This is a genomic window from Streptomyces sp. NPDC043867, from assembly GCF_056435845.1.
In genome coordinates, this window is sequence record NZ_JBWKDS010000005.1 from 56,430 (window position 1) to 114,100 (window position 57,671).

Sequence of the window (57,671 nt, forward strand, 5' to 3'; positions counted from 1 at the left end):
TCGTTCACCAGCGCCACGGGGATGCGGTCCAGGCGCCCGTACGGGTCCCAGAACGAGTACAGGTAGAGGGCGCCGTAGAGCAGGGGCAGCAGCAACAGGGCGGCCAGTGCCGCGCGCGGCAGCCTTCCCCTGCCGAAGCGCCGAAGCTCAAGCGCGGCCAGTTTCGGCGAGCGCATCAGCCGTCTCCTTGTCGTCGTCCATGTCGGCCTTGTCGCGCTTGTCGTCCATGCGACCGTTGCGGTCCTCGTGGTCCATGCGGTCCTTGCGGTCCTCGCGGACTTCGTCGTGCCGGTCCGCGTGCCCGGGTTCGTCCCGCCGGCCGGGGTCCTGTCCCGCGTCCGGGCCGGGCTCTCCGGGTGGTGCGGGGCCGGTCGAGACGACGACGGCTCCCTCGGGGGCCTCGCTGCACACCGCCACGACCGTGGTTCCCGACGCGGTCAGCGCCCTCAACAGGGCCCAGGCCTCCGTCCGTTCGGCGTCCGACAGCTTGAGGTCGGTGTCGTCGACGGCCAGCAGCCGCGGTTCGCCGACGAGGGCCAGCGCGACGGAGAGCCGCAGCGCCTCCAGCCGCTCCAGGTCGCGCACGGCCGTCCGCGTTCCCTTGGGCAGGGCGGCGGGGTCGAGTCCGGCGGCCGCAAGGGCCCGTTCGGCACGCTGTCCGGCCTCGGCCAGCCGCTCCGCACGCGGGCGCACAAGTCCGCGCACGGTGTCGCGCAGCGGGCCGGTGAACCGGCGCTGCAGCAGCGCGCGTTCGAGGAGGTGCTCCCCGACGGTCAGAGCCGGTTCCAGGTCCGTGACGCCGGGGACATGGGCGAGCGCGCTGATCCCGCGCACCGCCGCCATCTGCTGGGGCAGCGCGAGGGAACCGACCGACGCCCGCCCCTCGGTGGGCTTCATCCGCCCGGTGAGCGCGAGCAGCAGACAGGTCCGGCCGGAGCCCGACGGTCCCTCCACCGCGATCAGCGAGCCGGGTTCCGCGTCGATGCCGACGCCCCGGAACGCCCACCCGCGCGGCCCCTTGAGACCGAACCCCTCCGCACCGACGGCGACCGCGGCGACTGCTTCTGGCTCGCCCATGTCCCCCCTCGCTCCCCTGAGGCGGGGCCGCGCACGGCCCCTTTTGAACTGACTGGTCAGTGCAAAAACTATCTCGAACTCCTGACCGAGGCAAAAGACCAGGTCGGAACGGATTGTCAGTGCCATAGCTCACGATGGGTACATACGGCCACAGTGCCGTCACACAGACGACAGGAGGTTCGTCATGGCCACCTCTTCCGCAGCCGCCGCCCACCGGTTCGGCGCCGCCGGCCCTGCCCCCTCACTGACCGGTCCGGCGAGCGACGTGCACCCCGTGCTGCGCCGGACGTCTGCTCCGCCCGCAGCCCTCGACCTGCTCGCCCAGGCCCGCGCCGGGCTCGAGGAGGCGACCACCCTCGAGACGCCCAACGAGCGCTATGCCACGGCGCACCTGGCGGCCCTGCGCACCGCCGCCGCCGTGCTCGCCGCGCGGGGACGCCCGGAGACCACGCCCCGACGCCGGGCGCGCATCCGGAGCGCCTGGGAAGTGCTCCCCGAGATCGCGCCCGAACTGGCCGAGTGGGGCGCGCTCTTCGCCTCCGGAGCCGGGCGCCGGGCCCGCGCGGAAGCGGGCATACAGGGCGCGGCCGGCCCGCGTGACGCCGACGACCTGATACGCGACGTGGCCATGTTCCTGCGCCTCGTCGAGCGGATGCTGGTCCTCCAGCCGGTCCTGCCGCAGCCCCGGCAGGACGAGGACCACGAGGTCCCGGACGCGGGGTGAGCGCCCGCCGTCGCGTGCTCTGCCGCGGGACTGGCGTGTGATCCTCGTGGATCCGCGTGACCCACCGTGCGATTGCCACCGTGATCCACCGCGTGGTCGACCGCGTGGTCGACCGCGTGATCCACCGCGTGATCCACCGCGTGATCCACCGCGTGAGACGGGGAGCCGGGCACGGCGGCGGAGGCAATAGGGTGGGAGGCGCATGCAGCCTCCCAGCGGGAGGCGTCCCGATCGCTCCGCCGGACAGCAGGCGGTGCCGCGCCGAGGAGTCAACTGCCGTGTCGGACCCGATGCGCCCCCGCGCTGCCCTCCGTACCGCCGTGGTCTGGGAGGTCCTCCAGGACGCTCTCGACCGCCGCGTGAAGGCCACGGGGCGGGAATCGCTCGACGTCCTCGACACCGGGGGCGGCAGCGGCAACTTCGCGGTGCCCGTGGCCCGCCTCGGCCACCGCGTCACGGTCGTCGACCCCAGCCCGAACGCGCTGTTCGCGCTGGAGCGCCGCGCCGGTGAGGCGGGCGTCGCCGACCGTGTGAAGGGCGTCCAGGGCGACGCCCACGGCCTCTTCGACGTCGTCGAGCGCGGCGGCTACGACGCGGTGCTCTGCCACGGCGTCCTGGAGTACGTGGACGACCCCGCCGAGGGTGTGCGCAACGTGGTGGACGCCCTGCGCCCCGAGGGCGTCCTCAGTCTGCTCGCCGCCGGCCTGGGCGGAGCGGTGCTCGCACGCGCCCTCGCCGGGCACTTCAAGGAGGCCAGGCAGGCGCTCGACGACCCGGACGGACGCTGGGGTGAGGGTGACCCCGTACCGCACCGCTTCACCGCAGGACAGCTCACCGCGCTCGTCGAGGGCGCGGGCCTGCGGGTGGGTGCCGTGCACGGGGTGCGGGTCTTCGCCGACCTGGTCCCCGGCGTCCTCGTGGACACCGAACCGGGCGCCCTCGACGCGCTGCTCAAGCTGGAGGCCGCGGCGGCCGAGCTCGCCGCCTTCCACTCGGTGGCGACACAGCTCCATGTGCTGGGTGAGTCCCGGGGTGCCGGCGGGGCGTGAGTCGCCGTCCGTGACGCGCCGCTGATCAGCGCCGGGGCGGCGGATGGAGTACGCCACAGGCCCCCCGATCGGACGCCCCGCGCCGTATGATCGAGGGAGACCACCCGGCATGACGGGTCGGCCGCCGGGGAATGCACGCTCCAGCGGGCCGGACCGCCGTGGCGGGTTCCGGTTGGCCGATTGGCGTAGAGGGGCGGGTTTCACGGGGGCGATTCCCTGCCTATCCTGAAGGGGACCCCCAGTCGCCCCGGCGACTGCACGATGAGGAGGACTCCGTGCCGCTCTCGGAGCACGAGCAGCGAATGCTCGAGCAGATGGAGCGAGCGCTGTACGCCGAAGATCCCAAGTTCGCGACAGCGCTTGAGGGAAGCGGGCTGCGTACGTACACCCGGCGACGGGTCTACCAGGCGGTCGCGGGCTTTCTGGTGGGTATCGCGCTCCTCATGGCCGGAATGGTCGCCCAGCAGATCTGGATCAGCGTGGTGGGCTTCCTCGTCATGCTGGGCTGTGCGGTGCTCGCCGTCACCGGTTGGCGCAAGGCCCCCAAGCCGGGTGAACAGCCGGCCGCCGGTGCGCCGGGCGTCCGTCGTCAGCCGCGGCAGCGCCGCTCCATGATGGACCGCATCGAACAACGCTGGCAGCGCCGTCGAGACGAGCAGGGCCACTAGGGCCTGTCTGCCCTAACCCTGCGGGTCGCCACAGCCACAGACATCGCGTGAGGGGGTGTCCTGCCCCGGCCGGGCAGGACACCCCCTCACGCACGTCGCCACCCGGCCCCGGCCTCGGCCGGCTAGCCGGTCAGTCCCGCCCGGAGCGGCGGGGCGAGGCCGGTCCGCCCGCCCGGAGAGGTGGACCGGGCCGGTCCGCCGGCCCCGGAGAGGTGCAGCGGGCCGGTGCGCCCGGTGGGGCCAGGCGCGGAGAGGCGCGCCGCGGTCGGCCCCTGAGCCGTCCCTCCGTCCTCGGGAACCGGCAGGGCCCACTCCTCGACCGGCGGGGACCGACGGGGCCCTCTCCCACTTCGCGGGAACCAAGTGGGCCCCCTCCCGCCCGTGACCGGAACCGGCAGGGCCCCTCAAGCCCGTGACCGGGAACCGACGGGGCCCTCGCCCGGCGTCGGGCGAGGGGCCCCTGTTCGCGTCAGCCGTTCTGGCCCGAAGGGCGTCGCAGCAAGGCCGCCCGGCGCGCGGAGAGTCCGGACAGCAGGGCCGTCCAGCGGAACGAGGCGGCCCAGGCCACCCGGACGGCCGAGCGCGGCGCCAGCAGCGCCCGCAGCCGGGTGGAACGGCTCACCGACGCCCGGAGCGCGTCCGTGACCCGCCGGGCGTCTTCCGCGATCCCCGCCGCCGGCTGGGGACGGGGAGCGTAGAGGACCTGCTCCACCGTGGACGCCAGCCGGTGCACCGCCGCCTCCGCGGGCGGATCCAGCCGTCCGAGCCGGACGATCCGCGCGGCCGCCCCGCGCGGCGTCCGGGACTCGTCCGGCCCGATGCCGTGGTCCCACGCCGTGTCCGTCACCTCCTGCCAGGCGGCGAGGGCGTGAGCCGCGAGGGCCGCCTCCGAACGCCCGTGCGCGCCGAGCCGCACGGCCCGGACCCGGGCCCGCCACAGCATCGGCAGGAACGGGACCGCCAGTACCGCGAGCCCGGCCAGGACGAGCAGCGGCAGCAGCCACCAGGGCCGGCCGCCGTCGTCGGAGCCGGCCGTGGCCAGGGCGGACTCGCTCGGGCAGGCCTCCAGCTTCTTCTGCTGGACCGAGCAGCTCTCGCTCGCCGACGGCGCGGCGGACGGGGCGGTGGACGCGGACCCGGACGGCCTCGGCACCGACGGGACGCTGCTGTCCGGTGTGTCCGCCTGCGTGTACTCGGGCACCGTGCCCCGGTTGGGGGTGGGCTCGAAGCGGGTCCAGCCGACCCCCTCGAAGTACAGCTCGGGCCAGGCGTGCGCGTCCCGCAGGCCCACCGACATCGAACCGTCCGCCTGCGGCGAGCCGGGCGTGAAGCCCACCGCGACCCGGGCGGGTATGCCCAGGGTGCGGGCCATCGAGGCCATCGCGAAGGAGAAGTGGACGCAGAAGCCCTCCTTCTCCCGCAGGAAGCGCGCGATCGCGGCGGAACCGCTGCCGACCTGCACCTGGGTGTCGTACGTGAATCCGCCGTCGACGGCGAAGTAGTCCTGGAGGTCGACCGCCCGCTCGTAGTCGTTCGTCGCGTCCTCGGTGACCTTGAGCGCGGTCTGCGCCACCTCGGGCGGCAGCGACTCCGGGACCTTGGTGAACTCGCGCTGCAGGGCGGCCGGCGGCTGCGGGGCGGAGGCCAGCTGCTCCGCGGTCGGCTGCACGATCAGGCTCGCCACCTCGTACCGCGCGCCGCGGGTGTTCTGGCCGTGGTCGCCGACGAGCGTGCGGCCCAGCGGTTCGTAGCGCCAGTTGCCGTCGATGTCCACCTTGCTGGCGGGGTAGGGCATCGGCAGCCAGTCCTGCGCGTACCAGTCGGACGCCGAGATGCGCGTCCGGATCTCCGACCGGCGGATGTCGGGACCGAGGCCGATGGGGGTCGGCAATGTGTCCGGCACCGCCTGGATGCGGCGCTGGGCCGGCTTCCAGGCCGTGCCGTCGAACTCGTCGAGGGAGACGATCCGCAGATACAGGTCCTGCGTGTCCTCGGTGTCGGTGCGGTACGACATGACCTGGCGGTCCTCGTTCACGTTCAGGCTGTCGCGCAGCGAGACCAGGGGGTTCACCGCGGAGATCGTGCCGCCGCCCCCGGAGCCCGCCCCGGCGCCGGTCCCGGCGCCGTCCAGCAGGCCGCCGTCCAGGGCGGGCAGACCGAGCGGCACCACCAGGGCGATGCCCAGGGCCACCGCGCCGATGCGCCGCCCGGTGCGGACGGGGGCGACCGCGCCGCTCCCCGCGTCCGGACCGGGGCCGCGGGGGCCGCCGCCGAAGACACGGCCCCACTGGGAGAGCCGTTCCCGGCCCTCCGCCAGCAGCAGCATGAGATATCCGCAGGCCGCGAGCAGGAACCACAGCCACGCAGTGCCGCCGTCCGAGAGGCCCGCGGCGACCGAGTACAGCGCGAGCAGCGGCAGCCCGGCCGGGGCGGCGCTGCGGAACGTCACCGCGAGCACGTCCACGGCGAGGCCGATCACCAGGACCCCGCCGACCAGCATCAGCCTGATGCCGTCCGACAGCGGAGCCGGGATCGCATACCGCCCGACGTCGTCCGAGCCCGCCTGGAGCAGGGCCCCCAGCCGGGCGAACACCTCCGGTCCCGGGATCACGCCCGCGACGGCCTGCCCGCGCGCGAAGGCCAGCGTCAGCAGCACCAGCGTCACCAGCGCCTGCAGAGCCACCGTCAGCGCCCGGGCCAGCGGCACCCGCCGGGCCAGCGCGCCCACCGTGGTCTGGACCGTCAGCAGCAGGGCCGCCTGCAGAATCCACGTCGCCGGGTCGACCAGCGGCAGCAAAGCGCAGGATGTCAGCAGCGTCGCCGCCGCGGCACACAGCGCCAGTCGTGCCCGCCCGCTCATGAGCCGCCTCCCATCGGGCTGCCCGTGGCCGCGGCGCTCGTGCGCTGCCGGTCGGCCTGCCGCCACAGGTCGGCGAAATCCGCTCCCCGCGGCACCTTCACCGCGGTCCAGCCCGCCTCGCGCAGCATGCGCAGCCTTCTCTCCCCGCTTCCGTCCGGCGGGCCGGGGGCACCGGACGGCTGCCGCACCCACGCGTCGCTCTCCAGCAGGAAGGCGAGGGCGCCGCCGCTGCGCCGGCGCATCCTGGCGAGCACCGTCGCCTGCTCCTCGTCCAGGTCGCCGAGGAAGGCGATCAGCAGCCCCTCGCTCCCGCCGCGCAGCGCGTCGTAGGCGCGCGACAGGCCCGCCCCGTCCGAGTGGTCGACCACGGCGAGCGTGTCCATCATCAGCCCCGCCGCGTCGGCGGACTCCTGGCTGGCGCCCGCGAAACCGTCGGCGCTCTCGCCGGGCACCGAACTGCCCGTGTCCGTCAGCAGCCGCACCGAGAAGCCCCGTTCGAGCATGTGGACCAGGGTGGACGCCGCGCCCGACACGGCCCACTCGAAGGCCGCGTCCGGGCCGGCGCCGGCGTAGGCGATGCCGCGGGTGTCCAGCAGGACCGTGCAGCGGGCGCGCTGCGGCTGCTCCTCGCGGCGCACCATCAGCTCGCCGTAGCGCGCGGTCAGCCGCCAGTGCACCCGGCGCAGATCGTCGCCGTGCCGGTAGCCGCGGGGTATCACGTCGTCCTCGCCGGCCAGCGCGAGCGAACGCTGCCGCCCGTCGCCGTACCCCTTCGCCTCCCCGCTCAGCCGCACCGGCGGCAGCGGCTCCACGCGCGGGATGACCGTCAGGGTGTCGTACGTCGAGAAGGAACGGGTCAGCTCGCACAGTCCGAACGGGTCGGTGAGGCGCAGCTGGAGCGGGCCCAGGGGATAGCGGCCGCGCAGGTCGGAGCGCACGCGGTAGGACACCTCGCGGTGGCCGCCCGCCTCCATCCGGTCCAGGACGAACCGGGGACGGGGGCCGAGCACGTACGGCACCCGGTCCTGGAGCATGAGCAGCCCCGTGGGCAGCCGCGAGACGTTGTCCATCCGCAGGTGGACACGGGCCTCGGAACCGGCGGGCACGCGCGCGGGGGAGAGCCTGCGGCTGCCCGTGACCCGGTAGCGGGTGCGGTACAGCACGGTCGCGCACAGCAGCGGCAGCACCGCGAGCAGCAGGCCGACCCGCAGCAGATCGCTCTGTCCCAGGACGTACGCGCAGACGGCGGCCGCCACTCCGGCGGCCAGGAAGGAACGTCCGCGTGTGGTGAGCCCGGCGAGCGCCGTGCGCAGCCCGCCCCTGGACTCCTCCGCGTGGCCCGTCCCCCCGGCCGTCATCACAGCCTCCGGGGCGGCTGCTGGTCGAACGCGGGCGTGCCGCGGCCCATGGCGAACCCGCTCTGCGGCTGGGGAGCCGAGGGCACGGGCGTGCGCTGGAGGATCTCCTGGACGACCTGCTCGGCCGTACGGCGGTTCAGCTGTGCCTGTGCCGTGGGCAGCAGCCGGTGGGCCAGGACCGCCACGGCGAGCGCCTGGATGTCGTCCGGCAGCGCGTACTCCCGGCCGCTGAGGGCGGCCGACGCCTTCGCCGCGCGCAGCAGATGCAGCGTGGCGCGCGGCGAGGCGCCGAGTCTGAGGTCCGGGTGCGTACGGGTGGCCGACACGAGCTCCACCGCGTAGCGCCGGACCGGCTCGGCGACGTGGACCGTGCGGACCGCGTCGATCAGCTTCACGATGTCGTGCGCGTGCGCCACCGGCTGGAGGTCGTCCAAGGGGGAGACGCCGCCGTGGACGTCCAGCATCTGGAGCTCGGCCTCCGCGCTCGGATAGCCGATGGAGACGCGGGCCATGAAGCGGTCGCGCTGGGCCTCGGGCAGCGGATAGGTGCCCTCCATCTCGACCGGGTTCTGCGTGGCCACCACCATGAAGGGGCCCGGCAGCTCGTAGGTCTGCCCGTCGATGGTGACCTGGCGCTCCTCCATGGACTCCAGGAGGGCCGACTGCGTCTTCGGGGAGGCGCGGTTGATCTCGTCGCCGATCACGATCTGCGCGAAGATCGCCCCCGGCTTGAACTCGAAGTCCCGGCGCTGCTGGTCCCAGATGGACACCCCGGTGATGTCCGAGGGCAGCAGGTCGGGCGTGAACTGAATGCGCCGCACCGAGCAGTCGATGGACCGCGCCAGTGCCTTGGCCAGCATCGTCTTGCCGACGCCGGGGACATCCTCGATCAGAAGATGTCCCTCGGCGAGCAGCACGGTCAGCGAAAGCCGTACGACCTCTGGCTTGCCCTCGATCACTCCTTCCACCGAACTGCGGACTCGCTCCGCAGTGGCGGTCAGATCCGTAAGGCTCGCTCGATCGTCATAGGTCGTCACCCGGCCCTCCTCGGCCCGTTCTCGGGCCGACGCTGCGATGCGGACCGGCCCACCCCGAAACACGGACACCACGCGCGGAAAGTTCCGCGTGACGCCACACCCGCATTCTTGTTGCCGTTACCGGTTCGTGTCACTCGACTGTGGACAACCGGCCGTGCTATGTCACGGCTTACAACCTTTTGGGTACGGACAGTGCCCGTCGTTTCCGTGCGACGGGCACTCCGTGGTCCGGCTAGGCGGGGTCGATCTCGCGCAGCAGACCCGTCTTCACGTCGAAGACGAAGCCGCGTACGTCGTCGGTGTGCAGCAGGAACGGTGAGGTGCGCACCCGCTGCATCGACTGCCGTACGTCCTGCTCGACGTCCCGGAAGGCCTCCACCGCCCAGGCGGGACGCTGGCCGACCTCCATCTCCAGGTCGTGCCGGAACTCCTCGGTGAGGGACTCCAGGCCGCAGCCCGTGTGGTGGATGAGGACGACGCTGCGCGTGCCGAGCGCGCGCTGGCTGATCGTCAGGGAGCGGATCACGTCGTCGGTGACCACCCCGCCGGCGTTGCGGATGGTGTGGCAGTCACCGAGCTTCAGGCCGAGCGCGGCGTGCAGGTCGAGCCGCGCGTCCATACAGGCGACCACGGCGACCTGGAGCACCGGACGGGCGTCCATACCGGGGTCGCTGAAGGCGGCGGCGTACCGCTCGTTCGCGTCGACGAGCCGGCTGGTGACGGAGTCCCCGGCGGCGATGGCGTCTTCGGGCTCTGTGGGCACGGATGCAGAAGTCGTCATACCGAAGACGTTACTGGTCACCCGGGGCGCGGTCCTGCTGTGAGAGAGGACAAAGAACGCCATCGCGGCTTGTTGTGAGCTAATCCACACGGGCGGTGCCGGGGCGCCCGAACGGGTGATTCCGGCGGGTCCGCCGCTTCGGAGGGGGTGCAGCCCGCGACGCGCAAGCCGGTTGATTGACCGCGAGACACCGTGGACTAAAGTGACGCGAAGCGGGAGGCGAGGTTCTCCCCGCAGGACTTTTCACCCGGAGGGCCCGGTGATTTCCCGGGGTCTCCCCGCGTGCGCGGCGCGCACGTACGGCTCGGCCTCCTCCCGCTCCCGGTCGGCTGACGCCACTCATCAGGCGCAGGCGGACCTCCCCTTCCGGAGCGGGCGGGGACCCGGCGGTGCGTACGGCCGCGCCGGATCTGAGAGGGCCCAGGTTCAAATGGGGCGCGAAGCGCATGCGAATGAGGGCGACGCCGGGCGACGGGAGGGCCAGAGCCGGCATGTCCCGGTGATGCTCCAGCGGTGCCTGGACATGCTGGCGCCCGCGCTGGAGCGGCCGGGAGCGGTCGTCGTCGACTGCACCCTCGGTCTCGGCGGCCACAGCGAGGCACTGCTGACCCGGTTCCCCGAGGCGCGGCTCGTCGCCCTCGACCGGGACAAGGAGGCGCTGCGGCTGTCCGGGGAGCGGCTCGCCCCCTTCGGCGACCGCGCGACCCTCGTGCACGCGGTGTACGACGAACTGCCCGACGTGCTCGACCGCCTGGGCCTGACGCACGTCCAGGGCGTGCTCTTCGACCTCGGCGTCTCCTCCATGCAGCTCGACGAGGCCGACCGCGGGTTCGCCTACGCGCAGGACGCCCCGCTCGACATGCGCATGGACCAGACGACCGGCATCAGCGCCGCCGAGGTCCTCAACACCTACCCGCCCGGCGAACTCGTGCGGATCCTGCGGGCGTACGGCGAGGAGAAGCAGGCCAAGCGGATCGTGTCCGCCGTCGTGCGCGAACGCGCGAAGGAGCCCTTCAGCAACAGCGCCCGGCTCGTCGAGCTGATCCGTGACGCGCTGCCGCAGGCCGCCAAGCGGACCGGCGGCAACCCCGCCAAGCGCACCTTCCAGGCCCTGCGCATCGAGGTCAACGGCGAACTGACCGTCCTGGAGCGGGCGATCCCGGCCGCGGTGAAGGCGCTCGCCGTCGAGGGCCGGATCGCGGTGCTGTCGTACCACTCCCTGGAGGACCGGCTGGTCAAGCAGGTGTTCGCGGCCGGCGCCGCCTCCACCGCGCCGCCCGGACTGCCGGTCGTCCCCGAGCGTTACCAGCCCCGGCTCAAGCTCCTCACCCGCGGTGCCGAACTTCCCACCGAGGAAGAGATCGCCGAGAACCGGCGGGCGGCTCCCGCGCGGCTGCGCGGGGCGCAGCGCATCCGCGAGGAAGCCGAGTGAGGCGTACGAAGGGGGCCGCGTGAGGCACACCGAGGGGGAGCGCGAGTGAGTCGCAAACCCACACGCACCGGGAGGGTCCGTGCGTAGGAAACCCCAGCTCCGGGGACGCGCCGCCCGGCTCGCGCGGCTGCTCCCGACCGGTGCGGGCCAGGCCGCCCGCACCCCCTTCGTCCTGCTGGTCGTCCTGCTGCTCGGCGGGGGGCTGATCGGGCTGCTCGTGCTGAACTCCGCGCTGAGCGAGGGGTCGTTCCGGCTCGACGACCTCCAGCGGGAGACGAAGAGCCTCACCGACGAGGAGCAGGAACTCCAGCGGGACGTGGACTCCTACTCGGCGCCCGACGCGCTCCAGCGGCGCGCCCGCGAGCTGGGCATGGTCCCCGGCGGCGACCCGGCCTTCCTCGAACCCGACGGCTCCGTCAAGGGCGTACCCGGAGCGGCCGTCGAGCGGTCCTCGCTCCGCGACCCCGTGGTGCTGCCGCCCGAGGCCATCGCCCCGGCGCCCGGGCCGGCACCGGCTCCCGCACCGGCCGCGAGCGACTCCTCCGGGCAGTTCCTCACGGCCGCACCCACCGCGCCGTCCCCCACCACCCCCGCCCCGTCCGCAGAGCCCTTCACAACCCCCGGCAGGTGACGGAAGTGTCCGACAGGGAACCGCCGCGCCGCCGCGTGCCAGGACCGGCCCGGCCCGCCCGCCCCGCGGGCCGGTCGCGTCCGGGCCCCGGCGCCCGCCCCGGCCGCCGCCCCGGCGCGCCCCGGCCGGGCGCCCCGCGCATCATCCGCCTCGGCAGCCCGCGCCCCCGGCTGCGCATGGTCAGCCTGGCGCTGACCCTGGTGATGCTCGCCTTCGTCGTACGGCTGCTCCAGGTGCAGGCCGTGGACGCGAGCGCGTACGCCGCGAAGGCCGAGCAGAACCGCTACGTCGGACGCACGCTGGCCGCCGAGCGGGGCGGCATCACGGACCGCAACGGCGTGGAGCTCGCGACCAGCGTGGACGCGTACGACATCACGGCCGACCCCATGATGTTCACGCCCGGTACGACCAAGACGACGGACGCGCCCGAGCAGGCCGCCGCGCTCCTCGCCCCGATCCTGGGCCAGGACATGGAGACCGTCGCCGGGAAGCTGAGCACGAGGAACTCCCGCTACACACTGCTGGCGCACCGCCAGACGCCCCAGGTCTGGAAGCAGATCAAGGACCTGAAGACCACGCTCGCGGCGAAGGCCGAGACCGACGAGGGCACCGTCAACGTCCTCGCGGGCGTCCTCGCGGTCCCCGCCAGCAAGCGCGTGTACCCCAACGGCGAACTCGCCGCCGGGATACTGGGCTGGGTCAACGCCGACGGCAAGGGCGGCGGCGGGGTCGAGCAGCAGCTGGACGAGGAACTCGCCGGCAAGGACGGCAAGATCCGCTACGCCCAGTCCGGCGGGCGCCAGGTGCCGACCGCGGGCTCCACCGAGACGCCCGCGGTGGCCGGTTCCGACGTCGAGCTGACCATCGACCGCGACATCCAGTGGGCGGCGCAGAACGCCATCTCCGAGCAGGTGAAGAAGTCCGGGGCGGACCGCGGGTACGTGATGGTGCAGGACACCCGGACCGGCGAGATCCTCGCCATGGCCAACTCGCCCGGCTTCGACCCGAACGACCTCTCCCAGGCCAGTTCGGCGGCGCTGGGCAACGCGGCCCTCCAGGACGCCTACGAGCCCGGCTCCACCGCCAAGGTCATGTCGATGGCCGCCGTGCTGGAGGAGAACGTCGCCACGCCCGCGACGCACGTCGTCGTGCCGAACCGGCTGCACCGCGGCGACCGGCTCTTCCAGGACGACATCGACCACCCGACCTGGAACCTGACGCTCAACGGCGTCCTCGCCAAGTCCAGCAACATCGGCACCATCCTGGCCACCGGTCAGCTCGGCAAAACGCAGAAGCAGGCCAACCGCATCCTCTACTCGTACCTGCGCAGGTTCGGCATCGGCAGCCCCACCGGACTCGGCTTCCCGGGCGAGACGAAGGGCATCCTCGCGCCCGCCGACAAGTGGTCCACCTCGCAGCAGTACACGATCCCTTTCGGCCAGGGCGTGTCGATCAACGCGATGCAGGCCACCTCCGTCTACTCGACGATCGCCAACGGCGGCGTGCGCGTCGAGCCGACTCTCGTGCGCGGCGCGAAGGGACCCGACGGGCGCTTCGCCCCGGCCCCGAAGCCCAAGAAGACGCGGGTCGTGAGCAAGAAGACGGCGAACACCCTCGCCCAGATGCTGGAGTCCGTCGTGGACGACGAGGAGGGCACCGGGGCCCGGGCCCGCATTCCCGGCTACCGGGTCGCGGGCAAGACCGGTACGGCCAACCGTGTGGATCCGGCCACCGGGAAGTACCACGGATACACCTCGTCGTTCGCCGGATTCGCGCCCGCGGACAAACCGCGGGTCACCGTCTACTGCGCGATCCAGAACGCCACCAGAGGCAGTTACTTCGGCGGCCAGATCTGCGGGCCCATCTACAAGCAGGTCATGGAGTTCGCCCTCAAGACCCTCCAGATCCCGCCCACCGGTGCCGGTCCCGCCCGGCTCCCCGTCAGCTTCACGCCCTGACCCCGGCTCCACGCCCTGATCAGCACCGACCGGAAATCCAGCACCATCCGGAACACCGACCAGGAACCAGCTCGTGACAACGATCACTCCCGACCACGGGAACCAGGGCCACCCGCGCCCCTCACTTCGCTCCGGCGGGGGTGCGCCCGGTACGCTCACCGCCGTGCCACACGCTGATCAGTCCCAAACCCCCCAGAAGGGCGTTCCTGTGACATTTCCGGGACCGCCGCGACCGGTTCGGATCTCCGCCACACCCCTCGCGGAGCTCGCCGATCAGCTGGGCGTCACCGTCCCGGCGCCGGCCGCGGACATCACGGGCATCACGCACGACTCCCGTGCCGTACGCCCCGGGGACCTGTACGCTGCCCTGCCCGGCGCCCGGATGCACGGCGCCGACTTCGTGACGCAGGCGGCCGGCCTCGGCGCCGCCGCCGTGCTGACCGACCCGACCGGAGCCGACCGCGCCGCCGCCACCGGCCTGCCGGTGCTCGTCGTCGACGAGCCGCGCCGGGAGATGGGCGAACTCGCGGCCACGATCTACGGCCACCCCGGCCGCGACCTGCTCCAGATCGGCATCACCGGAACCTCCGGCAAGACCACCACGGCGTATCTCGTCGAGGGCGGCCTGAAGACGGTCCGCTCCACCGGCCTGATCGGCACGGTCGAGATGCGCATCGGCGACGAGCGCATCAAGTCGGAGCGCACGACCCCCGAAGCGACCGACCTCCAGGCCCTGTTCGCGGTGATGCGCGAGCGCGGCGTCGAGGCGGTCGCCATGGAGGTCTCCAGCCACGCGCTGGTCCTCGGCCGGGTCGACGGCTGCGTCTTCGACATCGGCGTCTTCACCAACCTCAGCCCGGAGCACATGGAGTTCCACTCCGGCATGGAGGACTACTTCCAGGCGAAGGCGCAGCTGTTCACGCCGGAGCGCAGCAGGCTCGGCGTGGTCAACCTCGACGACGAGTACGGCCGCAGGCTGGTCAAGGAGGCCACCGTCCCGGTCGTCACCTTCTCCGCCGAGGGCCACCCGGACGCCGACTGGCGGGCCGAGGACGTCCAAATCGGCCCCATGGACTCGACGTTCACCGTGTCCGGCCCCCAGGGGGAGCGGATCACGGCGAGGTCGCCGCTCGCCGGCACCTTCAACGTGGCCAACACGCTCGCCGCGATCGTCGCCCTCGCCGCCGCGGGGATCGGCCCGCAGGACGCCGCGGACGGCATCGCCGCCGTGCCGGGCGTACCGGGCCGTTTGGAGCGCGTGGACGAGGGCCAGCCCTACCTCGCGGTGGTCGACTACGCCCACAAGACGGACGCCGTCGAGTCGGTCCTGCGCGCCCTGCGCAAGGTCACCGAGGGCCGCCTGCACATCGTGCTCGGCTGCGGCGGCGACCGGGACACCACCAAGCGGATGCCGATGGGCGCCGCCGCGGCGCGGCTGGCCGACACCGCCGTACTGACCTCCGACAACCCCCGCTCCGAGGACCCGCTGGCGATCCTCGCGACCATGCTCGCGGGCGCCGCCGAGGTGCCCTCGCACCAGCGCGGCGAGGTCGCGGTCTTCGAGGACCGGGCCGCCGCCATCGCCGCCGCCGTCGCCCGCGCACGGCCCGGCGACACCGTGCTGGTCGCAGGCAAGGGCCACGAGCAGGGCCAGGACATCGCCGGGGTGGTCCGTCCCTTCGACGACCGCCAGGTGCTTCGCGAAGCTATCCAGAAGACCCAGGGATGAACTTGTGATCGCCCTCTCTCTCGCCGAGATCGCAGAAGTCGTCGGCGGGCAGACGCACGACATACCGGATCCGTCGGCCATGGTCACCGGACCCGTCGTCCGGGACTCACGTGACGTGGAGTCCGGCAGCCTCTTCGTCGCCTTCGTCGGCGAACGCGTGGACGGCCACGACTACGCGCGCGCGGTCGTCGACGCCGGTGCGGCCGCCGTACTGGCCTCGCGGCCGGTCGGGGTGCCCGCCATCGTCGTCGAGGACGTGCAGGCGGCGCTCGGCGCCCTCGCACGGCACGTCGTCGAACGGCTCGGCGCTACCCTCGTGGCCCTCACCGGCTCCGCGGGCAAGACCAGCACCAAGGACCTGATCGCCCAGGTGCTGCGGCGCAAGGCGCCGACCGTCTTCACGCCCGGCTCGCTCAACAACGAGATCGGGCTGCCGCTCACCGCGCTCAGCGCCACCGAGGAGACCAGGTTCCTCGTCCTGGAGATGGGCGCCCGCGGTATCGGGCACATCCGCTACCTCGCGAGCCTGACCCCGCCGAAGGTCGGCCTCGTCCTCAACGTCGGCAGCGCCCACATCGGCGAGTTCGGCGGCCGGGAGCAGATCGCCCAGGCCAAGGGCGAGCTGGTCGAGAGCCTGCCCGCGGACGGCGCCGCGATCCTCAACGCCGACGACCCCCTCGTCCGCGCCATGGCCTCCCGCACGAAGGCCCGCGTGATTCTCTTCGGAGAGTCCGACGAAGCGGACGTACGTGCCGAGAACGTCCGGCTCACGGAGACCGGACAGCCCGCCTTCAGCCTTCGCACACCCTCCGGGTGCAGCGATGTGACCATGCGCCTGTACGGTGAGCACCACGTGTCGAACGCGCTCGCCGCGGCCGCCGTCGCCCATGAGCTGGGCATGTCCGCAGACGAGATCGCCCGTGCGCTCTCCGAGGCGGACTCCCTCTCCCGCTGGCGGATGGAGGTCACCGAGCGCCCGGACGGCGTGACGGTCGTCAACGACGCCTACAACGCGAACCCCGAGTCCATGCGAGCCGCCCTGCGCGCGCTCGTGGCGATGGGCAAGGGGCGGCGGACCTGGGCGGTGCTCGGTCAGATGGCCGAGCTCGGGGACGAGGCGCTCGCCGAGCACGACGCCGTCGGACGGCTCGCCGTCCGGCTCAACGTCAGCAAGCTCGTCGCGGTCGGGGGCAGGGAAGCGTCCTGGCTCCAACTGGGCGCATATAACGAGGGTTCGTGGGGTGAGGAGTCGGTGCACGTGTCCGACGCACAGGCGGCTGTCGACCTGTTGCGCAGCGAGCTGCGCCCAGGGGATGTCGTACTCGTGAAGGCGTCCCGGTCGGTCGGGCTCGAACGGGTGGCGCAGGCGCTGCTCGAGACCGGCACCGAGGGTGAGGTCGCAGCCCGATGATGAACCAGATCCTGTTCGCGGGAGTCATCGGCCTCTTCCTGACTCTCGTGGGCACGCCGCTGCTGATCAAGCTGCTGGCCCGCAAGGGCTACGGCCAGTACATCCGGGACGACGGCCCGCGCGAGCACCACAGCAAGCGCGGTACGCCGACCATGGGTGGCATCGCGTTCATCCTGGCCACGATCATCGCCTACTTCCTCAGCAAGGTGATCACCGGCAAACCGCCGACGTTCTCCGGGCTGCTGGTGCTCGGCCTGATGGCGGGCATGGGCGTGGTCGGCTTCCTGGACGACTACATCAAGATCGTCAAGCGGCGCTCGCTCGGTCTGCGGGCCAAGGCCAAGATGGCCGGCCAGCTGATCGTCGGCGTCTCCTTCGCGGTGCTCTCACTCCAGTTCGCGGACAACCGCAACAACACCCCGGCCTCCACGAAGCTCTCCTTCGTGCAGGACTTCGGCTGGTCCATCGGCCCGGTCCTGTTCGTGGTCTGGGCGCTGTTCATGATCCTCGCGATGTCGAACGGCGTGAACCTGACGGACGGTCTGGACGGCCTCGCCACCGGCGCCTCCGTCATGGTCTTCGGCGCGTACACCTTCATCGGCGTCTGGCAGTTCCAGGAGTCCTGCGCCAACGCGCAGACCCTCGCCAACCCGGGCGCCTGCTACGAGGTGCGCGACCCGCTCGACCTCGCCGTAGTGGCGGCCGCCCTCATGGGTGCCTGCTTCGGCTTCCTGTGGTGGAACACCTCACCCGCCAAGATCTTCATGGGTGACACCGGCTCGCTGGCCCTCGGCGGCGCGCTGGCCGGTCTCGCGATCTGCTCCCGCACCGAGTTCCTGCTCGCGCTGCTCGGCGGCCTCTTCGTCCTGATCACCATGTCGGTCGTCATCCAGGTCGGCTCCTTCCGCCTCACCGGAAAGCGCGTCTTCCGCATGGCGCCGCTCCAGCACCACTTCGAACTCAAGGGGTGGTCCGAGGTCCTGGTCGTGGTCCGCTTCTGGATCATCCAGGGCATGTGCGTGATCGTCGGACTCGGCCTCTTCTACGCAGGATGGGCAGCCAAGAAGTGACCGACTGGCAGGGGAAGAACGTCACCGTCGCCGGGCTCGGCGTCTCCGGCATCCCGGCGGCCCGCGTGCTGCACGGCCTCGGCGCCGTCGTCACGGTCGTCAACGACGGCGACGACGAGCGCGCCCGGGCCCAGGCGGCGGAGCTGGAGGCGCTCGGCGTCTCCGTGCGGCTCGGTGACGGGGCGACCCTGCCCGCGGGCACCGAACTCGTCGTCACCACGCCCGGCTGGCAGCCCGGCAAGCCGCTGTTCGCCGCGGCCGCCGAGGCGGGCGTCCCGGTGTGGGGCGACGTCGAACTGGCCTGGCGTCTGCGCGGCCCGGACGCGGCGCCCTGGCTCGCGGTCACCGGCACCAACGGCAAGACCACCACCGTGCAGATGCTCGCCGAGATCCTGAAGGCGGCCGGACTGCGCACCGCGGCCGTCGGCAACATCGGCGTCTCGCTGCTCGACGTGGTCCTCGGCGACGAACCGTACGACGTGCTCGCCGTCGAACTCTCCAGCTACCAGCTGCACTGGGCGCCCTCCCTGCGCGCCCACTCCGCCGTCGTCCTCAACCTCGCGCCCGACCACCTCGACTGGCACGGCTCCATGCAGGCGTACGCCGCCGACAAGGGCCGTATCTACGAGGGCAATCGCGTCGCCTGCGTCTACAACGTGGCCGACAGGGCCACCGAGGACCTGGTGCGCGAGGCGGACGTCGAGGAGGGCTGCCGGGCGGTCGGCTTCACGCTCGGCACGCCGGGACCCTCCCAACTCGGCGTCGTGGAAGGCATCCTGGTCGACCGCGCCTTCGTCGAGGACCGGCAGAAGAACGCCCAGGAGCTGGCGCAGGTCTCCGACGTCCAGCCGCCCGCCCCGCACAACATCGCCAACGCCCTTGCCGCGGCGGCCCTCGCGCGCGCCTACGGGGTGCCCGCGGCGGCCGTACGCGACGGGCTGCGGGCCTTCCGGCCGGACGCCCACCGCATCGCGCACGTCGCGGACGTGGACGCGGTCGCGTACGTCGACGACTCCAAGGCGACCAACACCCACGCCACGGAAGCCTCGTTGGCCGCCTACGAGTCGATCGTGTGGATCGCGGGCGGCCTCGCCAAGGGCGCGTCCTTCGACGAGCTGGTCGCAAGGTCGGCGAAGCGGCTCCGGGGCGCCGTGCTCATCGGCGCCGACCGCGCCCTCATCCGGGAAGCGCTGGCGCGACACGCGCCCGAAGTCCCGGTCGTCGACCTGGACCGGACGGACACTGGGGCGATGCGCGCGGCTGTCCAGGAGGCGCGACGGCTCGCGCAGCCGGGGGACACGGTACTGCTTGCCCCGGCCTGCGCCTCGATGGACATGTTCGCCAACTACAACAAGCGCGGTGACGCGTTCGCGGAGGCGGTTCGCGAACTCGGCGCCTGACCCGGCCGCCTGCCGGGCGACCTTGGGAGGGACGGACGCGTGACACCGTTGTGGCCCGGAGACGCCGATGCCCAGTAGCCGTACCGGCCGGCCCCCCGTGCAGCGGGCCGCCAGGCGTCCCGCCGTGCCGCGCCACCCGGGCGAGAACCCGCTGCGCGGCTTCGTCGTGCGCGCCCGCCGCGCCTGGGACCGGCCGCTGACCGCGTACTACCTGATCTTCGGCAGCAGCCTGCTGATCACCGTGCTCGGCCTGGTGATGGTCTACTCGGCCTCGATGATCAAGGCGCTTCAGCTGTCCCTGCCGGGGTCGTACTTCTTCCGCAAGCAGTTCCTGGCGGCCGTCATCGGCACCGGGCTGCTGCTGCTCGCCTCGCGGATGCCGGTGAAGCTGCACCGGGCGCTGGCCTACCCGATACTGGCCGGTTCGGTCTTCCTGATGATCCTGGTGCAGGTGCCGGGGATAGGGATGTCGGTCAACGGGAACCAGAACTGGATCTCCGTCGGCGGGCCCTTCCAGCTCCAGCCCAGCGAGTTCGGCAAGCTCGCGCTCGTGCTGTGGGGCGCCGACCTGCTCGCCCGCAAGGAGGACAGACGGCTGCTGGCCCAGTGGAAGCACATGCTGGTGCCCCTGGTGCCGGTCGCCTTCATGCTGCTGGGGCTGATCATGCTCGGCGGTGACATGGGGACCGCGATCATCCTCACCGCGATCCTGTTCGGCCTGCTGTGGCTCGCCGGTGCCCCCACGCGGCTCTTCGCGGGCGTCCTGGCCGTCGCCGCGACGATCGGCGTCATCCTCATCAAGACCAGCCCCAACCGCATGTCACGGCTCGCCTGCATCGGCGCGACGGATCCCGGCGCGAACGACCAGTGCTGGCAGGCCGTGCACGGCATCTACGCCCTCGCGTCCGGCGGGCTCTTCGGATCCGGGCTCGGCGCGAGCGTGGAGAAATGGGGTCAACTGCCCGAAGCGCACACCGACTTCATCTTCGCCATCACCGGGGAGGAACTGGGTCTGTCAGGGACGCTGTCGGTGCTCGCCCTCTTCGCGGCTCTAGGCTATGCGGGTATCCGCGTGGCCGGACGCACGGAGGACCCCTTCGTCAGGTATGCCGCGGGAGGCGTGACCACCTGGATCACGGCGCAGGCCGTGATCAACATCGGTGCGGTGCTCGGCCTGCTGCCGATCGCCGGAGTCCCGCTCCCGCTGTTCTCCTACGGGGGGTCCGCCCTGCTGCCGACCATGTTCGCCATCGGGCTGCTGATCGCCTTCGCACGCGACGAGCCCGCTGCGCGGGCTGCGCTTGCCATGCGGCAACCCCGCTTTGGTAGAAAGCGTGCTGCGGTCAGAGGTTCTGGAGAACCTCGGAGATGGAACACGATGCGACGGCGTGCCTCGGCGCGTTCGTCCGGAGAGCGGTGAATTTCGGTGCATGTCGTACTCGCCGGCGGGGGGACCGCCGGCCACATCGAGCCCGCGCTCGCCCTCGCGGACGCCCTGCGCAGGCAGGACCCGACCGTGGGAATCACGGCCCTGGGCACGGAGCGCGGACTTGAGACCCGACTGGTGCCCGAGCGGGGCTACGATCTCGCGCTGATCCCCGCCGTGCCGCTGCCACGCAAGCCCACGCCCGAGCTGATCACCGTCCCCGGACGGCTGCGCGGCACGATCAAGGCCGCCGAGCAGATCCTGGAGCGCACCAAGGCGGACGCCGTGGTCGGCTTCGGGGGCTACGTCGCCCTCCCCGGCTACCTCGCCGCCAAGCGCCTCGGGGTGCCGATCGTCATCCACGAGGCCAACGCGCGGCCGGGCCTGGCCAACAAGATCGGCTCGCGGTACGCCGCCCAGGTCGCCGTCTCGACGCCGGACAGCAAGCTGCGCGGCGCCCGCTACATCGGCATCCCGCTGCGCCGCTCCATCGCCACGCTGGACCGCGCCGCCGTACGCCCCGAGGCCCGGGCCGCCTTCGGCCTGGACCCCGCCCTGCCGACCCTGCTGGTCTCCGGCGGCTCGCAGGGCGCCCGGCGCCTCAACGAGGTCGTCCAGCAGGTCGCTCCGTACCTCCAGCAGGCCGGCATCCAGATCCTGCACGCGGTCGGGCCCAAGAACGAACTGCCGCAGGTCCAGCAGATGCCGGGGATGCCCCCCTACATCCCGGTACCGTACGTGGACCGGATGGACCTCGCGTACGCCGCGGCCGACATGATGCTCTGCCGGGCGGGTGCGATGACCGTCGCCGAACTCTCCGCCGTCGGGCTCCCGGCCGCCTACGTCCCGCTGCCCATCGGCAACGGCGAACAGCGGCTCAACGCCCAGCCGGTGGTCAAGGCGGGCGGCGGACTGCTGGTCGACGACGCGGAACTGACGCCCGAGTGGATCCAGGCGAACGTGCTGCCCGTGCTGGCCGACCCGCACCGGCTGTTCGAGATGTCCCGCGCCGCCAGCGAGTTCGGCCGCCGGGACGCCGACGACCTGCTCGTCGGCATGGTGTACGAGGCGATTGCGTCGCGCCACCGCGCGTGACAGGAGGCAGGGAGCGTGGCCGGACCGACGACCGCCGAACGTGGCGAACGGCAGAAACCGCAGTCCGGCCCGCCCCGGCCGCCCCGCGTGGGGCGGCTGCCCCGCCCTCGTACGCTCATCATCCTTTTGCTCGCCCTGGTGTTGACCGGAGCCGCCTCCGTCTGGGTCCTCTACGGCTCCCACTGGCTGCGCGTCGAGACGGTGTCCGCCTCCGGCACGCGGGTCCTGACGCCGCGGCAGGTGCGCGACGTGGCCGAAGTGCCGGTCGGATCCCCGCTCGTGTCGGTCGACACCGACGCCATCGAGGCACGACTGCGCAGGAAACTGCCCCGGATCGACTCGGTCGACGTCGTCCGGTCCTGGCCCCGGGGAATCGGGCTGAAAGTGACCGAACGCACCCCGGTCCTGATCGTCAAAAACCCTGAAAAGGGCGGCAAGTACGTCGAAGTGGACGCGAAGGGAGTGCGATTCGCCACGGTTTCACGACCCCCGAAGGGTGTCCCCGCACTCGAACTGACGGTTTCCCGCTCCGCCGGGCTGCGCCGCTTCGGCACCGGCCGGCTGGTCCGCGAGGCGGTCCGGGTCGCCGGTGACCTGCCGGCCGCCGTCGCCCGCGACACCCGCACCGTCAAGGTCCGCTCGTACGACTCCATCTCGCTGGAGCTGAGCGGCGGCCGCACCGTCACCTGGGGCAGCGGTGAGCAGGGCCGCGCCAAGGCCCGTACGCTCACCGCACTCATGAAAGCAGCCTCCGGAGCCAGGGACTTCGACGTCAGCGTGCCCACCGCCCCTGCGTCAGCCGGGAGTTGACGCACATCCGCGCAGGCCAGCACCCTGGTTGGGCAGCGCTACGCCTGATCACATAGGGTGAAAAGAAAAACGGGAGGTTCGGCGTGTTCGTTGAACGTGCGCCACTTGTCGACTTAGTGTCCTGTTCGGAAGAGTCCAAGGAACAGACACACTGGTAACCCTAAACTTCAGCGTTAGGGTTCGGGTCGGCGTTCGGACCGTCCCATTCGGCATCAGTCGTCGGATCGCGAGACAGCGAGGCGGCGACACGTAACTCGAGGCGAGAGGCCTTCGACGTGGCAGCACCGCAGAACTACCTCGCAGTCATCAAAGTCATCGGTGTCGGCGGCGGTGGTGTCAATGCCATCAACCGGATGATCGAGGTCGGTCTCAAGGGCGTCGAGTTCATCGCCATCAACACCGACGCGCAAGCTCTGTTGATGAGCGACGCCGACGTCAAACTCGACGTCGGCCGTGAACTCACCCGCGGACTCGGCGCAGGAGCCAACCCGGCCGTCGGCCGCAAGGCGGCCGAGGACCACCGCGAGGAGATCGAGGAGGTCCTCAAGGGGGCCGACATGGTCTTCGTGACCGCCGGTGAAGGCGGCGGCACCGGCACCGGCGGAGCACCCGTCGTGGCCAACATCGCCCGTTCACTCGGCGCCCTCACCATCGGCGTGGTCACGCGCCCCTTCACCTTCGAGGGGCGGCGCCGGGCCAACCAGGCCGAGGACGGCATCGCGGAACTCCGCGAAGAGGTCGACACCCTCATCGTCATCCCCAACGACCGGCTGCTGTCCATCTCGGACCGCCAGGTCTCGGTCCTCGACGCGTTCAAGTCGGCGGACCAGGTCCTGCTGTCCGGTGTGCAGGGCATCACCGACCTCATCACCACGCCCGGCCTGATCAACCTCGACTTCGCCGACGTCAAGTCCGTGATGTCAGAGGCGGGTTCGGCCCTCATGGGCATCGGCTCGGCCCGCGGCGACGACCGCGCGGTGGCGGCCGCGGAGATGGCGATCTCCTCGCCGCTCCTCGAGGCCTCCATCGACGGCGCGCGCGGCGTGCTGCTCTCCATCTCCGGCGGCTCCGACCTCGGCCTGTTCGAGATCAACGAAGCCGCCCAGCTGGTGAGCGAGGCCGCGCACCCCGAGGCCAACATCATCTTCGGCGCGGTCATCGACGACGCCCTCGGCGACGAGGTGCGGGTCACCGTCATCGCCGCCGGCTTCGACGGCGGTCAGCCGCCGTCCAAGCGGGACACCGTCCTCGGGTCCTCGTCGGCCAAGCGTGAGGAGCCCACCCCGGTGCGCTCCTCCGACAGCCGCCCGACCTTCGGCTCGCTCGGCAGCGTCACGCCGAAGGAGGCTCCGGAGCCCGCTCCGGAGCCGGCCAACGAGCTGCCGGTCGCCCCGCCGGTCCCGCCGTCCCGCTCCTACTCGGACAGCGCGGCCGAAGAGCTGGACGTGCCGGACTTCCTGAAGTGATAGGACATCGCTCCAGAACGAGCACACTGGGCGGCGCCCACTTCGCCTTCACCGACCGGTGGGGCGGAGTGAGCGCCGTTCCGTACGAGGAGCTCAACCTCGGCGGAGCGGTCGGCGACGACCCCGACGCCGTACGCACCAACCGCGAACTGGCCGCCAAGTCCCTGGGACTCGACCCGGCCGGGGTCGTGTGGATGAACCAGGTGCACGGACCCGACGTGGCGGTGGTCGACGAGCCTTGGGGGGGCCGGCCCGTACCCGAGGTCGACGCGCTCGTCACGGTCCGGCGCGGCCTCCCCCTCGCCGTACTCACCGCGGACTGCACGCCGGTCCTGCTCGCCGACCCCGTCGCCGGGGTGGTCGCCGCCGCGCACGCCGGGCGGCCCGGCATGGTCGCCGGAGTCGTACCGGCCGCGGTCGCGGCGATGGCGGAGCTCGGCGCCGAGCCGTCCCGGATCGTCGCCCGCACCGGGCCCGCGGTCTGCGGCCGGTGCTACGAAGTGCCGGAAGCCATGCGTGCCGACGTCGCCGCGGCCGAGCCCGCGGCGTACGCCGAGACGAGCTGGGGCACACCGGCGGTCGACGTGACCGCCGGCGTGCACGCGCAGCTGGAACGGCTCGGGGTGTGCGACCGGGAGCGGTCGCCGGTGTGCACGATCGAATCGGATGACCACTTCTCGTACCGACGGGACCGCACGACCGGGCGGCTCGCCGGCTATGTCTGGCTGGACTGATGGGGCATGACGGACCGTAAGGCGCAACTCGCCGGAAATCTGGCGGAAGTGGAAGAACGCATCACCGCGGCGTGCACGGCCGCGGGGCGCAGGCGTGAAGAGGTGACCCTGATCGTGGTCACCAAGACCTACCCGGCGAGCGATGTGCGGATCCTCTCGGAACTCGGCGTGCGGCACGTCGCCGAGAACCGGGACCAGGACGCGGCACCCAAGGCCGCGGAGTGCGAGGATCTGCCCCTCTCGTGGCACTTTGTCGGCCAGTTGCAGACCAACAAGGTTCGCTCCGTGGTCGGTTATGCCGATGTCGTGCAGTCCGTCGATCGTCCCAAGCTCGTCACAGCTCTGTCGAAGGAAGCGGTCAGGACGGGGCGGGAACTGGGCTGCCTCATCCAGGTCGCGCTCGACGCGGGGGAGAGCGGCCGGGGCGAGCGCGGCGGCGTGGGCCCGGGCGGGATCGAGGAGTTGGGGGACCTCGTCGCGGGCGCCCCCGGGCTCCGGCTCGACGGACTGATGACCGTCGCCCCCCTCACCGGGCCGTACGCGGGCCGCCAACCGGCGGCGTTCGAGCGGCTGATGGATTTGTCGACTGTCCTGCGCGCCGCTCATCCGGCTGCGAACATGGTCTCCGCAGGGATGAGTGCGGACCTCGAGCAGGCCGTGGCGGCCGGAGCGACACATGTACGCGTCGGCACCGCGGTACTCGGCGTCCGCCCCGGGCTCGGGTAACGTCGCCAAGAAGTCGGACCACAGCAGAAAATATGGTCATTCCGCCGATAGGCGGGCAAAACGACCTCGTGGATCGCGGGCACTTGGCAAGTCGTCAGCCGATCCACCACAGAGCGGAGGACTCAGAGCATGGCCGGCGCGATGCGCAAGATGGCGGTCTACCTCGGCCTCGTGGAGGACGATGGGTACGACGGCAGGGGATTCGACCCCGACGACGACTTCGAGCCCGAGCTCGACCCGGAGCCCGAGCGGGACCGCAGGCGGCACGAGCCGTCCCACCAGTCGCACCAGGCACATCAGCCACAAAGGGACGAACCGGTGCGAGTGGTGCAGTCGCCGGTGCAGCGCGACCCCGTGCCGCATTCGGCTTCGCTGGCCGCGGAATCCGGGCGTCCCGCGCGAATCGCCCCCGTGGCGTCCATCACACAAGAACGTCAGAACATGGAGAAGAACGCACCGGTGATCATGCCCAAGGTCGTGTCCGAGCGAGAGCCGTACCGGATCACCACGCTGCACCCGCGGACCTACAACGAGGCCCGTACCATCGGGGAACACTTCCGTGAGGGCACCCCGGTGATCATGAATCTGACCGAGATGGATGACACGGACGCGAAGCGACTTGTCGACTTTGCGGCCGGTTTGGTGTTTGGTCTTCACGGCAGCATCGAGCGGGTGACGCAGAAGGTGTTCCTGTTGTCGCCTGCTAACGTCGATGTCACGGCGGAGGACAAGGCCCGCATCGCAGAGGGCGGGTTCTTCAACCAGAGCTGAAGACGCAGGACCGGACACGGCACGGAACAGGGGAGAGGGACGCACGGATCATGGGCGTGGTTTTGGAGATTCTCTACGTCGCGCTGATGTGCTTCCTCATCGTGCTGATCTTCCGGCTGGTCATGGACTACGTCTTCCAGTTCGCCCGCTCATGGCAACCCGGCAAGGCGATGGTGGTCGTTCTGGAGGCCACCTACACTGTCACCGATCCACCGCTCAAGCTGCTGAGGCGGTTCATTCCGCCACTGCGTCTCGGGGGCGTGGCACTTGACCTGTCCTTCTTCGTACTGATGATCATCGTCTACATCCTGATCACTCTCGTGGGCAATCTCGCGAGGTGACTGTGGACGATACGGTCTTGCCGACTGCCGATGACTACGTTGAGGTGAAGAGATGCCGTTGACCCCCGAGGACGTGCGGAACAAGCAGTTCACGACCGTCCGCCTCCGAGAAGGCTATGACGAGGACGAGGTCGATGCCTTCCTCGACGAGGTCGAAGCCGAACTGACGCGCTTGCTGCGCGAGAACGAGGACCTGCGCGCCAAACTGGCGGCGGCCACGCGCGCGGCTGCGCAGAACCAGCAGCAGGGCATGCGCAAGCCGCCCGAGCAGCAGGACCAGCAGCACCAGCAGCATCAGCAGCAGGGTCCGCCGCAGGGCATGCGCGGTCCGGGTGCTCCCGTGCCCGCCGGCATATCGGGCCCGCCGCAGCAGCAGATGGGTGGCCCCATGGGTGGTCCGCCCCAGCTGCCGAGCGGTGCGCCGCAGTTGCCCGCCGGCCCCAGTGGCCAGGGCGGTCCGCAGGGTCCCGGTCCGATGGGCCAGGGTCCGATGGGCCAGGGTCCCGGTCCGATGCAGGGTCAGATGCAGGGTCAGATGCAGCAGCACATGGGCGGCCCGATGGGCGGTCCCATGGGCAATCACGGCCCGCAGATGCAGCAGCCCGGTCAGGGCCCCGGCGGCGACAGCGCCGCCCGCGTGCTCTCGCTGGCCCAGCAGACCGCCGACCAGGCGATCGCCGAGGCCCGCTCCGAGGCCAACAAGATCGTCGGCGAGGCCCGCAGCCGTGCCGAGGGTCTCGAGCGTGACGCCCGTGCCAAGGCAGACGCGCTGGAGCGGGACGCGCAGGAGAAGCACCGCGTGGCGATGGGCTCCCTGGAGTCCGCTCGCGCCACGCTGGAGCGCAAGGTCGAGGACCTGCGTGGCTTCGAGCGCGAGTACCGCACGCGTCTGAAGTCCTACCTGGAGTCGCAGCTGCGTCAGCTGGAGACCCAGGCCGACGACTCGCTGGCTCCGCCGCGTACGCCGGCGGCCGCGTCGCTGCCGTCGTCGTCCGCGCCCTCCATGGCGCCGGCCGGTGCGAGCGCTCCGGGCTACGGCAACCAGGGCATGGGTGGCAACCAGTCGCAGGCCGCTCCGTCCTACGGCGGTCAGCAGCAGATGTCCCCCGCCATGACGCAGCCGATGGCGCCGGTGCGGCCGCAGGGGCCGTCGCCGATGCAGCAGGCTCCCTCGCCGATGCGTGGCTTCCTGATCGACGAGGACGACAACTGACGGCCTTCCGTACGCCTTAGGCGTCGGCAGCGTCAGGGCGGGGCCCCCGGGTGATTCCGGGGGCCCCGCCCTTTTGTCGTGCCGTGCGGCTGCCTTTTCCGTGCTTCCGGGGCGGGGCGGGGCAGGGCAGGGACGGCGAAGGCCCGGTGCCACCGTGGATGCGGTGGCACCGGGCCTTTCTCCGTGCCCGGTGCGGGGGTGGGCGTGGGGGTTTCTTCGCCCCCTCCACCCCTTCCCGTCCCGTTCCCGGGGGCTGCGCCCCCGGGCCCCCCTTCGCGCTTCGCGCTCGTCCTCAAACGCCGGACGGGCTGGATCACCTGCGCCCCCGGACCGACGCGCCGCCGGACGGGCTGGATCACCGGCGCCCCGGGCTGTCTCCGGCGCCGGGCGGGCTTCAGGCGGCCTTGCGGAGGTGGAAGGTCAGGGACAGGGACTCGTCCGTGAAGGCCGGGCCGTAGGTGTCGTCGGGTTCGGCCTGGGCGAAGTCCGTGGCGAGGACCTCGTCCGCGATGAGGGCGGAGTGTTCGGACAGGGCGGCGATGACGGCCGGGTCGGTGGCGGTCCAGCGCAGGGCGATGCGGTCGGCCACGTCGAGGCCGCTGTTCTTGCGGGCCTCCTGGATCAGACGGATCGCGTCACGGGCGAGGCCCGCGCGGCGGAGTTCCTCGGTGATCTCCAGGTCGAGCGCGACCGTCGCGCCCGAGTCGGAGGCGACGGACCAGCCCTCGCGCGGGGTCTCTGTGATGATCACCTCGTCGGGGGCCAGGGTGACCGTCTCGCCGTCGACCTCGACCGAGGCCGTGCCCTCGCGCAGGGCGAGGGACAGGGCGGCCGCGTCGGCGTCCGCGACGGCCCTCGCGACCGCCTGGACGCCCTTGCCGAAGCGCTTGCCCAGGGCGCGGAAGTTCGCCTTGGCCGTCGTGTCGACCAGGGAGCCGCCCACCTCGGAGAGGGAGGCGAGCGAGCTGACGTTCAGCTCCTCCGTGATCTGCGCGTGCAGTTCCGGGTCGAGGGACGCGAAGCCGGTCGCGGCGACCAGCGCGCGGGACAGCGGCTGACGGGTCTTGACGCCGGACTCCGCGCGCGTGGCACGGCCCAGCTCCACCAGGCGGCGGACGAGGACCATCTGCTTCGACAGCTCCGGGTCGATGGCGGACAGGTCCGCCTGCGGCCAGGACGAGAGGTGCACCGACTCCGGGGCGTCCGGGGCGACCGGGACGACCAGGTCCTGCCAGACCCGTTCGGTGATGAACGGGGTGAGCGGGGCCATCAGGCGCGTGACGGTCTCGATGACCTCGTGCAGGGTGCGCAGGGCCGCCTTGTCGCCCTGCCAGAAGCGGCGACGGGAGCGGCGCACGTACCAGTTGGACAGGTCGTCGACGAAGGCCGACAGGAGCTTTCCGGCGCGCTGGGTGTCGTACGACTCCAGGGCCTGCGTCACCTGGTCGGTGAGCGCGTGCAGTTCGGACAGCAGCCAGCGGTCGAGGACCGGGCGGTCGGCCGGGGCCGGATCGGCCTCGCTCGGTGCCCAGCCGGCGGTGCGGGCGTACAGGGCCTGGAACGCGACCGTGTTCCAGTACGTGAGGAGGGTCTTGCGGACGACCTCCTGGATCGTGCCGTGGCCCACCCGGCGGCCCGCCCACGGGGAGCCGCCGGCCGCCATGAACCACCGCACCGCGTCTGCTCCGTGCTGGTCCATCAGCGGGATCGGCTGGAGGATGTTGCCCAGGTGCTTGGACATCTTGCGGCCGTCCTCGGCGAGGATGTGCCCGAGGCAGACCACGTTCTCGTAGCTGGACTTGTCGAAGACGAGCGTGCCGACGGCCATCAGCGTGTAGAACCAGCCGCGGGTCTGGTCGATGGCCTCCGAGATGAACTGAGCCGGGTAGCGGCTTTCGAACAGCTCCTTGTTCTTGTACGGGTAGCCCCACTGCGCGAACGGCATCGAACCCGAGTCGTACCAGGCGTCGATGACCTCCGGGACGCGGGTCGCCGTCCGGCCGCAGCCGTCCTCGGGGCACGCGAAGGTGACCGCGTCGATGTACGGGCGGTGCGGGTCCAGGCCGGACTGGTCCGTGCCCGTCAGTTCGGAGAGTTCCGCGCGGGAGCCGACGCACGTGAGGTGGCCCTCCTCGCAGGTCCACAGGGGCAGCGGGGTGCCCCAGTAGCGGCTGCGGGACAGCGCCCAGTCGATGTTGTTGTTCAGCCAGTCGCCGAAGCGGCCGTGCTTGACCGAGTCGGGGAACCAGTTGGTCTTCTCGTTCTCCTGGAGGAGGCGGTCCTTGACGGCCGTGGTGCGGATGTACCAGGACGGCTGCGCGTAGTACAGGAGCGCGGTGTGGCAGCGCCAGCAGTGCGGGTAGCTGTGCTCGTACGGGATGTGCTTGAAGAGCAGACCGCGCTGCTGGAGGTCCTCGGTGAGCTTTTCGTCCGCCTTCTTGAAGAAGACGCCGCCCACGAGCGGGACGTCCTCCTCGAAGGTGCCGTCCCGCCGGACGGGGTTCACGACGGGCAGGCCGTAGGCGCGGCAGACCTTGAGGTCGTCCTCACCGAAGGCGGGGGACTGGTGGACCAGACCCGTACCGTCCTCGGTCGTCACGTACTCGGCGTTGACCACGTAGTGGGCCGGCTCCGGGAACCCGACGAGCTCGAACGGACGTTGATAGGTCCAGCGCTCCATCTCGGCGCCGGTGAAGGTCTCCCCGGTGGTCTCCCAGCCCTCGCCGAGCGCCTTCTCGACGAGCGGCTCGGCGACGACGAGCCTCTCCTCGCCGTTCGTCGCGACGACGTACGTCACGCCGGGGTGGGCGGCGACCGCGGTGTTGGAGACCAGCGTCCAGGGAGTCGTCGTCCAGACGAGGAGGGCGGCGTCGCCGGCGAGCGGACCGGAGGTGAGCGGGAAACGGACGTACACCGACGGGTCGACGATCGTCTCGTAGCCCTGCGCCAGCTCGTGGTCCGACAGACCCGTCTCGTCGCGCGGGCACCACGGGGCGACGCGGTAGTCCTGGACCAGGAGGCCCTTGTTGAAGATCTCCTTCAGCGACCACCAGACGGACTCCACGTACTCGGGGTCCATCGTGCGGTACGCGTCGTCGAGGTCGACCCAGTAGCCCATGCGGTTCGTGAGCTCGGTGAAGGCGTCGGTGTGGCGCGTCACGGACTCACGGCACTTGGCGTTGAACTCGGCGATGCCGTACGCCTCGATGTCCTTCTTGCCGTTGAACCCGAGCTCCTTCTCCACCGCGATCTCGACCGGCAGGCCGTGGCAGTCCCAGCCGGCCTTGCGGGCCACGTGGTAGCCGCGCATGGTGCGAAAGCGCGGGAACACGTCCTTGAAGACGCGCGCCTCGATGTGGTGGGCGCCGGGCATGCCGTTGGCGGTGGGCGGGCCCTCGTAGAACACCCACTCGGGTCGGCCCTCGGACTGCTCGAGGCTCTTGGTGAAGATCTTCTGCTCGCGCCAGAAGTCGAGCACGGCGTGCTCGAGGGCGGGCAGGTCGACCTGGGCGGGCACCTGGCGGTACGTCGGCGCTGTCATCAGCGAGCTTCCTCCAACGGACTTTCTGCCTTCCGTCGGAGGGACGAGAGCTCTGTTGCCGTAGCTACGGACGCCGTGTGCGGCGCGCTCCCGCGGTACCACCCTCCTTGGCCCTCCGGTGCGCGGTGTGCACCGGTGAGCCCCCTCATTGGGGTCGCGATGCCGGCTCTACTGGCCCCGTGCGGGGTGTTCTTCCGGCGGCTCCGGGGTGATCTTCACGTCGCGCTGGCCCCCGGGCTTCCACCGTCCCCGGGTCGCTCCTGGCCGCCTACGCCGCTACTCGTCCCCATCCACGCTTTTCGCTCCGCCCAGTGTACGGCGCCGCGGGGACAGCGGCCGACCGCTTTTGAGGGGGCCGGGGCCGGTGCCGCGCAGGGCCGCTCCGGGCTGCGGGCTGACCCGAATGGCGCGGCCCCCGGGTGCGGATCCCGGGACGCCGGGATCGGCGGATTACCCGGCGGGGAGCTGGGCACAACGCTTGCAGGCTCGCCGCACGGGATCCGTGGGGCGGGCGAATCGCGGGCGTGCCCCGTTGCCGCGGGCCTGAAGTCGATTTATCGTCCCAGCACGATTCGCGAGCAAGATCACAATATGTGAAGGGGCCGCGGCCATGGTGGCGAAGAAGACCGCCGTACAGCAGTCGGCGTCCGGCAGATCCACGGGTCCGGCGGCCAAGGACGTGGGGGGCCGGAAGCAGGCACAGGGGGCACCCGCGGCGCGCGCCGCGGGGAAGACCGCCGCCACGAAGACGTCCGCGTCGACGACGTCGGCATCGAAGGGGTCCGCGTCGAAGACGTCCGCCGCGAAGGCGGTCGCTACGGAGACCGCCGCCAGGCGGACGACCGCCTCGGAGGTGGTGGCGGCCCCGGCGAAGACGGCCGCGAAGAAGGCCTCCTCGACGAAGGCCTCCCCGGCGAAAGCTTCCTCCGGGAAGACCGCCGCCAAGAAGGCCACGGCCGCCAAGGAGGCGGTGGCCGGGAAGTCCCCGGGCCGGAGGACGGCCGCCGCGGTGAAGGGCACGGAGGCGGCACCGGTCGGGGCGGACGGGGCATCCGCGCGGGCGACGGCGGAGCCGGCGTCGGTGAAGGGGCCGGCGAAGACGCCGGTGAAGAAGGCTCCCGCGAAGAAGGCACGCACCGCCGGCGGGAAGAAAACCTCCGCACAAAAGGCCGTCCCGGAGGCGTCGGGCCCGGCGGAGGGCGCCGCGGCGCGGGGCGACGAGGAGAGCGGCAGCACCCGGAGGGCCGGTGCGAGGAGTGCGGCCCCCAGGAGCACCAGCAGGACCGACAAGGCGGTCGCGTCCGCGGCCGAGGGCGCGGCGGAGGCCGCGAAGAAGACGGGAGCCACGACGGTGGTTGCGAAGAAGACCCCTGGCACGGCCACGGCGGCGAAGAACCCCAGCGCGGTCCCCAAGGCGCGGCTCGCCGGGACGGAGCCCGGCGAGCTCGCGGTGCGCCCCGGCGAGGACCCCTGGACTGCGGAGGAGGTCGAGGAGGCGCGCGCCGGGCTGGCGTCCGAGTCGGCGCGGCTGAGCGCGGAGATCACGGCCTCCGAGGAGGCCCTGGTTGGCCTGATGCGGGACTCCGGCGACGGGGCCGGTGACGACGAGGCCGACACCGGCACCAAGAACATCACCCGTGAGCACGAGATGTCCCTCGCCGCCAACGCGCGCGAGATGCTCGACCAGACCGAGCGCGCCCTCAATCGTCTCGAAGCGGGCACCTACGGGCTGTGCGAGAACTGCGGCAACGCCATCGGCAAGGCGCGGATGCAGGCCTTCCCGCGGGCCACTCTGTGCGTCGAGTGCAAGCAGAAGCAGGAGCGCCGTTCCTGACCGTCCTGAGCACGTGGCCGGGGAGGCTCGTGCCGTACTCTCTCCTCAGTCAGGCACCTAGGTTGAGGGACTCACGTGGCAGAGGCGGAGCGCATCATCGGTACGCCGGAAACCCCTAACGCGTCGGGGGCCGAGCCGGAGCGGTCCGAGGGGCACGCGGCGCCGGGGGAGCGGTCCGGCTCCGACGGGGCGCGGGTCCCGGCCGACCGGTCCGGCGCCGGCTCCGCGGCGCCGGCCGAGGGCGCGGGCGAGAGCGCCCCGGACGGGGCGGCGGACGGGCCCGCGCGGCCCGGGGGCAGGCGCCGGATCGCGGTCCTGTTCACCGTCGCCGCGCTGGCGTACGCCCTCGACCTCGTCAGCAAGATGCTGGTCGTCGCGAAGCTGGAGCACCACGCGCCGGTCGAGGTCGTCGGGGACTGGCTCAAGTTCGAGGCGATCCGCAACGCGGGCGCGGCCTTCGGCTTCGGTGAGGCCTTCACCATCATCTTCACCGTGATCGCGGCGGCCGTGATCGTGGTCATCGCCCGGCTCGCGCGCAAGCTCTACAGCGTGCCGTGGGCGATCGCGCTCGGCCTGCTGCTGGGCGGCGCGCTGGGCAACCTCACCGACCGGATCTTCCGGACGCCCGGCGTCTTCGAGGGCGCGGTCGTCGACTTCATCGCGCCGAAGCACTTCGCGGTGTTCAACCTCGCCGACTCGGCGATCGTCTGCGGCGGCATCCTGATCGTGCTGCTGTCCTTCCGCGGGCTCGACCCCGACGGGACCGTCCACAGGGACTGACCGCGCTCCCCTCCACGGGCACTGGCGTTCGGGTTCTGGTCAGGTGGTGCCGGACCCGTCCGGCATACTCGACGGGTGAGCACGATTCCCGAGATCCGTACCCTGCCCGTGCCGGACGGCCTGGAGGGCGAGCGCGTCGACGCCGCCATCTCCCGCATGTTCGGCTTCTCCCGTACCAAGGCGGCCGAGCTGGCCGCGGCAGGCAAGGTGCTGGTCGACGGCACGGTGGTCGGCAAGTCCGAACGGGTGCACGGCGGCGCCTGGCTCGAGGTGGAGATGCCCCAGGCGCCCGCCCCCGTGCAGGTGGTCGCCGAGCCCGTCGAGGGCATGGAGATCGTGCACGACGACGACGACGTGCTCGTCATCGTCAAGCCCGTCGGCGTGGCCGCCCACCCCAGTCCCGGCTGGTCGGGGCCGACCGTGATCGGCGGGCTCGCCGCCGCCGGGTACCGCATCTCGACCTCGGGTGCCGCCGAGCGCCAGGGCATCGTGCACCGCCTCGACGTGGGCACGTCGGGCCTGATGGTCGTCGCCAAGTCGGAGTACGCGTACACGTCGCTCAAGCGCCAGTTCAAGGAGCGCACGGTCGACAAGCGCTACCACACGCTGGTCCAGGGTCACCCGGACCCGACGAGCGGCACCATCGACGCCCCCATCGGCCGGCACCCCAACCACGACTACAAGTGGGCGGTGACCGCCGAGGGCAAGGACTCCGTCACGCACTACGACCTGGTCGAGGCGTTCCGTGCGGCGTCGCTGCTCGACGTCAAGCTGGAGACCGGCCGCACCCACCAGATCCGCGTCCACATGGCCGCCCACCGCCACCCCTGCGTCGGCGACCTGACCTACGGCGCCGACCCGACGCTGGCCAAGCGGCTCGGCCTCACCCGGCAGTGGCTGCACGCCGTGCGGCTCGGCTTCGAGCACCCCGGTGACGGGCAGTGGGTGGAGTTCGGGAGCGAGTACCCGCAGGACCTCCAGCAGGCGCTGGACAAGGTGCGGGAGGAAAGCTACGCATGACCGCCGCCTACGTGGTGCGTGTCGCGGAGGACGCCGCCGACCGTGAGGCGTGCTTCGCGGTCCGCAAGGAGGTCTTCGTCGTCGAGCAGCGGGTCCCCCAGGACATCGAGTACGACGCGTACGACGCCGGTGCCCTGCACGTCCTGGCGGTCCGCGACGACGGCGTGCCGCTCGGCACCGGCCGGCTCCTGCACGGCGCGGCGGCCGCCGCCAAGACCGGCGGCGACGTGGCCGTCGGCTCCCTGGGGCGGCTCGCGGTGACGCGGGAGGCACGCGGCCTCGGCGTCGGGGCCGCGCTGGTGCGTGCCATCGAGGACGCGGCACGCGCGCGTGGACTGACCGCGGTGGACCTGCACGCGCAGACCCACGCGCTGGGCTTCTACGAGCGGCTCGGCTACGTCGCGTACGGGCCTGAGTTCCCCGACGCCGGGATTCCGCACCGGTCGATGCGGCGCTCCCTGTAGCGGTGGCCGGCGGTGCTTCGTGCAGCGGTGGCCGGCGGTGCTCCCCGGACGGAGCGGTGGTCGGCGGTGCGACCCTCCCGGCCCCCTGCCGTCGCGGCGTAAGGATTCGGCACGTGGCACGCTGGACGTCTGGCCGTTCTTGATCGTCTAGCCCGTCGGAGCGCTGAGAACCGTGGATCAGTTGGCCCTGTTGTTCGTGCTGCTGCTCGGGGCCGTGGTGAGCGTCCCGGTCGGCGAACGGTTCGGGCTGCCCGCGCCGATCCTGATGACGCTCCTCGGGATCGTGCTGGCGCTGCTCGACTTCGTCCCGAACGTGGACATCCCGCCCGACCTGATCCTGCCCGCGCTGCTGCCGCCGCTGCTCTACGCCGCGGTGCGGCGCACTTCGTGGAGACAGTTCGCCGCCAACAAGCGGCCGATCTTCCTGCTGGCCGTGGCGCTGGTGTTCGTCACGACCGTGGTGGTGGCCGTGGTCGCCGGTGCCATCGTGCCCGGGCTGCCGATCGCCGCCGCCGTGGCGCTCGGCGCCCTGGTCGCCCCGCCCGACCCGGTGGCGGCGACCGCGGTCGCGGGACAGCTGGGGCTGCCCCGCAGGCTGGTGTCGATACTGGAGGGCGAGGGCCTGTTCAACGACGTGACGGCCATCGTGCTGTACCACGTCGCGATCGCCGCCGCCGTCAGCGGAACGTTCTCCCTGCCCGGCGCCGCCCTCGACCTGGTGCTGTCCGCGGTGGTCGCCCTCGTCGTCGGAGTGGCGCTCGGCTGGGGCGCCAACAAGCTGATGGACCTGCTGGGCGACCCCACCCTGCAGATCGGCCTGACGCTGCTGGTGCCGTACGCCTCCTACGTCCTGGCCGAGGAGCTGCACGGGTCCGGGGTGCTCGCCGTGCTGACGACGGCGCTGTTCCTCGCCGAGTACTCCACCGACGCCGACGACGTGATGGCCCGGCTGGCCGGGCACACCGTCTGGGACGTGGTGGACACGCTGGTCACCGGCGTCGCGTTCGGCCTCATCGGGCTGGAGCTGCACAACGCCGTCCGCACCGCCGAGGGGCGCTGGGGCGAGATGCTGGGCTGGGCCGCGGCCGTCGTGGTCGTCGTCGTCCTCGTCCGGCTGTTCTGGCTGCTGCCGGCGACCTGGCTGACCAAGCGGCTGCACGCGAAGCGGGACTACGACGAGGACATCCCGACCTCGTGGCGCGAGACCGTGGTGATGTGGTGGTCGGGGATGCGCGGGGTGGCCTCGGTCGCCCTGGCGCTGGCGATCCCGCTGAAGATGGACGACGGCTCGCCGTTCCCGAACCGGGACGAGATCATCTTCATCGCGTTCGGGGTCATCATGGCCACGCTCGTGCTCCAGGGGCTCACCCTGCCGTTCCTGGTCAGGAAGCTCGGGGTGCGCCCCGACACCGACAGCGAGAAGGAGTTCGAGAAGGGGCTGGCGATCCGCGCGGCCAAGGCCGCGAAGCGCAGGCTCAAGGAGATCGAGGAGGTGGAGGAGCTGCCGGAGGACCTGTCCGAGCAGTTGCTGCGCCGGGCTTTCGACATCGGGCTGCGGATCAGTCCCGAACTGGGCGACGACGAGCGGCGCGAGGCGCACGCGCAGCGGGCCCGGCGGATCAAGAAGGTGCGCCGGATCCAGGCGGAGATGATGAGCGCGGCCCGGCACGAGGTGCTGTCCGCGCGCAGTGAGGCGGGGGCCGACCCGGAGATCGTGGACCGGGTGCTGCGGCATCTGGACGTGCGCAGCCTGCGGTGAGCGGGCCGCGGCCTCCGGACGGGCACGGCCTGTGGTGGGCATGCCGCGGTACCGGACGTGCGCGCCCGCGGTGAGCGGCGGTGCCGCCGTGTGCGACGGTTCACCGCCGGCGTGCGACGTGGAACGGGGCCCGGCGGCCACAGGGTCGAGCTGTGGTCACCGGGCCCCGCCGCGGCTGCTGCCGCGCCGCCGTGAGGGTTCAGCCGCGGCCGGTCCGCGGTGTCTCGTGGACCCGCCGAGGCGCCCCCTCGAAGGGCGACCGCCCGTTCCTCCTGCCCGACGGCAGCAGTACCGCGTCGGCCGTGTTGACCCGGGGCAGCGCGTAGGGGTGTTCGGCGGCCAGCCAGCGGATCATCTGCTCGCGCACAGTGACCCGCACCGTCCATATGTCGTCCGCGTCCTTCGCGGTCGCCAGGGCGCGGACCTGGATGGTGCTGGGGGTCGTGTCGGTGACGGCGAGACCCCAGTCGCGGCCGTCCCAGGCGGGGCACTCCCGGAGGATGTCGCGGAGCTTGTCGCGCATCTGGGACACGGGGGCGGTGTGGTCGAGGTGGAAGAAGACGATTCCGGTCATCTGGGCGCTGCCGCGCGACCAGTTCTCGAAGGGCTTCGAGGTGAAGTACGACACAGGCATCGTGATCCGGCGCTCGTCCCAGGTCCGTACCGTCAGGAACGTGAGCGTGATCTCGTCGATCACACCCCACTCGCCGTCCACCACGACCGTGTCGCCGAGCCGGACCATGTCGCCGAAGGCGATCTGCAGACCCGCGAAGAGGTTGCTCAGGGTGGACTGGGCGGCGACACCGGCGACGATGCCGAGGATTCCGGCCGAGGCCAGCAGGGAGGCGCCGGCCGCCCGCATCGCCGGGAAGGTGAGCAGCATCGCACCGGCCGCCATCACCCCGACGATCGCGGTGACCACGCGCTGGATCAGGGACACCTGGGTGCGCACCCGGCGGACCCGGGCCGGATCGCGGTGGGCGTTCGCGTAGCGGGTGTACGAGGTCTCGACGATCGCCGCCGCGATGCGCACCACCAGCCAGGCGGCCGAGCCGATGAGGACGAGGGTCAGGGCGCGGCCTATGACGACCCGGTGGTCCCGGAACAGCTCGACCTGGTCGTACGCCCCTCTGAGCAGGGCCGCGCACAGGACGAGCTGGAAGGGGACCCGGCCGCGGCGCAGCAGCCCCCACATCGGGGTCTCGTGGTGCCGGGCGTCGGTGCGTCGCAACAACTGGTCGACGGCCCAGCCGGCGACCAGAGTGAGGACGACCGAGCCGCCGACGACGATCAGCGGACGCAGTACGTTCTCCATGCCTGCGCGCCTAACCGGCTGAGGCGCACCTGAACCTGTGATCTGTGTCGGATCCCGGGTACGGCCCCGGCCGTCACTGTCCGTGCGGGCTGGCACCATGGCCTCATGAACATCATGCTCTTTCACTCGGCCTACGGGCCGCGCCCCGCGGTGCGTGCGGCGGCGGAGCGGCTGCGCGCGGCGGGACACGAGGTGTGGACGCCCGATCTCTTCGAGGGACGCACCTTCGAGACCGTCGAGGAGGGCATGGCCTTCAAGGACGAGATCGGCAAGGACGATCTGCTCAAGCGAGCGATCCTGGCGGCCGCCCCCTATTCGGAGCGGGGGCTGGTGTACGCGGGCTTCTCGTTCGGTGCCTCCGTCGCGCAGACCCTGGCCCTCGGCGACGACAAGGCCCGCGGGCTGCTGCTCCTGCACGGCACCTCCGACATCGCGGAGAGCGCCTCGGTGGACGAGCTGCCGGTCCAGCTGCACGTCGCGGAGCCCGACGCGTTCGAGACGGACGACTGGCTGAGCGCGTGGTACCTGCGGATGCAGCGCATCGGCGCCGACGTGGAGATCTACCGGTACGCCGGTGCCGGGCACCTCTACACGGACCCCGGGCTGCCGGACCACGACGCGGAGGCGGCCGAGGCCACCTGGAAGGTGGCGCTCGGCTTCCTCGACTCGCTGTGAGGGGTCGGGGAGTGATCTCGGCGACACTCCCCGCGGGGCTCAGCCGGCGGCCCGGTAGGCGGCCCAGCTCTGCTGCATGCGCGTCACCTGGCCCGAGGTGAACTGGTACATGCAGGCGTCGTACGTGTAGTCCATGAAGTTGTGGATCGGGTCGACGCCCGACTTGCTGGTGCAGGTGTCACGCCCGGTCGGGCACTCGTAGGCGGCGCTCTTCTCGGCCGGGGTGTCGGTGACGTAGTCGCCGTTGCCGTTGCAGCCGCCCTGGAAGGTGTGGTAGAGCCCCATCCAGTGGCCGACCTCGTGCGTGGCGGTGTCGCCCTCGTCGTAGTGCGTGGCCGAGCCGCCGGGCAGCGAGGTGTCGAGGACGACCACGCCGTCCATGGTGGGGCTGGACTTGTAGCTGCTGGGGAAGGTGGCCCAGCCGAGCAGGCCGCCGCCGAGGTTGGCGGTGTAGATGTTGAGGGCGTTCGCGCCGCCCTTGCGGAGGGCGGTCTTCATGGCCTTCTCCGCCGTCGAGCCCGAACTGAGGTTGTACCAGGCCGCGTTGTCCGTGTAGTCGGTGCCGGCCAGCGTGAACTGGTAACCCGAGTCGGTGTTGCCGGTGCCCTGGCCCGCGTAGGCCGCGTTCAGCACGTTCAGCTGGCTGCTGATCTGGGCCGAGCTGAGCTGGCCGGTGGCGCCGTCGTGGATGACGTGGAAGTACACCGGGATGGTGGCCGTGGCGGCCGCGGCGGACAGCCGCCCGCCGCTCGCGCGCAGCTTGTCGAGCTTCTTGTGCAGGTCGGCGTCCATGGCCTGGGCCCTGGCCTGGGTGAGCTCGTTGGGCTCGGCCGCGTGCTGGCCGGCCTTGGGGCGGGCCTCCCGGGCGACGGAGCTCGCCTCGTCGGCGCAGTCGGTGGCCGGAGCCGTGGCCGCCGCGACGCCGGTGGGCGCGGAGAGGGGAGTGAGCATGAGCGTTCCGGCCATGACGGCCGTGCCGAGAAGGCGTCTGCGCACAAGGGGGGATATTCGGGCAAGCGCACGCATGCTGACTCCTAGCGGATGCGGTGGGGAGGGCCTTTTTCTGGCCGCCGCCGGGAGATTACGTGGACATGATGAATCTTGAAGAGAATCGTTCCGGCCCAATCAAACGTCAGGCGAACAAGGGCAATTGGGAGAAGAAATTCGGTCCCGGTGCCAAGTTTGAGACCGCGGCGTAACGAGCGCGGTGACCACGGCGGGTGGTGTGTCCGGATTCGGACCGTGCGTGGCGCCACCCGCCGTAGTGGCGTGATCTTCCGTTAACAGACCGGGGGTGAAGTGCCGGTGGCCGAAAATCGCCCCCCGGTCCGCAGGTGCTGCCGGGTCAGCGCACGGGCGCGTACACCCGCTCGACCTTCTGCGTACCGCTGCGCGTGCGGTACGAACGGGCCCAGGACGAGGTCGCGTCCGGGTCCCTGCGGTCGGAGAGCACGTAGTAGTCCATCTGCGCGCGGTCCGCGGTGATGTCCAGGACGCCGTAGCCGTGCCGGTCCGTGTCGACCCAGTGGACGTGCCGGTTGGCGGCGCGGATCAGCGGCGAGGCCACCGTCGACACGGTGCCCTCGGGCACCTTGACGATGTCGTCGAGGTTGTCGGACGTGACCGAGGTGACGACGAACTCCGTCGCGGCCGAGGGCGACAGCGGATACGTGCCGGCGTCGACCGGCACGTCGTTGGCCCACGCCATGTGGATGTCGCCGGTCAGGAAGACGGTGTTGCGGATCGCGTGGGCGCGCAGGTGGCCGAGCAGTTCCCGGCGGTCGTCCGTGTAGCCGTCCCACTGGTCGGTGTTGAGGGCGATGCCCTCCTGCGGCAGCCCGAGCAGCTTGGCGAGCGGCTTGAGCAGGTCGGCCGGGAGGGAGCCCACCGCGAACGGCGAGATCATCACGGAGTTGCCGACCAGCCGCCAGGTGGCGTCCGAGGCCCGCAGGCCCGCCTTGAGCCAGTCCAGTTGCGCCCGGCCGGTGAGCGTACGGTCCGGGTCGTCCACCGAGCCGCTGCCCGAGGACGCCTGCTGCGAGCGGAAGCTGCGCAGGTCGAGCAGCGAGAGGTCGGCCAGCTTGCCGAAGCGCAGCCGGCGGTAGGTGGTGCCCTCGATCGCCGGACGGACCGGCATCCACTCGAAGTACGCCTGCTTCGCGGCCTGCTGGCGGGCGGACCAGGCGCCCTCCGTGCCCTCGGTGTGGTTCACCGCCCCGCCGGGCCAGGCGTTGTCGGCGAACTCGTGGTCGTCCCAGATCGCCACGACCGGCGCCGCGTGGTGCAGGGCCTGCAGGTCCGGGTCGGTCTTGTAACGCCCATGCCGGGTGCGGTAGTCGGCGAGGGTGAGGATCTCGTTCGCCGGGGCGTGCGGCCGCACGACCGTGCCGCGCGCCGCGTACTCGCCGGACTTGTACTCGTAGATGTAGTCGCCCAGGTGCAGCCAGGCGTCCAGGTCGCCGCGCGCGGCCAGGTGCCGGTACGGCGAGAAGTAGCCCGCCTCCCAGTTGGCGCAGGAGACCACGCCGAAGCGCAGACCGGCCACGCCCGCGTCGGCGGCCGGGGCGGTACGGGTGCGGGCGGCGGGCGAGTCGGTGCCGCCGCAGGAGAAGCGGAACCAGTAGTCGGTGGCCGGGCGCAGGCCGCGGATGTCCGCCTTGACGGTGTGGTCGGAGGCGGCCGAGGCGGTGGTGGATCCCTTGGCGACGACCGTGCCGAACGCCTTGTCCTCGGCGACGGTCCAGGAGACCTCGACGTCGGGGCCGAGCCCCGAACCGGGTATCGCCTCGGACGTGGGGGTCACCCGGGTCCACAGCAGGATCCCGTCGGGCAGCGGGTCGCCGGAGGCGACGCCGTGCAGGAACGCCGGGGTCCCGGCGGCGGCCCGGGCCGGGAGCGCGGCGGCGAGCGGAGCCGCGAGGGCGGCGGTGGCCGCCGCGGCCTTGACGACCGTACGGCGGCGGGGGGCGCGCAACTCGGCGACGCCCGTGGTGTCTTGCGACTCGATGGATCTGTATCGACTGGTCACGGACGATCAGATTACTGACCGGTACGCGAAAGAGCGGACGAACTGTCGAAAGTTCGCCCGCTCTTGGCTGCCGGTACGTCAGGCCTTGAGCGCCTTGTCGATCGCCGTCCGGTACTCGGCGACGGTCATCGGCGCGGTCTTGCCGTCCGAGCCGACCACCTCCTTGCCGTCCATCTTCAGCGTCGGCGTCGCGGAGACACCGCTCTTGTCGAACGTGGCCGACATCTCCAGCGCCCACTTGTCGTAGGTGCCGTCCTTCACCGCCTTCTGGAACGCCTTGTTGTCCTTGAGGGCGTCCACGGTGTTGGCGACCTTGATCAGGTACGCGTCGTCCTTGAACTTGTCGTCCGTCTCCTCCGGGTGGTACTTCGCCGAGTAGAGGGCGGTCTTGTACTCCAGGAAGGCGTCGCTGCTGACGTTCAGCGCGGCCCCCATGGCACTGAGCGCGTTCCTGGAGCCCTCGCCCGGGGAGCCGTTGTCGATGAACGTGGCGCCGATGTACCGGATCTTGTACTTGCCGTCCTCGACGTCCTTGTCGACGGTCGCGCCGACGGCCTGCTCGAAGCTCGCGCAGACCGGGCAGCGCGGGTCCTCGTACATGTCCAGGGTCTTCTCGGCACCGCTCTTGCCGATGACGACGGTCGTGCCCTTCGCGCCGGTCGTGTGGGCCGGCTTGACGAGCTTGTCGTCCTTGGCGGCCTCCCAGTAACCCGGCTTGTTGTTCTGCACCACGGCGTACCCGATGCCGCCGGCTATCGCCAGGACGCCGACGACCGAGCAGGCCACGATGACCTGCCGCTTGACCTTGTCGCGCTTGGCCTGGCGCTCGCGCTCCTGGCGCAACCGCTCACGGGCCGCCATCTTCGACGCCTGGCTGTTCCGCTTGCTCATAGTGGTGATCTCCCTGGGGGACGCGCACAGTCGTACGCGGAATTCGTCGGGGGGACTGCTGGTGCTCAGGCCGGTGCCCCGGGTTCCGCCGGGCTCCTGCCGGGCTCCTGCTCAGGCGGGAACGGTGCAGCGGGGCGGTCCCCGGCGTCCCAGGGAGTGCACCAACAGCGAGGTCCGGGCGGCGGCGGCCCGGCGGACCGGACGCGGCAGCCTGCGCACCGGAGCGAGCCGTACCCGCACGGCGGCGACGGCGAGCAGCAGGGGCCGGAAGGTGGCGGCGCCGACCGCGCGCAGCAGCTGCGCCAGGGCCCGCTCGCCGCGCCGCAGCCAGGCGGCGGCCAGCAGGCCGGTGCCCACGTGCGCACCGAGCAGCAGCCAGGCGGCCCCCGGGTCGGCGTGCGCGAGCAGGGCCGCCGCGAAGCCGCCGTGGCCCGCGGTCACGCGGGCGAGCGGGGCGCCGACGTCGGTGCCGCCGCACAGCACGTCGAGGCCGACCGAGCGCAGCGGACCGGTGACCGGGCCGCCCGCCGGGCCGTAACAGACGTGCTGGCCCGTGGTGAACACCGTGTCGGCGGCCAGCTCCAGCGGGATCAGCAGGGCGGCGATCCGGCCGAAGCCGCGCTCGCGGCCCGCGAGCGCGTACGAGACGGCGAAGACGGCGCCGGTGATCACGGCCACGGTGCTCGGCGGCAGCGGAACCCGGGACAGCAGCACGTGCGACGCCGTCGAGAGCGTCACGACGACGGCCGTGAACAGAGCCGCGCGAAGGGCTCTGAGCTGGGTCCCGGATATGTCCATAGCGCTGGAGAGTGTCCCACGGGCCGCCGTATGAGGCCCCTAAAGGATTCCTGTGTGCTGCCCGAGCGTTGTACGGCGGCCCGGGCCCGCGGCCGCACCGCCCGGCCGTGGGTCCCACGGCCGGGGCAGGCGGCTACAGGCCGGGGATCCGGCCGTTGCGGAAGAGGTCCACGAAGATCTGGTGGTCGGCACGCGCGCGTGCCCCGTAGTCGTGAGCGAAGTCGACCAGGAGGTCGGCGAAGCCGTCCTCGTCGGCCGCGATCGCCGCGTCGATGGCCCGCTCCGTGGAGAACGGGACAAGCTCCGAGTGACCGCTCTCGTCGTCCGCCGCCGCGTGCATCGTGGCCGTGGCACGGCCGAGGTCGGCGACCACCGTCGCGATCTCCTCCGGGTCGTCGATGTCGCCCCAGTCCAGGTCGACCGCGTACGGCGACACCTCGGCGACCAGCTGGCCCGCGCCGTCCAGCTCGGTCCAGCCGAGCCACGGGTCGGCGTGCGCCTGGAGGGCACGCTGCGAGATCACCGTGCGGTGGCCCTCGTGCTGGAAGTACTCGCGGATCGAGGCGTCCGTGATGTGCCGGGAGACGGCCGGGGTCTGGGCCTGCTTCACGTAGATCACGACATCGTTCTCCAGGGCGTCGCTGTTGCCCTCCAGGAGGATGTTGTACGACGGCAGGCCCGCCGAGCCGATGCCGATGCCGCGGCGGCCCACGACGTCCTTCACCCGGTACGAGTCGGGGCGGGTCAGCGAGGACTCCGGGAGGGTCTCCAGATAGCCGTCGAAGGCGGCGAGCACCTTGTAGCGGGTGGCCGCGTCCAGCTCGACCGAGCCGCCGTCCTCCGCGAAGCGGCGCTCGAAGTCACGGATCTCGGTCATCGAGTCCAGCAGCCCGAAGCGGGTCAGCGAGCGCGCGACGCGCAGCGCGCCCAGCAGCGGGCCCTCGGCGGTGTCCAGCGTGAAGGGGGGCACCTCGTCGCTCTTGGCCCCCGTGGACAGGGCGCGGATGCGCTCGCGGTACGCCCGCGCGTAGACCCTGACCAGCTCGGTGATCTGCTCGTCACTGAGCGCCTTCGCGTACCCGATCAGCGCCACGGAGGCGGCGAAGCGCTTGAGGTCCCAGGTGAAGGGGCCGACGTAGGCCTCGTCGAAGTCGTTCACGTTGAAGATCAGCCGGCCCTGGGCGTCCATGTACGTGCCGAAGTTCTCGGCGTGCAGGTCGCCGTGGATCCACACCCGCGACGTGCGCTCGTCCAGGTAGGGGCCGCCCCGCTTGTCGGCGTCCAGGTCGTGGTAGAAGAGGCCCGCGGTGCCCCGGTAGAACGCGAAGGCGCTGGCCGCCATCTTGCGGAACTTCACACGGAACGCGGCCGGGTCGGCGGCCAGGAGCTCGCCGAACGCGGTGTCGAAGACGGCGAGGATCTGCTCGCCGCGTTGCTCGGCGCTGAGCTGCGGGACCGACATCGCTGGGTGCCTCCTGGTGCAGGTGGTGCGTGACATGGGGGACGGTCGCGCCGCCCTTGCAGGGACGGGCGGCCCCGTCCGCTTCAACGGACGACGGTACGCGGGAGTGCCCGCGTGCCCCGCACGGAGGTACGGGGGAGAGCCTCCGGAGTGTCAGTGCCGCGGCATAGACTTCGACGCTGTCCCACCAGACCGTCCGCAGCCTGTCGACGATTGTTCTTCTGTTCTTCCTGGAGGCCGAAGCCGTGTCAAAGCCGCCGTTCACGCACCTGCACGTCCACACCCAGTACTCGCTGCTGGACGGTGCCGCGCGGCTCAAGGACATGTTCGCGGCGTGCAACGAGATGGGCATGACGCACATCGCGATGAGCGACCACGGCAACCTCCACGGGGCGTACGACTTCTTCCACACGGCGCAGAAGGCGGGCGTCACCCCGATCATCGGGATCGAGGCGTACGTCGCTCCCGAGTCCCGGCGCAACAAGCGCAAGATCCAGTGGGGCCAGCCGCACCAGAAGCGCGACGACGTGTCCGGTTCGGGTGGTTACACGCACAAGACGATCTGGGCGGCGAACAAGACGGGCCTGCACAACCTCTTCAAGCTCTCCTCGGACGCGTACGCCGAGGGCTGGCTCCAGAAGTGGCCGCGCATGGACAAGGAGACCATCTCCCAGTGGTCCGAGGGGCTCATCGCGTCCACCGGCTGCCCGTCCGGCGAGCTGCAGACCCGGCTGCGCCTCGGCCAGTTCGACGAGGCCCTGAAGTCGGCCGCCGAGTACCAGGAGATCTTCGGCAAGGACCGCTACTTCCTGGAGCTGATGGACCACGGGATCGAGATCGAGCGCCGGGTCCGCGACGGCCTCCTGGAGATCGGCAAGAAGCTCGGCATCCCGCCCCTGGTGACGAACGACTCGCACTACACGTACGCGCACGAGGCGACCGCCCACGACGCCCTGCTGTGCATCCAGACCGGCAAGAACCTCTCGGACCCCGACCGCTTCCGCTTCGACGGCACCGGCTACTACCTGAAGTCCACGGACGAGATGTACGCCATCGACTCCTCGGACGCCTGGCAGGAGGGCTGCGCCAACACCCTCCTGGTCGCCGAGCAGATCGACACCACCGGCATGTTCGAGGCCAAGAACCTCATGCCGAAGTTCGAGATCCCGGAGGGGTACACCGAGGTCACCTGGTTCCAGGAGGAGGTCCGGGTCGGCATGGGCCGCCGCTACCCGGGCGGGGTCCCCGAGGACCGCCAGAGGCAGGCGGAGTACGAGATGGACGTCATCATCCAGATGGGGTTCCCGGGCTACTTCCTCGTCGTCGCCGACTTCATCATGTGGGCCAAGAAGAACGGCATCGCCGTCGGCCCCGGCCGAGGGTCCGCGGCCGGTTCGATCGTCGCGTACGCCATGGGCATCACCGACCTCGACCCGATCGAGCACGGTCTGATCTTCGAGCGGTTCCTGAACCCCGAGCGCGTCTCCATGCCCGATGTCGACATCGACTTCGACGAGCGCAGGCGCGTCGAGGTGATCAGGTACGTGACCGAGAAGTACGGCGCCGACAAGGTCGCCATGATCGGCACCTACGGCAAGATCAAGGCCAAGAACGCGATCAAGGACTCCGCGCGGGTACTGGGCTACCCGTACGCGATGGGCGACCGGCTCACCAAGGCCATGCCCGCCGACGTCCTCGGCAAGGGCATCGACCTGAACGGCATCACCGACCCCTCGCACCCGCGCTACAACGAGGCCGGCGAGATCCGCGCGATGTACGAGAACGAGCCGGACGTCAAGAAGGTCATCGACACCGCCAAGGGCGTCGAGGGCCTGGTCCGGCAGATGGGCGTGCACGCCGCCGGCGTGATCATGTCCAGCGAGCCCATCGTCGACCACGCCCCGATCTGGGTGCGGCACACCGACGGCGTCACCATCACGCAGTGGGACTACCCCCAGTGCGAGTCGCTCGGCCTGCTCAAGATGGACTTCCTGGGCCTGCGGAACCTGACCATCATGGACGACGCCGTCAAGATGGTGGAGGCCAACAAGGGCGTCAGGCTGGAGCTCCTCCAGGTCCCGCTGGACGACCCCAGGACGTACGAGATGCTCTGCCGCGGCGACACGCTCGGCGTGTTCCAGTTCGACGGCGGGCCGATGCGTTCGCTGCTGCGCCAGATGCAGCCCGACAACTTCGAGGACATCTCCGCCGTCTCGGCCCTGTACCGGCCGGGTCCGATGGGCATGAACTCGCACATCAACTACGCGGAGCGCAAGAACGGGCGCCAGGAGATCACACCGATCCACCCGGAGCTCGAGGAGCCCCTGAAGGAGACGCTGGGCCTGACCTACGGCCTCATCGTCTACCAGGAGCAGGTGCAGAAGGCCGCCCAGATCATCGCCGGGTACTCGCTCGGCGAGGCCGACATCCTGCGCCGCGTGATGGGCAAGAAGAAGCCCGAGGAGCTGGCGAAGAACTTCACCATCTTCCAGGCCGGAGCCAAGAAGAACGGCTTCTCCGACGAGGCGATCCAGGCCCTGTGGGACGTCCTGGTGCCCTTCGCCGGCTACGCGTTCAACAAGGCGCACTCCTCCGCGTACGGCCTCGTCACGTACTGGACCGCCTACCTCAAGGCCAACTACCCGGCCGAGTACATGGCGGCCCTGCTGACCTCGGTGAAGGACGACAAGGACAAGTCGGCCGTCTATCTGAACGAGTGCCGGCGCATGGGCATCAAGGTCCTGCCGCCCAACGTGAACGAGTCCGAGCACAACTTCGCCGCCCAGGGCGACGACGTGATCCTCTTCGGGCTCTCCGCCGTCCGCAACGTCGGCACGAACGTGGTCGAGGCGATCATCCGCGGCCGCAAGGCCAAGGGGAAGTACACGTCCTTCCCCGACTACCTCGACAAGGTCGAGGCGGTCGCCTGCAACAAGCGCACCACCGAATCGCTCATCAAGGCGGGCGCGTTCGACACGATGGGGCACACCCGCAAGGGCCTCACCGCACAGTACGAGCCGATGATCGACAACGTGGTGCAGGTCAAGCGCAAGGAGGCCGAGGGCCAGTTCGACCTCTTCGGCGGCATGGGCGACGACGCCGCGGACGAGCCGGGCTTCGGACTCGACGTCGAGTTCACGACCGACGAGTGGGACAAGACCTATCTCCTCGCGCAGGAGCGGGAGATGCTCGGGCTGTACGTCTCCGACCACCCGCTCTTCGGCCTGGAGCACGTCCTGTCCGACAAGGCGGACGCGGGCATCTCCCAGCTCACCGGCGGTGAGCACTCAGACGGCGCGGTCGTGACCATCGGCGGCATCATCTCGGGCCTCCAGCGCAAGATGACCAAGCAGGGCAACGCCTGGGCCATCGCGACGGTGGAGGACCTCGCGGGCTCCATCGAGTGCATGTTCTTCCCGGCGACCTACCAGCTGGTGTCGACCCAACTCGTCGAGGACGCCGTGGTGTTCGTCAAGGGACGCCTCGACAAGCGCGAGGACGTGCCGCGGCTCGTCGCGATGGAGCTGATGGTCCCCGACCTGTCGAACGCGGGCACCAACGCGCCCGTGATCCTGACCATCCCGACGGTGAAGGTCACCCCGCCCATGGTCAGCCGGCTCGGGGAGATCCTCAGCCACCACAAGGGCGACAGCGAGGTCCGCATCAAGCTCCAGGGCCCGAGCAAGACGACCGTGCTCCGGCTCGACCGGCACCGGGTCAAGCCCGACCCCGCCCTCTTCGGCGACCTGAAGGTCCTGCTCGGACCGGCCTGCCTGGCGGGCTGACCACCGGGAGAGCGGCCGGGCAAGGCCCGCGGCGGGCCGGCCGGACGGACGCAGCGAGGGGCGCACCCACCCGCGGGTGCGCCCCTCGCTGCGTGCTCAGGCCTCAACGGCCCTGTCGCCCGCCTCAGTTGTGGCCGAAGCGCTTCTGGTGCTTACGGGCGACATCGGAGGGGCTGCCCTGGACCTGAGCCAGCTGCGCTGCCTCGGTCGCGGTGGAACGCGCGTGCTCCGGAGCCTGGTCCGGCTGCGCGGAACGGTCCTGGGCGGCGCCCTGCTTGCGGTTCTTGTTCTTGGCCATGGTGATCTGCCTCCTGAAGGGGATCTAGGGGCCAGGGCCGGAACCAGATTCACACGGGCCGACAAGCCGCGCATGTCGGATAATTACCGTGCGTGATAAGCGCTGTCGGGGAACGATCCGCCGCTGCGCCACGCCGAAGATCGAGTTCGGGCCGTTAACCTTCGCGCCGTCGGGCAGACTCGAACCAAGCCCGAAGCGAAGCTCCCGGAAACCGGAAAGAGGGTGGACCCGTGGACCGCTGCATCGTCCTGGTGGACGCCGGGTACCTGCTCGGGGCCGCCGCCAGTCTGCTCGCCGGGGAACCCTCTCGCTCCCGGATCACCGTCGACCACGCCGCCCTCATCCAGGGGTTGCGCGAGCGCGCCGAGTCCGACACGGAACGGCCCCTGCTGCGCATCTACTGGTTCGACGGCGCCCCCGACCGCGTACCCCAGCCCGAGCACCGCAGGCTGCGCGTGATGCCGCGCGTGACGGTCCGCCTGGGCGCGCTGACCCGCAGCGACGGCCGGTGGGCGCAGAAGGGCGTCGACGCCGCCATGCACGCCGAACTGACCGAACTGGCGCGCAACCGCGCCTGCTCCGACGTGGTCCTGGTCACCGGCGACGGGGATCTGCTGCCCGGCATGATGGCGGCGAAGGAGCACGGCGTCGCCGTCCACCTGTGGGCCGTGCAGGCCGCCGACGGCGACTACAACCAGTCCGAGGACCTCGTCGCCGAGGCCGACGAGCGCCGCGTGCTCGACCGGATCTGGATCACCAGGGCCGTCCGCGCCAAGGAGACGGGCGCGGTCTGCGCGCCGTCGCCCGTGCCGCGGCCCGAGATCGCCGCCATCCTCTCCGCGCCGCTGCCCGAGTCGGCGCCCTCCGCCGCGGCCGGCCGGACCGCGGAGCAGACCGAGCACGTCACGGCGGCCGAGCCCCGCGACGGCACACAGGAGCGGGTCCCCGCACCCAAGGGCGTCCCCACCCCCAAGGATCTCGCCGCGCTGCGCGGACCCGGCACCCAGCCCGCCCAGCACCCGACGACCGCGACGCTGCGCTGGTCCTCCGACAAGGGCTGGGTCGAGCGCCCGGGCGGCGCAGGTGAGTCCGCGGAGGCCGCCTCGCTGCCCACGCTCGCCCAGCTCACCTCCGCCGAGCAGCGCTGGGCGGACCGCGAGGAGGACATCACCACCGTCGGCGGCGACCCGTACGAGGTCGGACAGGTGTTCGCGCGTCGCTGGATGGCCCGGCTCACGGACCAGAACCACCTGCAGAAGCTCTCCGCGATGTACCCGCGCGTCCCGCACCGGGTGGACGGGGAGCTGCTGCGGTACGCCGCCCGCTTCGGGCTCCTCGCGCACAAGGACGACCAGATCGACGAGCACGACCGGTACGCGATCCGGGCCGGCTTCTGGCGCGAGATCGACGTGCGCACGGCGGCGGAGCACGCGCCCGCGGGGGAGTGAGCGACGGCCCCGGGCGCATAACGGGGCATCGGACCCCGTAGGCTCGTCCCTCGTGAGTACGCGCACGGCACAGGCAGTCCGCAGGGGACACGGTGGTGCTGTCGTGTGCGCCGTCCGGGGCCTGACGAAGACCTACCCGGCGGTGCGCGGACGGCGCGGTGCCCCCGCGACACCCGAGGTGCGGGCCAACGACGGGGTGCGCCTCGACATCCGGCGCGGCGAGATCTTCGGACTGCTCGGGCCCAACGGCGCCGGCAAGTCCACCCTCGTACGGCAGCTGACCGGGCTGATGCGGCCCGACGGCGGCAGCGTCGAGATCCTCGGCCACGACATCGTGCGCCACCCCGAGCGGGCGGCGCGCATCCTCGCGTACCTCGGGCAGGAGTCCACCGCCCTCGACGACCTGACCGTGTCGCTCGCCGCGGAGACGACCGGGCGGCTGCGCGGACTGGAACTGCGGCAGGCGCGCGCCGAACGGGACGCGGTCCTGGACGAGCTCGGCCTCACGCCCCTCGCCTCCCGCCCGCTGCGGAGGCTCTCCGGCGGACAGCGGCGGCTCGCCTGCTTCGCCGCCGCCCTGGTCGGTAAGCGCCCGCTGCTCGTCCTCGACGAGCCGACGACCGGCATGGACCCCGTCGCCCGCCGGGCCGTGTGGGCCGCCGTCGACCGGCGCCGGGCCGAGCACGGCACGACCGTCCTGCTGGTCACCCACAACGTCATCGAGGCGGAGACGGTGCTCGACCGGGTCGCCGTCCTCGACCGGGGCCGGGTCATCGCCTGCGACACCCCGGCCGGGCTCAAGGAACAGGTCGCCGGCGAGGTACGCGTCGAACTCGTGTGGCGGCAGAGCGCCCCCCTGCACGTCCCCGAGGTCGCCGCGCTGCGCGCCCGCGCCGTCGAGTCCGGCCGCCGCTGGACGTTGCGGCTCGCACCCGAGGAGGCCCGTGCGGCCGTCGCCACGGTCACCGGGGGAGCCGCCTTCACCGCCCTGGACGACTTCACGCTGGCCACCCCGAGCCTGGAGGACGTGTACCTGGCGCTGGGCGGAAACGGGCAGGGGCTGGTGAAATCGTGAGTGCACAGGCCGCGGTGTCCGTACGGGACGCCGGAGGCGCCGCCGGGTGCCGCCCGCGCGGTGCCGAGGGCGCCGGGAACAGGACGGCTGCCGGAGCGAAGAGGAGCAGCTCGACGTGAGTGTCGTACCCGCTGGGGTTCTGCCGGGCGGCGCGCTGCCCGTGGCCGAGGATGCCGGCGACGCCGCGGAACTGGGGCCGCGGGCACGGCTGTGGCCGTCGCTGGCCGCCGTGTACCGGGCGCAGCTCTCCCGCGCCCGGGTCGCGCGGATCCCGCTGCTGTTCGTGGCCACCTTCCAGTCCGTCGGGATCATGATCCTGATGCGCGGTGTGGTGGACGGCGGAGGCGAGGCGCGTTCCGTGGTGGCCGGGGCGTCGGTCCTGGTGGTGGCCTTCGTCGCCCTCAACCTCCTCGCCCAGTACTTCGGGCAGCTGCGGGCCGGCGGCGGACTCGACCACTACGCGACGCTGCCGGTGCCGCCCGCCGCCGTGGTGCTCGGCGCCGCCGGCGCGTACGCCTCGTTCACCGTGCCGGGGACCTTCGCCACCGCCGTCTTCGGCTCCGTGCTCTTCGGGCTGCCGATGACGCACCTGTGGGTGCTCGCCGCGGTGATCCCGCTCGCGGGCGCCGCGCTCGCCGGGCTCGGGGCCGCGCTCGGGCTGCTCGCGCCGCGGCCCGAACTCGCCACGCTCCTCGGTCAGCTGGGCATGTCGGCGGCGCTGCTGCTCGGGGTGCTCCCGCCGGAGCGGCTGCCGACGGTGGTCCGGTACGCGCGTGACCTGCTGCCGTCCACGTACGGCGTCGAGGCGTTCGCGCGGGCCTTCGACGCCCGTCCCGACTGGGCCTTCGTCGTCGGTGACCTCGCCGTGTGCGCCGGGGTGGGCGTCGCCTCGCTGGCGCTCGCGACCTGGGCGTACCGCCGGGCGGCCGTCCGGTGACGCGGCCCACAGGCGGGCCTGGCACGATGTCAGGGTGACCGCACCGCTGACTCCGCCTCCGCCGCCGCACCAGGGTTCCCCGCACCACGACTGGCAGGCACCGCCCGCCGACGGCGCCACCGGGGGCTCCCTGTACGAACAGGACGGCCCCGGAATGAAGACCGAAGTGCGGGAGGCCGCCGTCGTCACCGTGGCGGTGGCGCTCGGCGGGGTGCTGCTCGGTCTGCTGTGGTGGTGGCTCGCTCCGCACGTGCCCCTCGTCGGCGGCATCGTCGACAAGAAGTGGGTCGTGTACTTCAAGGACACCGAGGGCGAGCAGGCCATCGGGGTCGACGGAACGTTTACCCTCCTCGCGGTCGCGTTCGGGGCGCTCAGTGCGCTCGGGGTGTTCCTGGTGCGGCGGCGCGGGGGTGTGCCGCTCGTGGTCGGGCTCGCGGTGGGAGGGCTGCTCGGGTCGCTGCTCGCCTGGCGGATCGGCGTGTGGCTCGGGCCCACGTCCAACGTGATCGCCCACGCCAGGGCCGTCGGCAAGGGGGTCACCTTCTCGGCGCCGCTGAAGCTGAACGCCAAGGGGGCGTTGCTCGCGTGGTCGCTGGCCGGGCTGGCCGTGCATCTCGGGCTGACCGCGATGTTCGGGCCCCGGGATCCCGAGCCGTATCCCGGCGGTCACGGGGCCGCGTCGGTGCCTTCCGCGGGGGCGTAGGTCCCCGGGGTGCCCGGGGCGGGCGTGGGGTGTCTCGCCCCCTCCGCCCCTTCCCGTCCCGTTCCCGGGGGCTGCGCCCCCGGACCCCCCTTTCGCGCTGCGCGCTCGTCCTCAAGCGCCGGACGGGCTGAATTTCACCGGCCGGTGGGATCTCACCGGCCGGTGGTCAGGTGCGGGACACGGGGGCCGTCACCGCTTCTGTCAGGGTGGTCAGGGCGTCCGGGGACAGCTCCACCTCCAGGCCTCGGCGGCCGGCCGAGACGCAGATCGTGGCGTGGTGTGCGGCGGAGGCGTCGAGGACCGTGCGGAGCTTCCTGCGCTGGCCGAGGGGGGAGATGCCGCCGCGGACGTATCCCGTGGTGCGCTCGGCCGCCGCGGGGTCCGCCATCGCGGCGCGCTTGCCGCCGACGGCCGTGGCCAGGGCCTTCAGGTCCAGGGAGCCGGCGACGGGGACGACGGCGACCACGAGGGCGCCGTCGACGTCCGCCACGAGGGTCTTGAACACCCGGTCGGGGGAGACGCCCATCGCCTCGGCGGCCTCCTCGCCGTACGAGGGGTGCGCGGGGTCGTGCTCGTAGGCGTGGACCGTGTACGGGACCCCCGCGGCCGTCAGGGCCACCGTGGCCGGGGTGCCGCCGGGCTGCTGCTTCTTCGGCTTCTTCGCCATCGCCTTCTCGGATCCGGGAGACGCGTCGGGAGGGACGTCAGTTCAGACTCGTCGGGCCGCGCGTCAGCTCCGACGCCGGCAGCGACGGCAGATTGCGGATGATCGCCGTCTCGGCGCGCAGCAGGGTCAGCTCGTCGCGCAGGCGCGAGGCGGTGTCCGGCGCCTGGAGCAGCCGCTGCTTCACCGGGATGTCGTGCATCATGGCGGCCGCGACGAGATACGAGACGACGGACGGCTCGTCCGGCAGATCCGCGCCGGTCGTGAGCGAGCGCTCCCGGGCCCCGGCCAGCCGCTTCTGGTACTGCCTGAAGGCCCGCAGCACGCCCTCGGCGAGCGGGCCGGCCTCGTCGCCGGTCTCCTCCTCCAGCTCCTCGAGCTCGGCGGTGAGATACGGGCCCGAGGCCTCCACGGACAGCAGCCGCACCCGGGTGGTCCCGGTGGCCAGCACCTCGAAGCTGCCGTCGGCGCGCTCGCGTATGGTCGCCGCGTCCGCGACGCAGCCCACCTCGTGGAAGGCCGCGGCGGGCTCGTCGCCGAAACCGGCGGCGGGTCCGCGCTCCAGTACGGCGGTCGGATCCGGCATGCCGGGTGCGGTGGGGGCGACCTCGTGGCCGTCGCGGATGGCGACGACGGCGAACCTGCGCGGTTCGTCCTCGGGGGTCTTCAGGAGATCGCGCATCATGGCGCGATAGCGCTCCTCGAAAATGTTCAGGGGAAGCACGAGCCCCGGGAACAGAACCGAGTTCAGCGGGAAGAGCGGGAGCCGGACGGTGGTCACGACGGCAAAGCCTAATGGTCGCCGGAGGCGGCACGTCCGCGCCGCCCACCCTGTGGATGGCCGGAGCGTCCCAAAGAGCCCAGCGGCAGCCCGGCGGCCACCTCCAGCCGGATCCCGTCCCGCAGCTCCAGGAACTGGCCCAGCGGGTCGTCCGAGACCCGGTCCCAGGGGAACGACGTGGCGTACGGGCCGATCCGCCGCAGCTGCTCCAGGGCGTCCTCCCAGCGGCCGAGCGTGACCAGGACGCAGGTCAGGAGGTTGCGGACCTCCGCGGGCCAGGGGTCGGCGGCCGGATGGGCCGCGGACACCCCGATCGCCAGGTCGGCAGCCGTGTCGAGGCGGCGGCGCGGTACCGCGGGCCCGCCGCCCTCGGTCAGGTGGGCGAAGGCGGCCCGCAGCGGCAGCGCCCGCACCAGGGAGCCGGGCAGCGCGTCCTGCGCGGCCCGCTCGGCGAAGTCGAAGCACTCGTGGTGGGAGCCGTACCAGGCGGCCGAGAGGTACTGCAGCGCCGCCACGTGGCAGCCGTAGTGGTGCGGGGAGCGGCGTACGGCCTCACCCCACAGCTTCTCGAACTCGGTGTGCCCGGTGTTCGTGCCGCGGGCGTGGTCGAGCGCGATGCGCCAGGGCACCGGATCGCGCGGGTCGCCCTCGGCGGCGGCGGTGATCAGCGGGGCGGCCTGGCGCAGCAGTTCGGCGCGGGCGGGCGACTCCCAGCCCCGCCGGACCGCGAGTTCGGCCTTGACGAGCAGGGCGTCGGGGTCGTGGGGTGCCGCGGCCCGCCAGGCGCGGAGCCAGGTGTCGCGGGAGCGGGCGAAGACGGCCAGCCGGACGGCGTAGCGGTCGCGGTTCTCCCACTCCGCGGCGTCGCGGGTGGTGGCGAGGAGCTTGGCCGCGGGCCCGTACTCGCCGTGGCCCGCGGCGACGAGCGCCGGCCCGAGCCGCTCGTCGGGCGCGTCGAGGAGCACCTCGTCGTCGGTGGGGAGTCCGGCCGCGAGGCGCGACGTGTTCGTCGCCATCCGGGCGGTACGGAGGAGAGCGCGCAGCAGTGCCATCGTGAACCCATTGAAAACCGCAGGTGGGGACAGGGCCAGGGGGTATCCGGTGACGCTTTCGTAACCGTGTCCCGGTTGCGCGTCCGACGGTCAAGGACGAGTAAAGGATGGGTGGTGCGCCGCTCCCGGGCGTCCGCGGGCGCTCAGTTCCTGCGCAGGGTGCGGGTCGCTCCCGCCGCCACCGTCGTGGCGAGGACCCAGCCCAGCAGGATCACGACCGCGGCCAGCCACTGCCACCCGCCCCGCAGCTGCCAGTAGCCCACCTGGCCCAGGTCGATGACGGGCAGCAGCAGGTCCAGGGCGAACAGCGAGGGGTTCCACGGCGGATGTCCGCCGTCCGTGATCGGCGGATGGCTCGCGTGGGCGAAGGCGAACGAGCCGGCCGCCCAGAGCACCGCCATCCACACGGCGGCCCGGCCGGGCCGGTACCCGTAGGCGACCGTCCAGTCCTGGGCGTACCCCCACAGCTTGCCCGCGAGCGGCAGCGTCTCGCGGCGCCGGCGCTGCTTCTCCAGGAGCACCTCCCGCGCGTCCTCGTCCTCGCCGGAACCGCGCAGCACGGCCGCCAGGCGTTCGTACGGTTCCGGGTTGTACTCGGCGGTCGCCGCGGCCACCCATTCCAGGCGCCGGGTCAGCGGGAACGCGCCCTGCGGCACCAGGTTCTCGTAGCCGAAGCCGCCCATGTGGACGTTGCCGGGGCCGGGCCAGCTGGCCGCCCTGTCGACCAGGTTCACCACCCGCGCGCCCGACAGCACGACCTTGCCGCGCTCCGGCCGCTCCCCGAGGAAGCGCAGCTCGGGCGTCTGCACACGGCGCAGGGAGATCTCCTGGTCGTCCTCCAGGACGAAGCGGGCCTGGTCGAAGTCGACGGCGTCCCCGAAGCGTCCGTCGTCGAGCCGGATGCCGCCCTGGCACACGAACCGCTGGAGCCGGGTGCCGCGCGCCGGGGTGCCCCCGCCGGTCAGCAGCGGATTCCCGACGCCCGCCGGGGTCAGGTACAGCGTGCGCTCGACCGTCAGCTGGGGTGCGTTCAGCGCGAGACGGCCGTAGGGATTGGTCAGCCGGCTGCCGCGCAGGCTGAGCGAGACGCCGACCTGGGCCCCGCGCAGGCTCAGCTCGCCGTGCGACTCCAGCAGCTCGGCCTGCAGGTCCTGGCCGACGCTCATGCCGTCGCCGGTGATCGAGCGCATGCGCCGGTCCCGGTAGACCACGGCCTGGTTGAGCAGCAGGTCGGTGCCGATCCGCGCGTCGGTGAGCCGCACGCCGTTGTGGAAGCGGCAGCGCGGCAGATGGAGGTCGCCCTCGGTGTGCACCCGGGCCGCCTCCAGACGCGGCACCGAGCAGTCGACCAGCCGTACGGTCGTGAACCGGGCCTCCGGCAGCAGGATCTCCTTCTCGAACCGGCACCCCTTCAGCTCCAGGTACGGCTCGATCGTGCCGCCCGCGAGATCGAGCGTGTCCATGATCTGGACGCCGGTCAGCTTCAGGGAGGAGACGCGGCCGTCCAGCGCGGGCGGCCCGTCCAGCAGCAGCCAGGCCACGATCCGCGCCCGTACGCTGCGCTCGGGTCCCCAGGGGTGGCCGCCGTGCGGAT

47 protein-coding genes and 1 pseudogene (2 of these 48 cut by a window edge) are annotated in these 57,671 nt (G+C 71.8%); 30 read left to right on the forward strand and 18 right to left on the reverse strand.

Annotated features, from left to right (window positions below; translation table 11 throughout):
- Together AC069T_RS06740 and AC069T_RS06745 are read right to left on the reverse strand one after the other, a co-directional pair.
- On the reverse strand, positions 1 to 176 hold the start of the coding sequence (locus tag AC069T_RS06740) for a YhgE/Pip family protein (RefSeq protein WP_478781701.1). The gene continues 1,909 nt to the left of window position 1, outside the view; the window shows 176 of its 2,085 coding nt (coding positions 1-176); its start codon is at positions 174 to 176; the stop codon falls past the left edge of the window.
- Positions 148 to 1,077 (reverse strand): ATP-binding cassette domain-containing protein, encoded by a 930-nt coding sequence (locus tag AC069T_RS06745; protein ID WP_478781702.1) that lies wholly within the window; start codon positions 1,075 to 1,077, stop codon positions 148 to 150. The genes AC069T_RS06740 and AC069T_RS06745 overlap by 29 nt, the downstream gene beginning before the upstream one ends.
- Positions 1,078 to 1,261: 184 nt before the next feature.
- Between AC069T_RS06745 and AC069T_RS06750 the strand changes: the two genes are divergently transcribed.
- The 3 genes from AC069T_RS06750 (at position 1,262) to AC069T_RS06760 (ending at position 3,518) form a co-directional block, all read left to right on the forward strand.
- Positions 1,262 to 1,801 (forward strand): SAV_6107 family HEPN domain-containing protein, encoded by a 540-nt coding sequence (locus AC069T_RS06750; protein ID WP_478781703.1) that lies wholly within the window; start codon positions 1,262 to 1,264, stop codon positions 1,799 to 1,801.
- 278 nt (positions 1,802 to 2,079) lie between these two features.
- A complete protein-coding gene (locus tag AC069T_RS06755) occupies positions 2,080 to 2,850 on the forward strand; it encodes a class I SAM-dependent methyltransferase (RefSeq protein ID WP_478781704.1) in 771 nt (256 codons plus the stop codon).
- Positions 2,851 to 3,125: 275 nt separating this feature from the next.
- Positions 3,126 to 3,518 carry a DUF3040 domain-containing protein gene (locus AC069T_RS06760; RefSeq protein WP_358853487.1) on the forward strand — a complete coding sequence of 131 codons (393 nt, stop codon included), beginning with the start codon at positions 3,126 to 3,128 and terminating at the stop codon, positions 3,516 to 3,518.
- A gap of 469 nt (positions 3,519 to 3,987) precedes the next feature.
- Here the strand turns inward: AC069T_RS06760 and AC069T_RS06765 are convergent, their stop codons facing one another.
- From AC069T_RS06765 to AC069T_RS06780, 4 genes are all read right to left on the reverse strand, one after another.
- Entirely contained in the window at positions 3,988 to 6,378 is a 2,391-nt protein-coding gene (locus AC069T_RS06765; RefSeq protein WP_478781705.1) for a transglutaminase TgpA family protein, read from the reverse strand.
- Positions 6,375 to 7,736, reverse strand: coding sequence for a DUF58 domain-containing protein (locus AC069T_RS06770; protein WP_478781706.1), 1,362 nt, complete (start codon positions 7,734 to 7,736; stop codon positions 6,375 to 6,377). The genes AC069T_RS06765 and AC069T_RS06770 overlap by 4 nt, the downstream gene beginning before the upstream one ends.
- Positions 7,736 to 8,773 carry an AAA family ATPase gene (locus tag AC069T_RS06775; RefSeq protein ID WP_478781707.1) on the reverse strand — a complete coding sequence of 346 codons (1,038 nt, stop codon included), beginning with the start codon at positions 8,771 to 8,773 and terminating at the stop codon, positions 7,736 to 7,738. The genes AC069T_RS06770 and AC069T_RS06775 overlap by 1 nt, the downstream gene beginning before the upstream one ends.
- 232 nt (positions 8,774 to 9,005) lie before the next feature.
- Positions 9,006 to 9,554: a beta-class carbonic anhydrase gene (locus AC069T_RS06780; protein ID WP_478781708.1), complete on the reverse strand. Its 549-nt coding sequence runs from the start codon at positions 9,552 to 9,554 to the stop codon at positions 9,006 to 9,008.
- Between the two features lie 430 nt (positions 9,555 to 9,984).
- Between AC069T_RS06780 and rsmH the strand changes: the two genes are divergently transcribed.
- The 16 genes from rsmH (at position 9,985) to AC069T_RS06860 (ending at position 27,767) form a co-directional block, all read left to right on the forward strand.
- A complete protein-coding gene (rsmH, locus tag AC069T_RS06785) occupies positions 9,985 to 10,986 on the forward strand; it encodes a 16S rRNA (cytosine(1402)-N(4))-methyltransferase RsmH (protein ID WP_388790638.1) in 1,002 nt (333 codons plus the stop codon).
- Between the two features lie 79 nt (positions 10,987 to 11,065).
- Positions 11,066 to 11,617, forward strand: a complete 552-nt coding sequence (gene ftsL, locus AC069T_RS06790; protein ID WP_478781709.1) for a cell division protein FtsL — start codon at positions 11,066 to 11,068, stop codon at positions 11,615 to 11,617.
- A gap of 5 nt (positions 11,618 to 11,622) precedes the next feature.
- A complete protein-coding gene (locus AC069T_RS06795) occupies positions 11,623 to 13,575 on the forward strand; it encodes a peptidoglycan D,D-transpeptidase FtsI family protein (protein WP_478781710.1) in 1,953 nt (650 codons plus the stop codon).
- A gap of 208 nt (positions 13,576 to 13,783) precedes the next feature.
- A complete protein-coding gene (locus tag AC069T_RS06800; RefSeq protein ID WP_478781711.1) occupies positions 13,784 to 15,304 on the forward strand; it encodes a UDP-N-acetylmuramoyl-L-alanyl-D-glutamate--2,6-diaminopimelate ligase in 1,521 nt (506 codons plus the stop codon).
- A gap of 4 nt (positions 15,305 to 15,308) precedes the next feature.
- On the forward strand, positions 15,309 to 16,715 hold the full coding sequence (locus AC069T_RS06805; RefSeq protein WP_478781712.1) for a UDP-N-acetylmuramoyl-tripeptide--D-alanyl-D-alanine ligase: 1,407 nt from the start codon (positions 15,309 to 15,311) through the stop codon (positions 16,713 to 16,715).
- Positions 16,715 to 17,785, forward strand: a complete 1,071-nt coding sequence (gene mraY, locus AC069T_RS06810; RefSeq protein ID WP_358855322.1) for a phospho-N-acetylmuramoyl-pentapeptide-transferase — start codon at positions 16,715 to 16,717, stop codon at positions 17,783 to 17,785. The genes AC069T_RS06805 and mraY overlap by 1 nt, the downstream gene beginning before the upstream one ends.
- Positions 17,767 to 19,185, forward strand: a complete 1,419-nt coding sequence (gene murD, locus AC069T_RS06815; protein ID WP_478781713.1) for a UDP-N-acetylmuramoyl-L-alanine--D-glutamate ligase — start codon at positions 17,767 to 17,769, stop codon at positions 19,183 to 19,185. The genes mraY and murD overlap by 19 nt, the downstream gene beginning before the upstream one ends.
- A gap of 67 nt (positions 19,186 to 19,252) precedes the next feature.
- Positions 19,253 to 20,605: a putative lipid II flippase FtsW gene (gene ftsW, locus AC069T_RS06820; RefSeq protein WP_478781714.1), complete on the forward strand. Its 1,353-nt coding sequence runs from the start codon at positions 19,253 to 19,255 to the stop codon at positions 20,603 to 20,605.
- A 6-nt stretch (positions 20,606 to 20,611) separates the two neighbouring features.
- Positions 20,612 to 21,706, forward strand: coding sequence for an undecaprenyldiphospho-muramoylpentapeptide beta-N-acetylglucosaminyltransferase (murG, locus tag AC069T_RS06825; RefSeq protein ID WP_356170210.1), 1,095 nt, complete (start codon positions 20,612 to 20,614; stop codon positions 21,704 to 21,706).
- Positions 21,707 to 21,721: 15 nt separating this feature from the next.
- Positions 21,722 to 22,516 carry a cell division protein FtsQ/DivIB gene (locus AC069T_RS06830; RefSeq protein ID WP_478781715.1) on the forward strand — a complete coding sequence of 265 codons (795 nt, stop codon included), beginning with the start codon at positions 21,722 to 21,724 and terminating at the stop codon, positions 22,514 to 22,516.
- Positions 22,517 to 22,791: 275 nt separating this feature from the next.
- A complete protein-coding gene (gene ftsZ, locus AC069T_RS06835; RefSeq protein ID WP_478781716.1) occupies positions 22,792 to 23,982 on the forward strand; it encodes a cell division protein FtsZ in 1,191 nt (396 codons plus the stop codon).
- Positions 23,983 to 24,008: 26 nt separating this feature from the next.
- Positions 24,009 to 24,716 (forward strand): peptidoglycan editing factor PgeF, encoded by a 708-nt coding sequence (pgeF, locus tag AC069T_RS06840; RefSeq protein WP_478781859.1) that lies wholly within the window; start codon positions 24,009 to 24,011, stop codon positions 24,714 to 24,716.
- 6 nt (positions 24,717 to 24,722) lie between these two features.
- Positions 24,723 to 25,442 carry a YggS family pyridoxal phosphate-dependent enzyme gene (locus tag AC069T_RS06845; protein ID WP_478781717.1) on the forward strand — a complete coding sequence of 240 codons (720 nt, stop codon included), beginning with the start codon at positions 24,723 to 24,725 and terminating at the stop codon, positions 25,440 to 25,442.
- A 129-nt stretch (positions 25,443 to 25,571) separates the two neighbouring features.
- Positions 25,572 to 26,213 (forward strand): cell division protein SepF, encoded by a 642-nt coding sequence (locus AC069T_RS06850; protein ID WP_478781718.1) that lies wholly within the window; start codon positions 25,572 to 25,574, stop codon positions 26,211 to 26,213.
- Positions 26,214 to 26,263: 50 nt separating this feature from the next.
- Entirely contained in the window at positions 26,264 to 26,554 is a 291-nt protein-coding gene (locus tag AC069T_RS06855) for a YggT family protein (RefSeq protein ID WP_121403530.1), read from the forward strand.
- Positions 26,555 to 26,606: 52 nt separating this feature from the next.
- Positions 26,607 to 27,767: a DivIVA domain-containing protein gene (locus AC069T_RS06860; RefSeq protein ID WP_478781719.1), complete on the forward strand. Its 1,161-nt coding sequence runs from the start codon at positions 26,607 to 26,609 to the stop codon at positions 27,765 to 27,767.
- A gap of 394 nt (positions 27,768 to 28,161) precedes the next feature.
- Here the strand turns inward: AC069T_RS06860 and ileS are convergent, their stop codons facing one another.
- Complete coding sequence (ileS, locus tag AC069T_RS06865) at positions 28,162 to 31,308, reverse strand: isoleucine--tRNA ligase (RefSeq protein ID WP_478781720.1); 3,147 nt, start codon at positions 31,306 to 31,308, stop codon at positions 28,162 to 28,164.
- Between the two features lie 610 nt (positions 31,309 to 31,918).
- Here ileS and AC069T_RS06870 point away from each other — a divergent pair.
- The 5 genes from AC069T_RS06870 (at position 31,919) to AC069T_RS06890 (ending at position 37,165) form a co-directional block, all read left to right on the forward strand.
- Complete coding sequence (locus AC069T_RS06870) at positions 31,919 to 33,142, forward strand: TraR/DksA family transcriptional regulator (protein ID WP_478781721.1); 1,224 nt, start codon at positions 31,919 to 31,921, stop codon at positions 33,140 to 33,142.
- A gap of 75 nt (positions 33,143 to 33,217) precedes the next feature.
- A complete protein-coding gene (gene lspA / locus AC069T_RS06875) occupies positions 33,218 to 33,922 on the forward strand; it encodes a signal peptidase II (protein ID WP_478781722.1) in 705 nt (234 codons plus the stop codon).
- 75 nt (positions 33,923 to 33,997) lie between these two features.
- The gene (locus AC069T_RS06880) at positions 33,998 to 34,942 is read left to right on the forward strand and encodes an RluA family pseudouridine synthase (protein ID WP_358855662.1); all 945 of its coding nucleotides are present in this window, start codon (positions 33,998 to 34,000) and stop codon (positions 34,940 to 34,942) included.
- On the forward strand, positions 34,939 to 35,406 hold the full coding sequence (locus AC069T_RS06885; protein ID WP_478781723.1) for a GNAT family N-acetyltransferase: 468 nt from the start codon (positions 34,939 to 34,941) through the stop codon (positions 35,404 to 35,406). Before AC069T_RS06880 ends, AC069T_RS06885 begins: the two co-directional genes overlap by 4 nt.
- Positions 35,407 to 35,578: 172 nt before the next feature.
- The gene (locus AC069T_RS06890; RefSeq protein ID WP_478781724.1) at positions 35,579 to 37,165 is read left to right on the forward strand and encodes a Na+/H+ antiporter; all 1,587 of its coding nucleotides are present in this window, start codon (positions 35,579 to 35,581) and stop codon (positions 37,163 to 37,165) included.
- Positions 37,166 to 37,364: 199 nt separating this feature from the next.
- Here the strand turns inward: AC069T_RS06890 and AC069T_RS06895 are convergent, their stop codons facing one another.
- Positions 37,365 to 38,480 (reverse strand): mechanosensitive ion channel family protein, encoded by a 1,116-nt coding sequence (locus AC069T_RS06895; RefSeq protein WP_478781725.1) that lies wholly within the window; start codon positions 38,478 to 38,480, stop codon positions 37,365 to 37,367.
- A 105-nt stretch (positions 38,481 to 38,585) separates the two neighbouring features.
- On the opposite strand from AC069T_RS06895, the gene AC069T_RS06900 reads away from it, so the two are divergent.
- Entirely contained in the window at positions 38,586 to 39,155 is a 570-nt protein-coding gene (locus AC069T_RS06900; RefSeq protein ID WP_478781726.1) for a dienelactone hydrolase family protein, read from the forward strand.
- 39 nt (positions 39,156 to 39,194) lie between these two features.
- Here the strand turns inward: AC069T_RS06900 and AC069T_RS06905 are convergent, their stop codons facing one another.
- From AC069T_RS06905 to AC069T_RS06925, 5 genes are all read right to left on the reverse strand, one after another.
- Positions 39,195 to 40,181, reverse strand: a complete 987-nt coding sequence (locus tag AC069T_RS06905; RefSeq protein ID WP_478781727.1) for a zinc metalloprotease — start codon at positions 40,179 to 40,181, stop codon at positions 39,195 to 39,197.
- Positions 40,182 to 40,500: 319 nt separating this feature from the next.
- Positions 40,501 to 42,183 carry an alkaline phosphatase D family protein gene (locus AC069T_RS06910; protein WP_478781728.1) on the reverse strand — a complete coding sequence of 561 codons (1,683 nt, stop codon included), beginning with the start codon at positions 42,181 to 42,183 and terminating at the stop codon, positions 40,501 to 40,503.
- Between the two features lie 78 nt (positions 42,184 to 42,261).
- Positions 42,262 to 43,074 carry a DsbA family protein gene (locus AC069T_RS06915; RefSeq protein WP_478781729.1) on the reverse strand — a complete coding sequence of 271 codons (813 nt, stop codon included), beginning with the start codon at positions 43,072 to 43,074 and terminating at the stop codon, positions 42,262 to 42,264.
- 111 nt (positions 43,075 to 43,185) lie between these two features.
- A complete protein-coding gene (locus AC069T_RS06920; RefSeq protein ID WP_478781730.1) occupies positions 43,186 to 43,872 on the reverse strand; it encodes a hypothetical protein in 687 nt (228 codons plus the stop codon).
- A gap of 133 nt (positions 43,873 to 44,005) precedes the next feature.
- The gene (locus AC069T_RS06925) at positions 44,006 to 45,334 is read right to left on the reverse strand and encodes a DUF2252 domain-containing protein (protein WP_476754025.1); all 1,329 of its coding nucleotides are present in this window, start codon (positions 45,332 to 45,334) and stop codon (positions 44,006 to 44,008) included.
- 245 nt (positions 45,335 to 45,579) lie between these two features.
- Between AC069T_RS06925 and dnaE the strand changes: the two genes are divergently transcribed.
- Positions 45,580 to 49,119 (forward strand): DNA polymerase III subunit alpha, encoded by a 3,540-nt coding sequence (gene dnaE / locus AC069T_RS06930; protein ID WP_478781731.1) that lies wholly within the window; start codon positions 45,580 to 45,582, stop codon positions 49,117 to 49,119.
- Between the two features lie 124 nt (positions 49,120 to 49,243).
- Here the strand turns inward: dnaE and AC069T_RS06935 are convergent, their stop codons facing one another.
- Entirely contained in the window at positions 49,244 to 49,417 is a 174-nt protein-coding gene (locus tag AC069T_RS06935; RefSeq protein WP_478781732.1) for a hypothetical protein, read from the reverse strand.
- Between the two features lie 230 nt (positions 49,418 to 49,647).
- On the opposite strand from AC069T_RS06935, the gene AC069T_RS06940 reads away from it, so the two are divergent.
- The 4 genes and pseudogenes from AC069T_RS06940 (at position 49,648) to AC069T_RS06955 (ending at position 53,580) form a co-directional block, all read left to right on the forward strand.
- Positions 49,648 to 50,865 carry an NYN domain-containing protein gene (locus tag AC069T_RS06940; RefSeq protein WP_478781733.1) on the forward strand — a complete coding sequence of 406 codons (1,218 nt, stop codon included), beginning with the start codon at positions 49,648 to 49,650 and terminating at the stop codon, positions 50,863 to 50,865.
- Positions 50,866 to 51,067: 202 nt separating this feature from the next.
- Positions 51,068 to 51,940 (forward strand): annotated as a pseudogene (locus AC069T_RS06945) (ABC transporter ATP-binding protein); the annotation flags it as partial.
- Positions 51,941 to 52,055: 115 nt separating this feature from the next.
- Positions 52,056 to 52,877, forward strand: coding sequence for an ABC transporter permease (locus tag AC069T_RS06950; RefSeq protein ID WP_478781734.1), 822 nt, complete (start codon positions 52,056 to 52,058; stop codon positions 52,875 to 52,877).
- Positions 52,878 to 52,911: 34 nt separating this feature from the next.
- Positions 52,912 to 53,580 carry an AAA family ATPase gene (locus tag AC069T_RS06955; protein ID WP_478781735.1) on the forward strand — a complete coding sequence of 223 codons (669 nt, stop codon included), beginning with the start codon at positions 52,912 to 52,914 and terminating at the stop codon, positions 53,578 to 53,580.
- Positions 53,581 to 53,746: 166 nt separating this feature from the next.
- Here AC069T_RS06955 and ybaK read toward each other — a convergent pair whose 3' ends face one another.
- The 4 genes from ybaK to AC069T_RS06975 form a co-directional block, all read right to left on the reverse strand.
- The gene (gene ybaK, locus AC069T_RS06960) at positions 53,747 to 54,247 is read right to left on the reverse strand and encodes a Cys-tRNA(Pro) deacylase (protein WP_478781736.1); all 501 of its coding nucleotides are present in this window, start codon (positions 54,245 to 54,247) and stop codon (positions 53,747 to 53,749) included.
- 37 nt (positions 54,248 to 54,284) lie between these two features.
- A complete protein-coding gene (locus tag AC069T_RS06965; protein WP_476754033.1) occupies positions 54,285 to 55,025 on the reverse strand; it encodes an LON peptidase substrate-binding domain-containing protein in 741 nt (246 codons plus the stop codon).
- 11 nt (positions 55,026 to 55,036) lie between these two features.
- Positions 55,037 to 56,077 carry a hypothetical protein gene (locus AC069T_RS06970; RefSeq protein WP_478781737.1) on the reverse strand — a complete coding sequence of 347 codons (1,041 nt, stop codon included), beginning with the start codon at positions 56,075 to 56,077 and terminating at the stop codon, positions 55,037 to 55,039.
- Positions 56,078 to 56,220: 143 nt separating this feature from the next.
- Positions 56,221 to 57,671 carry the 3' portion of an oxidoreductase gene (locus AC069T_RS06975; RefSeq protein ID WP_478781738.1) on the reverse strand. 130 nt of this gene lie beyond the right edge of the window, so only the last 1,451 of its 1,581 coding nucleotides appear in the window; its start codon lies off the right edge, out of view; the stop codon is at positions 56,221 to 56,223.

Coding starts and splice junctions, on each gene's coding strand:
- murD (WP_478781713.1), top strand. CDS start 17,767: ATGGGCAGCCAAGAAGTGACCGACTGGCAGGGGAAGAACGTCACCGTC.
- rsmH (WP_388790638.1), top strand. CDS start 9,985: ATGGGGCGCGAAGCGCATGCGAATGAGGGCGACGCCGGGCGACGGGAG.
- AC069T_RS06860 (WP_478781719.1), top strand. CDS start 26,607: ATGCCGTTGACCCCCGAGGACGTGCGGAACAAGCAGTTCACGACCGTC.
- AC069T_RS06895 (WP_478781725.1), bottom strand. CDS start 38,480: ATGGAGAACGTACTGCGTCCGCTGATCGTCGTCGGCGGCTCGGTCGTC.
- AC069T_RS06935 (WP_478781732.1), bottom strand. CDS start 49,417: ATGGCCAAGAACAAGAACCGCAAGCAGGGCGCCGCCCAGGACCGTTCC.
- mraY (WP_358855322.1), top strand. CDS start 16,715: ATGAACCAGATCCTGTTCGCGGGAGTCATCGGCCTCTTCCTGACTCTC.
- AC069T_RS06765 (WP_478781705.1), bottom strand. CDS start 6,378: ATGAGCGGGCGGGCACGACTGGCGCTGTGTGCCGCGGCGGCGACGCTG.
- AC069T_RS06920 (WP_478781730.1), bottom strand. CDS start 43,872: ATGGACATATCCGGGACCCAGCTCAGAGCCCTTCGCGCGGCTCTGTTC.
- AC069T_RS06915 (WP_478781729.1), bottom strand. CDS start 43,074: ATGAGCAAGCGGAACAGCCAGGCGTCGAAGATGGCGGCCCGTGAGCGG.
- AC069T_RS06900 (WP_478781726.1), top strand. CDS start 38,586: ATGAACATCATGCTCTTTCACTCGGCCTACGGGCCGCGCCCCGCGGTG.
- AC069T_RS06925 (WP_476754025.1), bottom strand. CDS start 45,334: ATGTCGGTCCCGCAGCTCAGCGCCGAGCAACGCGGCGAGCAGATCCTC.
- AC069T_RS06905 (WP_478781727.1), bottom strand. CDS start 40,181: ATGCGTGCGCTTGCCCGAATATCCCCCCTTGTGCGCAGACGCCTTCTC.
- ybaK (WP_478781736.1), bottom strand. CDS start 54,247: ATGGCGAAGAAGCCGAAGAAGCAGCAGCCCGGCGGCACCCCGGCCACG.
- ftsW (WP_478781714.1), top strand. CDS start 19,253: ATGCCCAGTAGCCGTACCGGCCGGCCCCCCGTGCAGCGGGCCGCCAGG.
- AC069T_RS06870 (WP_478781721.1), top strand. CDS start 31,919: ATGGTGGCGAAGAAGACCGCCGTACAGCAGTCGGCGTCCGGCAGATCC.
- AC069T_RS06770 (WP_478781706.1), bottom strand. CDS start 7,736: ATGACGGCCGGGGGGACGGGCCACGCGGAGGAGTCCAGGGGCGGGCTG.
- AC069T_RS06745 (WP_478781702.1), bottom strand. CDS start 1,077: ATGGGCGAGCCAGAAGCAGTCGCCGCGGTCGCCGTCGGTGCGGAGGGG.
- AC069T_RS06750 (WP_478781703.1), top strand. CDS start 1,262: ATGGCCACCTCTTCCGCAGCCGCCGCCCACCGGTTCGGCGCCGCCGGC.
- ileS (WP_478781720.1), bottom strand. CDS start 31,308: ATGACAGCGCCGACGTACCGCCAGGTGCCCGCCCAGGTCGACCTGCCC.
- AC069T_RS06780 (WP_478781708.1), bottom strand. CDS start 9,554: ATGACGACTTCTGCATCCGTGCCCACAGAGCCCGAAGACGCCATCGCC.
- AC069T_RS06845 (WP_478781717.1), top strand. CDS start 24,723: ATGACGGACCGTAAGGCGCAACTCGCCGGAAATCTGGCGGAAGTGGAA.
- AC069T_RS06970 (WP_478781737.1), bottom strand. CDS start 56,077: ATGGCACTGCTGCGCGCTCTCCTCCGTACCGCCCGGATGGCGACGAAC.
- AC069T_RS06850 (WP_478781718.1), top strand. CDS start 25,572: ATGGCCGGCGCGATGCGCAAGATGGCGGTCTACCTCGGCCTCGTGGAG.
- AC069T_RS06885 (WP_478781723.1), top strand. CDS start 34,939: ATGACCGCCGCCTACGTGGTGCGTGTCGCGGAGGACGCCGCCGACCGT.
- AC069T_RS06855 (WP_121403530.1), top strand. CDS start 26,264: ATGGGCGTGGTTTTGGAGATTCTCTACGTCGCGCTGATGTGCTTCCTC.